The organism is Neorhizobium sp. NCHU2750 (assembly GCF_003597675.1).
Lineage (GTDB): Bacteria > Pseudomonadota > Alphaproteobacteria > Rhizobiales > Rhizobiaceae > Neorhizobium.
Window position 1 is genome coordinate 4085616 of the sequence record NZ_CP030827.1, and the last position, 54964, is coordinate 4140579.

The following is a 54964-nucleotide window of genomic DNA, read 5'->3' on the forward strand; positions in this document are numbered from 1 at the left end:
GCAAACACCATGGCGGTCCGGATCAGGCGATCCTGCTCGAAGGGTCTCTGACGCTGGACTGGTGGCGGTCCGAACTCGACCGGGAGGTGCCGTTCGGCACGTTCGGTGAGAATCTCGTGGTGCAAGGGCTCGATAACCGCGACGTGGCAGTCGGCGATCGTTTCCAAGTGGGCGCGGTGACACTTGAGGCGACCTGTCCCCGCTCGCCCTGCAATACGCTGGCAGCAAAGCTCGGCGACGCGAAACTTCTCAAGGCTTTCATCAGGGCCGGCCGCCCCGGCATCTATTGCAGGGTGCTGCAGCCGGGGTTGCTTTCGCCGGGCGCGCCGGTGGCCTGCCAAGCTTACGACGGCGAGCGTGTGAGCCTGCCGGAATTGTTGGCTTCACTCGGCGGTCGCCCATCCGATCGCGACAGGGCCCGTTTTCTCGCAAGTCCGATCGGCAGCCGCTGGCGGGAGAAACTTGCCGTGTGAAGTGGTCGGCATAAAGTCGAAGGCAGATCTTCCCGGTGTCAGCGCGTCGCGATCGCTGCGGCGGCACCGGCCATCGTGCCGGCGGAAATCCGGTTGACGATCCTCACCGCGCGCGGGCTTTTCAGAAACTGCCGGGCCTTGTTGGCAAGCATCGTCCAGACGATGTCGACCGTCGCCAAAACGGCCAGCATGGTTGCGACCAGTTCCAGCCAGCCGGCAAAGGTTATGCCGTTGAGATCGATGATCGACGGCAGAAGCGCCACGTAGAACATCATGATCTTCGGATTGCCGAGCGTCACGGTGAGGCCGGCAAGGAACATCTTCACGCTGGAGCGGTTTTCCGGCAGTTCGTCGGCCGCATCGCCCGGATCGGCGAGCCACATCCGGACGGCGAGATAGAGAAGATAGGCAACACCGGCCCATTTGATCGCCACGAAGACGAAATGGAAGCTTTCGGCAAGCGCCGAGAGGCCCGCCACGGCGAAGGATAGCCAGACGGCCTCGCCCACCCACATCGCCACCAGGAAAGGCAGCACGTCACGCCAGCCCTTGGCCAGCACACGTGAGACGAGCGCGGCAATGCTGGGGCCGGGAGACCCCGCCGCCACGAACAGCGCGGCGGCGAAAACAAATACGGAAGCCAGTGTCATCGGAACCTTCCTTCCGAAACCGGAAAATCAGAACGGCAGCTTCATGCCGGGCGGGATCGGCAGGCCGGCGGTCAGTTCCTTGGTCTTTTCGGCCGTGATCTGCTCGGCCCGGTCTTTTGCCGACTTGTGGGCGGCGACGATCAGGTCCTCGAGGATCTCGACATCGTCTTCCTTGAACAGCGACGGATCGAGCTTCAGGCCGAGCATCTCGCCCTTGCCGTTCATCTTGACGGTCACGAGACCGCCGCCGGCAGTGCCTTCGACTTCGAGAGCGGCGATATCCGCCTGCATCTTCTCCATCTTGGCCTGCATTTCCTTGACCTTGCCCATCATGCCCATGATGTCGCGCATCGGTAATTCCTCTTGAACGTTTTTTATAGATCTTCGATGTCGTCGCCGGGCAGGATATCGCCCTCGGCGGATTCTGCGGTCGCCGGCGGCGGTGCATCCTCGATGTCATTGTCCTCTTCCGAGGCGCGGATCCTGACGTCGGTGATCTTGGCGCCGGGAAACTGCGACAGGATCGCCATCACGTCCGGATCGGATTTGGCGTCTGTCAGCCGCGCCTCGCGGGCATTGGCATCGGCCTCAACCAGCGTCGGCTCGCCTTCTTCCTTGCTCAGCGAGACGATCCAGTGGATGCCGGTCCATTCCTTCAGCTTGACGCCGAGTTCGCCGGGCAGCGTGCCGGGGCCGCTATCCGTCATGCGGATATCGAGCCGGCCCGGCTCGATCTTCACCAGCCGGACGAAATTGCGCACCAGTGCCTTCAGCCGCGCATCCCGGTTCTGGGTGCAGAGATCGACCACATCATGCAGCGAACGGACGGGCACTTTAGGCTCCGGCTTTTCGCTCGGGCGCTCCTCGATGCGGCCCACAGGCATGGCTTGCAATCCGGTATTCGGCACGGCTTTCAGCATGGCCGTGGGTCCACCGGATGTCGGTCGCGATCCGCCCATGTCGATGCCACGAGCGTTGATCGAACCCTGCGGACCTTGCCCCATCGGCGCTCCACGCCCGTTGCCGCCACCATTCTGCACACCGTTGCCATCGCCATTGGCGAATTCCGCAAGCCGGCGTGCGGCATCCTCGGGCGAAGGAAGCGATGCGGCATGGGTGAGCCGGATCAGCACCATTTCGGCGGCCCCTGCCGGGCGCGACGAACCTTCGGCCTCAGGAATGCCCTTGAGAAGCATCTGCCAGATGCGCGACAGGGCGCTGACGGCGACGGTTTCCGAAAACTCCCGACCGCGCACGCGTTCGACTTCGCTCAGCGAAGGATCGTCGGCAGCCTCGGGAATATATTTGAACCGGGTGACGAGATGGGTGAAATCGGCAAGATCCGTCAGCACCACGACGGGGTTCGCACCCGCTTCGTATTGCGCGTTGAATTCCGAAAGTGCCGCCGTGATATCGCCCTTCACCACATGCTCGAACAGGTCGACGATCCGGGCGCGGTCGGCAAGGCCCAGCATGCTGCGAACGGTATCCGCATGCACGCTGCCGCCGCCATGGGCAATCGACTGGTCGAGCAGCGACAACCCGTCACGCGCGGATCCTTCGGCCGCGCGCGCGATCATCGCCAGCGCTTCCTGTTCGGCCGGAATGCCTTCCTTTTCGAGAATGGTGGAAAACAGCCCGACGAGATCGGCAGCACTGATGCGGCGCAGGTCGAAACGCTGGCAGCGCGACAGCACGGTGATCGGGACTTTTCTGATCTCGGTGGTCGCGAAGATGAATTTCACATGCTCCGGCGGCTCTTCAAGGGTTTTCAGCAACCCGTTGAAGGCCTGCGTCGACAGCATGTGCACTTCGTCGATGATATAGACCTTGTAGCGCGCCGAGACCGGACGGTAGCGCACCTGCTCGATGATCTCTCTTATGTCGTCGATACCGGTATGCGAGGCGGCGTCCATCTCGATCACGTCGACATGCCGGCCTTCCATGATCGCCTGGCAATGTTCACCGGGTTCGCGCAGATCGATCGTCGGGCGGTCGATGTCAGCGGTCTTGTAGTTCAATGCGCGGGCGAGAATGCGGGCGGTCGTCGTCTTGCCCACCCCGCGAACGCCCGTCAGCATGTATGCCTGTGCAATACGGCCGGTTTCGAACGCGTTGGTCAGCGTGCGAACCATCGGCTCCTGGCCGACCATCAGATCGGAGAAATCCTTCGGGCGATACTTGCGGGCAAGCACCCGATAGGCGCTGCCGGCCGTGGCCGTCGAAGAAGGGGTGGATGATGTCGGCCCGCTGTCGCTCATAAGGTCCTGACTATAGGCCGAAAAGGCCGCCTGTACGGGCCATTCCGGCTGTCAGGAGATCTTGACCGGGCCGGATGTTGACCAAGATGAGAAGGTGGGAGGCTGGCACGGCGACCCGTGCCGGGCTCGTTAGGGCTGCTTCCTTCCGGACCTGACCCGGTTGGCGAGTGGCTCGTCCACCACCAACCTCCCGCCGCACATATCGTCAATAACGCTTCCAAATGCAAGCCAACCCTGTAAAAAACTATCAGCGCTGAAAATCACAACAACGAAAAGACCGGGAGGGATGCGTGAGCGGGTTTCAACTGGATGCACGGCTGGCGAGGGATACCGAGCTCGTCACGAGCCTCGGCCTCTGTCAGCTCAGGATGATGAAGGACAGCCGCTGGCCCTGGTTCATGCTGGTGCCGCAGCGAAACGGCGTCAGCGAACTCTTCGATCTGACGCCGCTCGATCAGGCGCTTCTGACCTTCGAAACCAATATGGTGGCAGCCGCTCTGAAAAAGACGACATCCGCCGAAAAGATCAATGTCGCGGCGATCGGCAATATTGTCCGCCAGCTGCATGTGCATATCGTCGCACGGTTCGACGGGGATCCGAACTGGCCCGGCCCGATCTGGGGTTTCGGCCAGGCGGAAACCTATGATGAAGCCCGCAAGCAATCCCTGATCAAAAGCCTGATGGAAAATCTCGCATCATGACAAAAAACCTTTTCGAATCGGATGCTCCGCACCCCGAGCCAAGCAACCTGACCGCTTTCGCCGGTAACAGGCTCGACCGGCGGGCGGAATATCGTGGCGACGACTGTGTCGCCGAGGCGCTTGCCATCGAAGGTACCCATATTCTGGCCTTCACTGCCGGCAAGCTTATCCTCAAGCATGATGATCAGGTTCTCGATCCGCTGTTCGCGGCCTATGAGCTGGCAGAGCTCAAGCCGGACTTCGACAACGCCATCCTGCTCGGTTACCGCGAGAGCGGTGAGCCGCGCGTCGCCGTGCCGGTTCAGGTTGCTGCCGATGCGTTGGCAAGCCACTTCAAGCCGACGGAAGCCCGCGCCCTCTATCGTGAGGCGCTGCTCGATGAAGAGCTGCAGGGCGAAGTCGCCCAGGCTGTCTCGCTTCTCGCCTGGAATTCATCCAATCGCTTCTGCGGCAAATGCGGCTCGCCGACCGAAATGAAGATCGGCGGCTACAAGCGCATCTGCACCGCATGCCAGCACATGATCTTCCCGCGCACCGATCCTGTGGTGATCATGCTGACGGTTGATGCAGAAAACGACCGCTGCCTGCTGGGCCGCAGCCATCATTTCCAGGAGGGCATGTATTCCTGCCTTGCCGGCTTCGTCGAGCCGGGCGAAACGGTCGAGCATGCCGTGCGCCGAGAAACCTTCGAGGAATCCGGCGTCGAGGTCGGCCGCGTCCGCTACCACGCCTCCCAGCCATGGCCGATGCCGCATTCTCTGATGATCGGGTGCTATTCCGAGGCCGTCTCGACCGAGATCGTGATCGACACCCAGGAAATGTCGGATGTTCGCTGGTTCACCCGCGAAGAGGTGAAAGGCATGCTGGATGCCGGCCCGGACATCAAACCCTTCGGCCCGGCCAAGGGCGCCATCGCCTATCGGCTGATGAAGGACTGGATAGATTGGCCGGCTTAGGTCGGCCAGTCACCACGAGTGGCCTTAGCCCTTCTGCAGCGTTCCGCGCATCGGGTGGCCCTTGTAACTGCCGAGGATGCGGACCTTTTCGGAGAAGAAACGCAGTTCTTCCAGCGCGCGGCGCACCGGTGCGTCGTCCGGATGGCCCTCGATATCGGCATAGAACTGTGTCGCCACGAATTTGCCGCCGAGCTGATAGCTCTCAAGCTTCGTCATGTTGATGCCGTTCGTCGCAAAGCCGCCCATCGCCTTGTAGAGCGCGGCCGGGATGTTGCGGACATTGAAGACGAAGGTGGTGACGATCACGTCGTCCGGGCTGTTCCGCTGCACCCATTTCTCGTCACGCGACAGCACGACGAAGCGGGTCACGTTGTTTTCCGTATCCTCGACGTTTTCCTGAAGGATCTCCAGTTTGTAGAGATCGGCTGCCAGCCGCGGCGCAAGCGCTGCCATGGAGCGGTCGCCTTTCTCCGAAATCATCTTGGCGGCGCCTGCCGTATCGCCCGCGACAACGGCTTTCCAGCCGTTGGCACGAATGATCTTGCGGCACTGGCCGAGCGCATGGATATGGCTGTGCACGGTGCGAATCTCGTCATGGGTGACACCCGGCAGCACCATCAGCTGGAAGCGGATCGGCATGAAATATTCGCCGACGATATGCAGTCGCGATTCCGGCAGGAGCGTATGAATGTCGGCCACGCGACCGGCAATCGTGTTCTCGATCGGGATCATCGCCAGGTCCGACTCGCCGCTTTCGAGCGCCTGGAAAGCGTCCTCGAAGGTCGGACAGGGCAGCGGCTCCATGTCCGGAAACATGTCGCGGCAGGCCATGTCGGAATTTGCGCCATGGTCGCCCTGGAAGGCGATGCGGTTGGTGATCGTCGACATTGAAAGCCTCGTCAGGATTGGCGGGAGAGGAGGATGGCGCGGGCCTTTTCCAGATCGGCGGGCGTATCGACGCCGAGCGGGATCGAATGGACGATCTCGGCATCGATCCGCATCCCGGCCTCGAGCGCCCTCAACTGTTCCAGCTTTTCGCGCAGCTCGAGCGGCGACGGACCAAGCGAGACGAACTTTTCCAGTGCCGCGCGCCGGTAGGTATAGAGCCCGATATGGTGATAGAGCGGGCCGTTGCCATAGGGCGCGGTCGCGCGGGTGAAATAGAGCGTCTTCAGCCGCGTATCCGACAGCGGTGAGCCGACGATCTTGACCACGTTCGGATTGGTCTTTTCGTGTTCGTCGGTGATCTCGACGGTCAGCGTCGCGATGTCGGTGGACGGGTTGTCGAGCGGCCGCAGCGATGCGCGCACGACTTCCGCCTCGACCGTCGGCAGGTCGCCCTGCACGTTGATGATGACCTCCGCTTTTCCGTCCGGATCGGCTTTCTGCAGTGCCTCGAAAATCCGGTCGGAGCCCGACTGGTGGTGCTGGCTGGTCATGACGACATCGAAACCGGCGGCCTGGACCACATCGAAGACCACCTGCTCGTCCACCGCCACGACGACGCGGCCGACTTTTGCCTCCTGCGCTCGCTTGGCGACCTGGATGATCATCGGAAGACCGGCGATATCCGCCAGAGGCTTGTTCGGAAGGCGTGTCGAGGCCATCCGGGCCGGGATCATCACCAGGGTTTTTTCTTCTGCCGGTTGTGTCATCATGGCCTTCTATTTTGGCGTCAAGAGTGTCAAATAGTCTCGATCGCCAGACTTTGTTTCCATTTGCAACGATTTGGCAAAAGACATAGCTTCCGCGCGATTGCAAGATGGCCGTTTGTACCTGGGGTTGGGCCGGGGGAATTTGCCCAACGGGATCTAGCCAACGGGTTGGGAGAGGAGCTCTTGAATGAACCCCTACATCAATATGTCGGTGGGTGCTTTGCTTGCCACGATCTTCGTGATGATGACAGTCTCGATTGCGTCAGAAGGTATTTTTCATTCGTCGGCTCCGGTAACGCCCGGTTTTGCCATTGCTGCCGCTGAGGAGCCGGCAGCAGGCGCGGGCGGCGGCGAGGCGGCTCCGGCATCAGTCCCGGTCGGTCAGCTTCTGGCAAATGCCGATGCGGGCGCAGGGGCTACGATCTTCAAGAAGTGTCAAAGCTGTCATTCCGCAGAGAAGGGAGGCCCCAACAAGGTAGGGCCTGACCTCTGGGGCGTTGTCGGCCGGCCGGTGGCCACTCACGAAGGGTTCTCCTATTCGGCCGGGATGAAGGATTTCTCCAACGGTGGCCAGGAAACCTGGACTTTCGATCACCTGAACCATTTCCTGACGGCACCCAAGGCCTTCGTGAAGGGCACGGCCATGGGCTTTGCCGGGCTCAAGAACGACAAGGAACGGGCCAACCTGCTCGCCTATCTGCGCGAACAATCGGATAACCCGCTGCCTTTGCCGGATGCCAACGCACCGGCGCCGGCCACGAACTGATCCGGTTAGGGCGACAATCGCGAGCGCCCGGCATGGCTGGCGCTTTGCGTCCGGAGCTGCATTGAATCAAAGAGATAGAATAATTTCGCGACTCAAAGAAAAGCGAAATTGCTCTACGTGAGGAGCCATGCCCAGAAGCTGACGGAGGCCACGCCGAAGGCGGTGGTGATACTGATCACCGAGGCTGCGAGGCTCTGGCCGGAGCGGAACCTCTGGGCGATCAGCCAGGCGTTGATTCCGGTGGGGACCGAGGCGGTCAACACCAGTGCGGCGGTCCAGTCGGGCCTCAGGTCGAGCATCCGCCCCGAGAGGAAGACACAGGCGGGCAGCAGGAAAAGCTTGAGCACTGCTGCGCTGGCCGAGAGGTTCAGATCGCCCTTCACCGAATAACGCGTCAGTGCCATGCCGATCGAGATCAGCGCGGCCGGGCTGGCCGATGCCGCGATCTGGTCGATGACCATGCGCAGCGGTCCCGGCATCGAAAGTCCGGAAATATTGACGATCAAGCCGAGGACGAGTGCGATCACCAGCGGATTGCGGGCAAGATTGGACCCGACCTGCTTCAACACGGCGGCAACGCTGCGCGCTGCCGTCCCGTCAACCTTGGCGGCCGCCCCTTCCATCAGGATCGTGCCGACGATCATCATGATCGGCAGGTGGATGGCGAGCAGGATGGACAATGCCACCAGCCCGTCTTCGCCTACGATGTGGGACACCAGAGGCAGGCCTATGAAGACGTTATTGGCAAAACTGCCGGACATGCCGGCAATCACGGCGATCTTGGCGTCGCGTCGGAAAATCCGCTTTGCAATGAAATCCCCGATCGCCCAGGTGATGGCGACCCCGATGAAATACGCGGTCCACAGCCGAAAGGGCGAAACCCCCTGGAAATCCGCCGTTGCCAACGTGTCGAAGATCAGCATCGGAACAGCGATCTTGAACACGAATTCACCCAGCGCATCGCCGGTTTCGGCCTTCAGCACGCCGGATTTCGCGATTAGCCAGCCAAGAAAAATAAGAATGAAGACGGGGAGAACGTTTGCGAGAACTGCAGACACGAGCGGACCTTGGAAAGAATTGGTCCTATGCATCTATCGCATAAGTACACGTGCGACAAATGCGTGATTTGCAACCGTGACTTGATTTGGCGGCCCACACCATTGCTGACCAGGGTATCCGGTAGTCAGCCGCCAGTACATCCGTGACAGCCAACCAACCCGGACACCTGCACCATACGTTGCATTCATGACTGCTGCATGACGGACGGCAAATAAATGCCGTGGGGCTAGAACATGTTTTTCCTTCCCTTGGCTGGAAAAGGCCTCTACCCATGGCGCAGCTACAGACCAAAAGGATGACGAGTGAATGCCGAAGTTCGACGTGCTGGCCATTGGCAATGCCATTGTTGATATTCTTGCCCGCTGCGATGACAGTTTTCTCGAAGAGAATGCCATCATCAAGGGCGCGATGAACCTGATCGATGCGGACCGCGCCGAACTTCTCTATTCCAAGATGGGACCTGCCGTGGAAGCCTCGGGCGGTTCGGCCGGCAACACGGCTGCGGGTATCGCAGGCTTCGGCGGTAAGGCCGCTTATTTCGGCAAGGTTGCCGAAGACCAGCTGGGCGGCATCTTCCAGCACGATATTCGCGCCCAGGGCGTTCACTACCAGACAGAGCCGCAGGGCCTGAACCCGCCGACAGCCCGTTCCATGATCTTCGTCACGCCGGATGGCGAGCGTTCGATGAATACCTATCTCGGCGCCTGCGTCGAACTCGGTCCCGAACATGTCGAGGAAGATGTCGTTGCGGAATCGAAGGTGACCTATTTCGAAGGTTACCTGTGGGATCCGCCGCGCGCCAAGGAAGCGATCCGCGAGGCGGCCCGCATCGCCCATGACAATGGCCGCGAAGTCGCCATGACCTTGTCCGATCCCTTCTGCGTCGGTCGTTACCGCGCGGAATTTCTCGACCTGATGACATCCGGCACGGTCGACATCGTTTTCGCCAACAAGCACGAACTCCTCTCGCTCTATGAGACGGAAGATCTCGAACTGGCGCTCGAAAAGATTGCGGCAGATTGCAAGCTGGCGGCCGTGACCATGTCGGAGGACGGCGCAATCGTCGTTCGCGGCAAGGAGCTTGCGAAGATCGCAGCCTTCCCGATCGAGGAACTGGTCGATACGACCGGTGCCGGCGATCTGTTCGCCGCAGGCTTCCTCTATGGCTACACGCAGGACCGTTCGCTGGAAGATTGCGGCAAGCTCGGCTGCCTCGCCGCCGCCGTCGTCATCCAGCAGATCGGCCCGCGGCCGATGGGCTCGCTGAAGGAAACGGCATCGCAGGCAGGCCTTATTTAAAGGCCTCGCCCGGATAGACGCCCCAGACCTCGGCCTGGGCGACCCAGCCCTCAGTGCCACTTGCCTCCGCCTGGCACCAGTCGCCGTTGCATTCCTTGACGGTCAACTGGACGCCCGGCTGGAGCTTGGCGACGATGGCAGCAGAGCTCTGCGGGTCGCGGCGCATGTTGACATAGATATCCGGCCCCTTGCCGCGCATCCACGGCGCGGCGACGGCGGTGCGCTCGCCCGAAAGCAGCGCCTGATTGACCCAGCCCTCGGTACCGTCGGCATCGCGGACCCGGCGCCAGTTGTCGTATTCCTGGATGATTTCCATCGGTACGCCGGCCTTGGTATACATCCAGGAAACCGCGTAATCGGTGCTTGGCCCGATGCGGATATTGACCTTCCTGGATTTCAGGCTGGCAAAGCGCGGCAGCGGAAGCCCGCTCGCACCCTTGGCAGCCGTCTGCGCATAGACCGGCACGATGGCTGAAAGCGTCGCGATCAGGGGAAAGCAGATGGCGATGAAGACGATGAAGAGGCGGCGCATTTTCGGGGATCCTGGCTGGTGATCCTTGGATGTGCCGCAGGGCCCGTTGCGAGTTTTGTTTGTCTTCGCCGATGGGTCTGATAGAACGCCCGAGGATAGGATCGACTATCGCGCGACTTGGTTAATGACCTGCTAAAACTGCGGTGGCGGATTGATGACGGCGAAGAAAAGACCCAGGGTTTATATCACGCGCAAGCTGCCCGACGCGGTCGAGACCCGCATGCGCGAACTCTTCGATGCCGAATTGAACATCGACGATCGTCCCCGCTCGCGCGAGGAACTGGCCGCGGCGCTCGCGACGGCCGACGTTCTGGTTCCGACCATTGCCGACCGCATCGACGCCGAGTTGCTTGCCGCCGCCGGCCCGCAGATGAAGCTGATTGCGGGCTTTTCCAACGGCACCGATCACATTGATGTCGATGCCGCCGCCGAACGCGGCATCACCGTTACCAACACGCCGAACGTGCTGACCGAAGATACGGCCGACATGACCATGGCGCTCATTCTGGCCGTCAACCGTCGGCTGGCGGAAGGTGCCCGCATCCTGACCGATGCTCCCGGAGACTGGGCTGGCTGGAGCCCAACCTGGATGCTCGGCCGCCGTATCTGGGGCAAGCGAATCGGCATTATCGGCATGGGCCGCATCGGCACTGCCGTCGCCCGCCGCGCCAAGGCTTTCGGTCTTTCCATTCATTATCACAACCGCAAACCGGCCAGTCAGGCGATTGTCGACGAGCTGGAGGCAACCTATTGGGACAGCCTCGACCAGATGCTGGCCAGGGTCGATATCGTCTCCGTCAACTGCCCGTCGACGCCGGGCACTTTCCATCTTCTCTCCGCACGTCGGCTGGCGCTGATGCAGCCAACCGCGATCATCGTCAACACCGCCCGCGGCGACATCATCGACGAGGCTGCGATGATCAAGCTCCTGCGCGACGACAAGATGGCCGGCGCCGGCCTCGACGTTTACCAGAACGAGCCGTCGATCAATCCGAAGCTCGTCAAGCTCGCCAACCAGGGCAAGGTCGTGCTTCTTCCCCATATGGGCTCGGCCACGATCGAGGGCCGCATCGACATGGGCGACAAGGTCATCATCAATATCAGGGCGTTTTTCGACGGCCACCGTCCGCCGAATCGCGTTCTGCCGGGCCGCAACTGATCCGGCTCGAATTCAGTGTGTTGGATTCGGGGCCTAAACTCAGGTCCCAAATCCAGGTCATTGAGTCAGGCCAACGCCTTCTGCATCTCGATGAAAGTAATCCGGTCGAAGCCCGGATGAGATTTTTCGGCCGTCTTGCGGAAGCCCCAGCGGCCGAATGTGTCGTGATTGCCGGTGAGTTCTATACGCGTTTCCAGCCGCAATGCCGGCAAACGTCGCTCCTCCGCTACCCTTTCGGCGACCGTCAGCAATTGCCTGCCGATCCCCTTGCCCTGCTGGCCGGGCGCGACGGCGAGTTTGCCGACATAAAGGCAGCCGTTCTCGGGCTTGAGAAACACGCAGCCCACCAGCTTTTCGCCTTCAATGGCGGCAAAGGCGATTTCGTCGACAGCCTTCTGCGCCAGCGATGCGAGCGTCAGGCGATGCGCCGAGGATGGCGGGTCGATCACATCATCCATATAGGCGAAGGAGGATAGAATGAGCGCCATGAGCTCGTCCCATCGGCCGAAGCCCGTATCGATCCTGGTAATTTCGATCATTCAGCGGCTGCCTTTCCCTTACGCTTGTACTTGATGACGTCGAACCGCGCCGAAAGCGCATCATAGAGCATCAGCCGCCCGACAAGCGGATCACCGATGCCGGTGACGAGCTTGATCACTTCCATCGCCATCAATGTGCCGATCACGCCGGTCAGCGCGCCGATAACGCCTGTCTCCGCGCAGGCCGGGATTAACCCTTCCGGCGGCTTTTCGGGAAAGAGGTCGCGATAACCCGGATAGAACGCTCCATCCGCGCCCGTCTCATAGGGCTTCAGCACGGTGAGAGAGCCGTCGAACCGTCCTACCGCGCCGGTGACGAGCGGAATTTTCGCCGCTTCAGCCGCATCGGCGGCAGCGTAGCGCGTATCGAAATTGTCCGATCCGTCGACAAGCAGATTGAAGCGCGACAGGTGACACATGGCCCAGTCGGCCGAAAACCGCTCCTCGAAATCGATGACGCGCACATGCGGATTGAGCCGTGCAATCTTTTCCCGCGCGCTGCGGGTTTTCATCTCGCCGATCGTGCCTGAATCGTGGATCACCTGTCGTTGCAGGTTTGAAAGCGACACCCGGTCGTCGTCGACAATGCCGATCGTGCCGATGCCGGCAGCCGCCAGATATTCGAGCACCGGAGCGCCGAGCCCGCCAGCGCCGATGACGAGCACGCAGGCTCCCTTCATCTTCTGCTGCCCCGTGCCGCCGATCTCCGGCAACAGAATGTGGCGGCGATAGCGTTCGATCTCGTCCCGGCTGAGGACCGGGGCCGCGGCATCTTCTGGCATATTGTCCATGTCTATCACCATAGCATCGGCACTCGCATCCGGTAAGCGGAGTTTATTGCCCGTTGCTTTGTGTCACGTTGCCGCGGCTGACGGTGAAGAACTGTGCCCGTTCACCGAGCGCCGCAAACATCGAACGGTCCGTTCCGGTCATGAAGGATTGTCCGCCGAGCCCGTCGACGAGATTGAAGAGTGTCGCGCGCCGGCCCTCGTCGAGATGGGCGGCGATTTCGTCGAGAAGCAGGATCGGCGCATAGCCCGTCATGTCGGCCGTCAGTCGGGCATGGGCAAGGATCAATCCGATCAGTAGCGCCTTCTGCTCGCCGGTCGAACAGCGGGACGCCTCGATGTCCTTTTCCCGATGCCTGACGAGAAGATCGCTGCGATGCGGCCCCTCCAGGGTGCGGCCGGCTGCGGCATCTCGCCCGCGCCCGTTGCGAAGTGCGGCGACATAATCATCTTCGAGATCGGCCGCCGGGCGGTCCATGCGCCCGTCCATGAAGCCGTCGAGCGACAGGACCGGGGTTGGAAACGGCGTCTCGTCCGAACTTGCCGAAAGCGATTGAAGCAGGCCGAGCATCTCGTGGCGGGCGACGGCCATGGCGATGCCGAGTTCGGCCATCTGTGCCTCGATGGCCGAAAGCCATGTCTGGTCGAACCGGCCTTCCGACAAAAGCTTGTTGCGGCTGCGCATGGCGCGTTCGAAGTCGCTGGCCCTCCGGCCATGCGCCGGATCGAGCGACAGGACCAGCCTGTCGAGAAACCGCCGGCGGTCGGAGGAGGAGCCGGTAAACAGACCATCCATCGAGGGCGTCAGCCATAGCACGTTGAGGTGGTCGGAGAGTTCTTCGGTGGATTTTGCCGGCGTGCCGTTCATCCTCACCTTGCGGCTGACGCTTTCTCCCTCGCCAGGTTCGATGCCGGTGCCGATCGCCACTTCACCATCCATTCCCTCGACATCGGCAAAGATCGCAAAGCCGCCATCCGCGCCGACCCGCGTCACATCCGTCAGCACCGAGCGCCTGAGGCCGCGACCAGGGGAGAGGAAGGAAACGGCTTCGAGCAGGTTGGTTTTGCCAGCACCATTGTCACCCGTCAGCACCACATGCCGGCCGTCGAGCGTCAGCGAAACCGCCGCATAATTGCGGAAATCGGTAAGCTTGAGCCGGGAAAGAAATGTTTTCTGCGCCATTGGGAATCGCGGTTTGTCGTTGCAATGGAGCTAAGGATTCAGGCCGGATAAGGCAAGTTCGTTTCTTGCAGGGCCGATTTATCGAGCAACGACGAAGTGCGATCATTAGAATATCGACAACAAGTTATAATTAATGAAAACCTAGGGTGCTTGGCTAACAGCCCTTTAAAGGATGATCCCTAGAAGTTGTATTCTAGAAGGCTGCCCATGTTTCCTTGGTCGGTCAAAAATCCGATTGGGGGAAATATGACAAGCCAGGATCAGAAGGCTGCGCTCACGGAGCGGCTGGACTTCGTAGGGCTCGGAGAAGCTGAACGCCGCTACCTCGCCAAGGTGCAACCGCTGGTCCATGAGGCAATCGGCCCGTCGCTCGATGCCTTTTACAAGAAGGCGAAGGCTCATCCTCATACGGCGAAATTCTTCGCCAGTGATGCCCACATTGCCCATGCGAAGGGCCGGCAGGCCACCCATTGGGACGTCATCTCGTCTGGCCGTTACGACGGCGATTATGTCGATGCTGTCTCTGCCATCGGCAGGACGCACGCGCGTCTCGGGCTCGAGCCGCGTTGGTATATAGGTGGCTATGCTCTCATTCTTGACGGGATTATCCGGGCGGTCGTCAAGCAGGAATTGCAGGGCTTTCTGGTGCAGAAGAAGGGTGCAGTGGTGGCCGACCAGATTTCGGCCGTCGTCAAGGCGGCCATGGTCGACATGGATTACGCCATCTCCGTTTATCTCGAAGCGCTCGAAAGTGACCGCAAGAAGGTCGAAGCCGAGCGCGTTGTGGCAAGGCAGGAGCAGGACGGTGCTTTGGCGGCTCTGGGTGATGCACTGAAGGACCTTGCGGCCGGCGACCTGACCGCTGAACTTTCCCAGCAACTCGCGCCGCATTTCGCCGGCCTGAAACAGAACTACAATTCGTCGGTCGCAGCCCTCGACGCGGCCATGGGCGAGATCAACCAGTCTGTCGATCAGGTACAGGCAGAGGTTGTCGATATTTCTTCCGCCGCCGACAATATGGCCAAGCGGACGGAAAAGCAGGCGGCCTCCCTGGAAGAGACGGCTGCGGCGCTGGAGGAAATCACGGTCCTGTCGGGGCAGGCGGCTGAGCGTACTCGCGAAGTGCAGACCATCATCCGCGAATCGGCTGTCGAGACGCAGAAGAACGGTGAAGTCGTGCACCAGGCCATCGCCGCCATGGGCGATATCGCCGAATCGTCCCAGAAGATGACGCAGATCATCGGAGCGATCGACGAGATCGCTTTCCAGACCAATCTTCTGGCGCTGAATGCCGGCGTCGAGGCCGCACGCGCTGGCGAGCAGGGTAAGGGATTTGCAGTCGTTGCCCAGGAGGTTCGCGAACTGGCGCAGAGATCTGCGGCTGCGGCCAAGGAAATCAAGGAGCTGATCGACCGCTCCTCCGGAGATGTCCAGCGCGGCGTTGATCTCGTCAACCGGGCAGGCGAGGCCCTGACGGGCATAGGTTCGAGGGTGAAGTCGATCGACGAACATATCATGTCCATCGCCAAGTCGGCTGAGGAACAGGCCTCGGGGATCGACGAGATCAACGCCTCGATCCGCAGCATGGACCAGATCACCCAGCAGAATGCCGCGCTGATGGAAGAAGCAAATGCCTCGGCCCAGAGCCTGGTCGGCATCAGCCGCAGCCTCGCAGCGCTGGTTGCCCGTTTCCGTATCAGCTCAGTGCCCGGCATGCGGCAGCAGGAGCGGCCGCGACTTCGCGCCTGATCGAGGCGCGCTTCAAATCCTCAATTCGCAATCGCCCGGAAAGTCGTTTCGATTTTCCGGGCGATGCGTTACAGCATGTCTCCCGAAAGTGGTCACCGGTTTCGGGGTAAAGACATGCGCAAAAACAGACAGCTAAAGCGCGGTAAGCGGTCTCAAAGATCGCGGCCTGCTTTCGATGGCTGTTTGACGGAAACTTCCAACCCGGTGGCCAGAGGATTGTGACGTGAGCGACGAGACCAGATTGATGCAGCTTGAGGAATTGGCTGCCCATCAGGCGAGGGTGATTGACGAACTCTCCGACCAACTCGCAGAGCAGTGGAAGGTCGTGGAGCAGACCCGTGCGAAGCTCGATCGGCTGACGGAGCGCTTTCTTTCGCTCGAAGAAGCATCCCGCGAAGCCGCGCCGATTACCAAGCCGCCGCATTACTGACTTGGCGTTTCCCCGCAAGCTTTGCCGTTGCCGCGCGATTCGTAAGAGTGATGGATGCGGCTGTAGTTGCAGCAGCAGATAAGAGCGCTGCAGAAAAACAAAAAGGCCGGGGCAAGCCCGACCTTTCCACTCCCGTTACCCGTGCCAGTACATCCGTGGTCACATCAAACGGGTCAGGCATTCCAGCGCGGCTGCGTTCAGGATCGTGTCGATCCGCGCAACTCTCTGGCTGTCATAGTCTCCCGGAGAGATTAACATATCGTTAAACGGACACGTTTCTGTCCCGGGACGGTACGGTTGCCCATATTCGCCATGTGCAGGCCATCCATGTGGGGCCTTGCATGCGCTGTATGCCGCTGTGGTGAAAATGGGGAGGCGCCTCGGTCCATTCAAGACCCGTCGCCAAAGGCCCTGGAGGAGGGCGCAGCAGAAAGGTTCGCGGCCGCATGGCAGCCGCGAACCGGGATATATTAGGCAGCCTGCAGCTGGTCGGCGGCAACCTTGCCCGAACGGCGGTCCGTAACCAGTTCGAAGGAAAGCTTCTGGCCGTCCTTGAGCTGGCCGAGGCCTGCGCGCTCTACTGCGGAGATGTGAACGAAAACGTCAGCGCCGCCATCATCCGGAGAAATGAAGCCGTAACCCTTGGTGGCGTTGAACCACTTGACAGTACCAGTAGCCATATCGATGCCTTTCCTTGCAATGACCGACAGTTCCTCCCGGCGGTCCGGAGGGAACAGATTGAACTTCGAACTTTGCAGAGTAGAACGTCGCAGGCGAGGCAATAGCCCAGTGCTGGCCATCAAACAAATTTCGATGCTACGCACTTAGGGCTTGCCCGGATTTCCGTCAAGATTTTTGCTGTCTCCAACCGCGAAGCCCGATCGAGCTATGCAATTATAGAGCGCGTCGACAAAAGCCTTTAAATATCAAATCTATACGCCTCTGTCGAAGGCACGGGCATTTGAGGCAGTCAGCAAGTTTGACGATAGCTAAGCCCGAATGCAGAAAGCCCGGCGCGGGAGGAGAGGCGCCGGGCTTCTGAAACTGACCAACAACCGGGAGGAGGAGGTGTTGTCGGTCCAATCGAGGACGCTGGGAGGAGGAGTGCGTCGCTCGATGATTTGACTATACAAGTTGGGAGCTTAAAAAACAGCCATGATTTCGCACCTCAGTTATGCGATCGATGCATGGCTCTCGCTGCCCTTGCATAAAAACAATCCATGCCCGATTGTCCCCGCCATGACCCTATCTTCCGTTAAAGCCTTCTTCGCCGCCAAAGCTCCCGATATCGACGTCATCGTCACGCAGGAAAGCTCCGCCACCGTAGCGCTTGCTGCGCAAGCCCATGGTGTCGATCCAGACCAGATCGCCAAGAGCATCTGCCTGCGAGCGGGAGACGAGATCATGGTCGTCGTGATGGCCGGTACGGCGCGGCTGGACAATAAGAAATTCCGCGCCCGGTTCGGCGCCAAACCGAGAATGCTCGGTGGAGACGAAGTCGTCGAGGTGACCAGCCATCCGGTCGGCGGCGTTTGCCCCTTCGGTCTGCCTACTCCGCTGCCGGTCTATTGCGACATCACGCTTCAGCGGTTTGCCGAGGTCGTTCCGGCCGCCGGGGCAATAAACGCAGCGGTCAGGATTGATCCGCTGCGCATGGTCGATCTGACCGGCGGGATCTGGATCGATGTGGCCCAGGATCCGACCGGGCCTGCCGCCGACTAGAAGCGGTCGCCGAGATAACGCTGATACCAGGCCTGCTTGGTTTCGACATTGGCAGAGGCCACCGCATAGCCGATGGCAAAGCCGACTGCGCCGATCAGCGTGAAAAGTGTCGTCGTCGCTGCTGGATGTTCCTTGATCGTGCCGGCCACCGAGCTTGCCTCGGACGACACGTAGCTTGCTGCACTGGTGGCGCGATCGCTCACGCGCTCATAGACGGCGCCGGTCTTTTCGGAAAGCAGTGAGCTTAGGCGGGCAATTTCGGAACGAAGCCCCTGGATCTCGTTTGCGATCTCCTGGCTCTCGCTCGGCTCATGGTCGAAAGAAGGGACTTTGCTTGGGGTGAAGCTTTTGACTGTGTCTGCCATGCCGGCCTCCTTGGTCGTGGATTGGGAGACCGTTCAACTTCCAGCCCGCCATTCGGTTCCCCGATGCAGCAAAAGATATGACGCAGATATTCTCAGCGGTCGTGAATGAGGGCTTGAATGAGCGCCGCCAGCTGTTCCTTGTCGGGTGATCCCTTCTGCATGGAATTGACAAGGATGAGAGCCAGCGCTTCGGCATCCGGGCTCGTTTTGTCGATGCCGTGTTCCCGGCAGGCTTCGTCGAATACATCCTGCAGCAGGGTGAGCTGTTCAGGACTGACTGGATTTCGGATCTGTTGCGCCGGCATCGAACCCTCCCGGTCGTTCGCCCACGGTCGGCAGCAATGTCCGACGTCTTGAGGGCAGGTCAAAAAAACAGCAGGCCAGCGTGCAATTCCGCCAAGCCTGCATGTGATGGAAAGATCCTTACCCGGGGCGCAATCTGTAATCCGCTTCGTGAATTGGCAACGACAAGTTAGAGCGGGTATAATTTTAGGGTTATCATCATTGCCCGCCTTCCTATTGCGCGCACGAAAAAGAAGGGCAGGCGAAAAATCTCGTCTGCCCTTCTTCCGGTCTCGTCTGCCTGCGATCAGGCCATTCCGGCCGGATCGCCCACCGGCAGAAGTGCCGGCTCAAGCGTCGGATCCTGTGGGTTCTTGCTGTCGCCCTTGTCCTGCGCCGGCGTCAACGGGGGCTTTTCCTGAACACGGTCAGGGATCCCGCCGGTTTCCACCGGGCCGCGTGGCGTGTCGGATGTCGGAACTGGTAGTGGATTTCGGTTCGGCATGTCCTGCCTCCTTTCGACTGTCTGAAAGTCCAACGGAGACGGGCTTGCTTGGTTCCAATCCTGGCTTATCACGCGTTTTGTTCCCGGCCATATGCATTTCCTGCACTGAGGACCGGACGCGTGGGTGGTGTGAGGAATTAAATTACTTGTGCATCCGCGCCGGAGAGTCTGGCCCGGCGCGGAGCGCAGGCTACTGGGTGATTTTCCGGCTTTCGGTGGCAGGTTTTGCGCTATCTGCCGGTTGATCCGCCTGCTTCATGTCTGTTTGTGCGGGCGGTGATGCGATGCTCGCAGTGGTGAACGTCCTGTCCACCTCGCTTGAGGCCGTGACCTTGTGGCCGGCGCAATCCGCAAATGCTGCGGATGACGTAAGGCCGAAGGCGGCAGCGGCGATGAGAAATGTTTTCATGCCATTCTCCTTTCGCTTGTTGCGCTGGACAGGATAGCAAGGTTGGGGCTGCAACCCAAATCACGAATGACCGTCAGGGTTGCGCCGTCTCCGCTGGTGTGTTTCGCGAGCAAAGCCCGATGTTCCGAAATCACATCAGCTTTTGCAGTATTTCCCGGCTGACGAAAATATCGGTCTTGCCCGCTTCATGGGCTGGATGGCTGAACTCGAATGAGGTTCGTTCCGACATCTCGAGCGCCTGCTTGAGATTGACGAGGCCAACGGGGATGCACCGGTCACCGCTTCTGATGACCGCTTCGACGATCTTGTTCATGTCTCTCTCCCTGAGCGCATGAGACCTTCAGCCGATCTCTATACTTTAGTATTTTTTGATATTACCAAATTCCCCATTGCCTGAAAAGCCTTGGTTTTCAGGCCAAAGCGGCCCGAACCGACACATAACGGAAAAGGTGAGGCCATTGTGTTTACTCTCTATTCGCCTTTTACCCCTCCTTAAATCGCCGCATTTAAAGTTCAGCGGAGATGAGACGGATTTGAAGGCCCGCTGAAACGGGCAGACACACGGGGGACCGCCTGCCCATATGGCAGAAAGAGGCCGATCAGACAGACGCGTAGAACCTTCCTTCGAAAGCTCGCAGGATGACGAGGACGAATTCCGCATTGAGGCGGATGACCGTATCGTCGGCCAGCGCAAATCGGTGAAGAGGGCGAAAACGCGCGTCGAGCCGGATCTTTCCGATGGCAGGCGCGAACGCAAGCGATCGCCGAAATCCGCGCCCCGCAAGGGACGCAGTGCTTCCGGCGGCGGCTTTCTCGCGTCCATTCGCAGATTGTTCTACTGGTGCATCGTGCTCGGCATCTGGGGCGTGATCGGCATTGGTGGCCTCGTCCTTTATTACGGCGCGCAAATGCCCGCCGCCAGCACCTGGGCCATCCCCGAACGTCCGCCGAACATGAAGATCACCGCCATCGATGGTTCGGTCATCGCCAATCGCGGCGCGACGGGCGGTGAGGCGCTGGCGCTTGAGGAAATGTCGCCCTATCTGCCGCAGGCGGTAATTTCGATCGAGGATCGGCGGTTCTATTCGCATTTCGGCGTCGATCCGGCCGGTCTCGCCCGTGCCTTCATCAACAATCTGACCGGCAGGCCGATCCAGGGCGGTTCGACCATCACCCAGCAGCTGGCGAAAAACCTCTTCCTGTCGCCGGACCGGACCTTCGAGCGCAAGATCCAGGAAGTGCTTCTGTCCTTCTGGTTGGAACACAAGTTCACCAAGGACCAGATTCTTGCCATGTATCTGAACCGCGTCTTTTTCGGCTCGGGTACGTACGGTGTGGAGGCCGCCTCCCGTCGCTATTTCAATAAATCCGCCCGTGATGTGAACCTCGGCGAGGCGGCGATGCTCGCAGGCATGTTGAAGGCGCCCTCGCGGCTGTCTCCTGCCCGCGATCCCAAGGCGTCGGAAGCGCGCGCCCAGGTCGTGCTCGGCACGATGCGGGAGGAAGGCTATATCACCGACAGCGACCTTAAGACCGCGATGGCCCAGCCGCCTGCAAAGGCCAGGAGCTATTGGTCCGGTCCCCAGCAATATGCGGCCGACATGGTGGTCGATGAGGTGAAGAGCCTGATCGGCGAACCCAAGGTCGACGTGACGGTCGAAACGACGATCGATTCCAAGCTGGAAGATGCTGCGAACAAGTCGCTCAACGATATCCTGAAAAAGGACGGCACCAAGGTCGATGCCTCGCAGGCGGCACTCGTCTCTGTCGACGCGACGGGCGCTATCCGCGCCGTCGTTGGCGGCCGCGATTACGCCCAGAGCCAGTTCAACCGGGCGTTCACCGCCAAGCGGCAGCCGGGTTCCGCCTTCAAGCCCTTCGTCTATGCCTCGGCACTCGAAGCCGGTTATGGTCCCGATACGATCATCAACGACGAGCCGGTCAAGATCGGCAACTGGACGCCTGAAAACTACGAGAAGGAATACAAGGGGCCGGTACCGCTCTCCTATGCGCTGGCGCATTCCTTGAACACGGTTGCAGCCCAGCTCGCAGTGGCAGTTGGCCCCGACAAGGTGGTGGCGATGGCGCATCGGCTCGGCGTCGAATCCGATATCCAGCCGAATGCGTCGATCGCGCTCGGCACGTCGGAAGTCTCGCTGGTCGAGCTGACATCGTCCTACGCCGCCTTCATGAACGGCGGCTACAAGGCCACCCCGCATATCGTCAAGAGAATCACCGATCCTGACGGCAAGGTCCTCTACGAGGCCGATTACAGCAATCCGCCGCGCGTTTTGAGCGAGCCGGTCGCCGCGACGATGAACAGCATGATGGCCGGCGTCATCCGCGAAGGCACGGGCCGGGCCGCCCGTCTCGATGGCTGGCAGGCCGCCGGCAAGTCCGGCACTACTCAGAATTCCCGCGACGCCCTTTTTGTCGGCTTCACCAGCATCCTGACCACCGGCGTGTGGTTCGGCAATGACGACGGCAGCTACATGAAGAAGGTGACCGGCGGCACGCTACCGGCCCGCGCCTGGAAGGAATACATGACCGTGGCGATGAAGGGCTATACGCCGACGCCGCTCTTCGGCTTCAACAATGGCCTGGCCCAGCCGTCCCAGCAGCAGCAACAGTCGCCGTCGACCAGCATCGGTGACATTATTTCCGGCATCATACCGGGCTCGGGACAGTCGCAGCCGAATTCGGTAGACAGTTTCCCGCCGGCGCCTCAGGCGCCCGGACAGGAGGCAATCTTGTCCCCGAGTCAGCCGCAGATTCGTTCGACCAACCCTCAACCGGTTCAGCAAAACGGGCAGGCTTCCACCTATCCGGCTCCTTCACAGGCAGCGGTCGAGCCGGCGCAGAGACGTTATCAGCAGCCGACACAGCAACAGCAACCATATCCGCAGGCTGCGAATCAGCCTCCGGCCGCAGTACCTTGCCCCTATGGCGACAATGCCGTCTGCAATACCGGCAATGGCAACACGGTCTATAGCAACAGGCCCACTCGCCAATACCGTAACGGCGGCACTGGCGATGCCCAGCAGGCAGGTGGATATCGCGACTATCGCCAGTATCGGGGGCCTTACGATGCCGAAGCTCCGGTACCCTCGGGCAATGTCGGCGGCGGTCCCGTTCCGCCCGGCGATGTGGGCGGTTATCAAGGGGCGGACGGTGGCCAGGTCTATCAACCGCAGCAGGCTCGGCGCACCACACTCCTCGATGTGATCATGGGGCAGTAGGGTTCCCGAAACAGCCAAGGGGCAAAACGCATTTTTTTGCCGGAAGGCTGGCGATTTCCTGCCTTGCAGTCGGAAAAACCCGTCCTTATATACGCCGCAGGATAGCAGCGATTGCTGCGAAGAATTAAGACCATCCCAGTCAAGGAACTGTCAGCGGAATGCCTCGCGGGGTCCAGACGGTTCGCTTAAAGGAGAGAGAAGATATGGCTAAAGTAATTGGCATCGACCTCGGAACCACCAATTCCTGCGTCGCCATCATGGACGGCAAGGACGCCAAGGTAATCGAGAACGCCGAAGGCGCGCGCACCACGCCCTCCATGGTCGCATTCACCGAAGATGGCGAGCGTCTCGTCGGTCAGCCGGCCAAGCGCCAGGCAGTGACCAACCCGACCAACACCCTGTTTGCCGTCAAGCGCCTGATCGGCCGCCGCTTTGATGATCCGACCGTTGAAAAGGACAAGGGCCTCGTTCCCTTCGACATCGTCAAGGGCGATAATGGCGACGCCTGGGTCAAGGCTCACGACAAGAATTACTCCCCGGCCCAGGTTTCCGCGATGATCCTTCAGAAGATGAAGGAAACCGCTGAATCCTACCTCGGCGAGAAGGTCGAGAAGGCCGTCATCACCGTTCCGGCCTACTTCAACGACGCGCAGCGCCAGGCAACCAAGGATGCCGGCCGCATTGCAGGTCTTGAAGTTCTGCGCATCATCAACGAGCCGACCGCTGCAGCCCTTGCCTACGGCATGGACAAGAAGGACGGCAAGACGATCGCCGTCTACGACTTGGGTGGTGGTACCTTCGATATCTCGGTTCTGGAAATCGGCGACGGCGTCTTCGAAGTGAAGTCGACCAACGGCGACACCTTCCTCGGTGGTGAAGACTTCGACATGCGTCTCGTCGAATATCTCGCTGCCGAGTTCAAGAAGGACAACGGCATCGACCTGAAGAACGACAAGCTTGCCCTGCAGCGCCTCAAGGAAGCTGCCGAAAAGGCCAAGATCGAACTGTCGTCCTCGCAGCAGACCGAAATCAACCTGCCCTTCATCACCGCTGATGCTTCCGGTCCGAAGCACCTGACGCTGAAGCTGACCCGTTCGAAGTTCGAAAGCCTGGTCGATGACCTGATCCAGCGCACCGTTGCCCCGTGCAAGGCAGCCCTCAAGGATGCCGGCGTCACCGCTGCCGAAATCGACGAAGTCGTTCTCGTCGGCGGCATGAGCCGCATGCCGAAGGTACAGGAAATCGTCAAGCAGCTGTTCGGCAAGGAACCGCACAAGGGCGTTAACCCGGATGAAGTCGTCGCACTCGGCGCGGCAATCCAGGGCGGTGTTCTGCAGGGCGACGTCAAGGACGTTCTGCTTCTCGACGTGACCCCGCTGTCGCTCGGCATCGAAACGCTTGGTGGCGTCTTCACTCGCCTGATCGACCGCAACACGACGATCCCGACCAAGAAGTCGCAGACCTTCTCGACCGCTGACGACAACCAGCAGGCCGTGACGATCCGCGTTTCCCAGGGCGAGCGCGAAATGGCAGCCGACAACAAGCTGCTCGGCCAGTTCGACCTCGTCGGCCTGCCGCCGGCACCGCGTGGCATGCCGCAGATCGAAGTCACCTTCGACATCGACGCCAACGGCATCGTCCAGGTTTCGGCCAAGGACAAGGGCACCGGCAAGGAACAGCAGATCCGTATCCAGGCATCTGGTGGTCTCTCCGACGCCGACATCGAAAAGATGGTCAAGGACGCCGAGGCCAATGCCGAAGCCGACAAGAAGCGCCGCGCCGGTGTGGAAGCCAAGAACCAGGCCGAGAGCCTGATTCATTCCAGCGAAAAGTCGCTGTCTGAATATGGCGACAAGGTAACCGAGACCGACCGCAAGGCGATCGAGGATGCCATCGCTGCCCTGAAGACCTCGGTTGAAGCCTCCGAGCCGGATGCCGATGACATCCAGGCGAAGACGCAGACCCTCATGGAAGTGTCCATGAAGCTCGGCCAGGCCATCTACGAGGCCCAGCAGGCTGAAGGTGGTGCTTCCGAAGGCGGCAAGGACGACGGTGTCGTCGATGCCGACTATGAGGAAATCAAGGACGACAAGAAGTCGGCCTAATTGGCTCCGTTGACGGAAGCCTCAAGATAGTCGACTAAGAAATCCGGCTGCCCTGTGCAGCCGGAATACGTTTCCGGAGCCGGATACCTGAATGGCCAAAGCAGATTATTACGAAACCCTTGGTGTCGCCAAATCGGCTGACGAGAAGGAGCTGAAGAGCGCCTTCCGCAAGATGGCCATGAAGTACCATCCGGACAAGAATCCCGGTGATGCGGAAGCCGAGAAGAAGTTCAAGGAATTGAACGAGGCCTACGAAACGCTGAAGGACCCGCAGAAGCGTGCGGCCTATGATCGCTATGGCCATGCAGCCTTTGAACAGGGCGGCATGGGCGGCGGCGGTTTTGGCGGCGGCGGCATGGGTGGTGCGGGCGGCTTCTCCGATATCTTCGAAGACATATTTGGCGAGATGATGGGCGGCGGTCGCGCACGCCGGTCCGCCGGCGGCCGCGAACGCGGTGCCGATCTTCGCTACAACATGGAAATTTCGCTGGAGGAAGCTTTTGCCGGCAAGACGGCGCAGATCAGGGTTCCGACCTCGATCACCTGCGACGTCTGTTCCGGCTCGGGCGCCAAGCCCGGCACCCAGCCCAAGACCTGCGGTACCTGCCAGGGCTCCGGTCGTGTGCGTGCATCCCAGGGCTTCTTCTCCGTCGAACGCACCTGCCCGACCTGCCATGGCCGCGGCCAGACGATCACCGACCCTTGCACCAAGTGCCACGGCCAGGGCCGCGTCACCGAAGAGCGTTCGCTCTCGGTCAACATCCCGGCCGGCATCGAGGACGGCACCCGCATCCGCCTACAGGGCGAGGGCGAGGCCGGCACCCGCGGCGGCCCGGCGGGCGATCTCTATATTTTCCTGTCGGTCACGCCGCATGAATTCTTCCAGCGTGACGGCGCCGATCTCTATTGTGCCGTGCCGATCTCGATGACGACGGCCGCCCTCGGCGGCACGTTTGATGTCGGCACGCTTGACGGTTCCAAGTCTCGCGTATCGGTGCCGGAAGGCACCCAGGCCGGCAAGCAGTTCCGTCTCAAGGGCAAGGGCATGCCGGTCCTGCGTTCGTCTCAGACGGGCGACCTCTATATCCAGATCGGCATCGAAACGCCGCAGAAGCTGACCAAGCGCCAGCGCGAACTGCTGCAGGAATTCGAGGAAATCTCGTCCAAGGAGAACAACCCGGAATCGACCGGCTTCTTCGCCCGGATGAAGGAATTCTTCGACAACTGATCGAAGACGATCATGGAATTGAAAACGCCGGCTGCGAGGCCGGCGTTTTGCGTTTGTGCTGATGTCGCGGCTTATTTCTGAGCCAGCGCCGTCATGATCCGGGCCCAGGAGCGGATACCCTTGTGATAGGACTTCAGGTCGTATTTCTCGTTCGGCGAGTGAATGCGGTCGTCAACGAGGCCGAAGCCGATCAGCAGCGAATCCATGCCGAGCTGCTTCTGGAAATCGCCGACGATCGGGATCGAGCCACCCATACCGATAACCACGGCCGGGTTCTTCCATTCTTCCGACAGCGCACCCTTGGCCTTTGTCAGAGCGGGCGAATCGTAGGAAAGCTGGATCGCCGGCGAGCCGCCATGTTCGTGGAATTCCACCGAGCAATCGCTGGGGATCTTGGAGCGCACATAGGCGCGGAAAGCTTCCCGGATCTTCTTCGGGTCCTGATGCCCGACAAGGCGGAAGGATACCTTGGCCGAGGCCTGTGCGGCAATCACCGTCTTGAACCCTTCGCCGGTATAACCGCCGGTAATGCCGTTGACTTCCGCAGTCGGACGCGCCCAGGTCAACTCCAGAACCGAACGGCCCTTCTCGCCGGACGGGATAGAAAGACCGACGCCGCCGAGGAAGCTCTCGGAGCTACGGCCGAGCGTCTCCCAACCTTCCTTGATATTGGTCGGGGTCTCCTCGACGCCCTCGTAGAAGCCCTCCAGCGTCACCCGGCCCGTCTCGTCGTGCAGGCCGGCAAGGATGTCGGTGAGGATGTGGATCGGGTTTGCCGCAGCGCCGCCGAAGAGGCCCGAATGCAGGTCGCGATCGGCCGCCTTGATGACGATCTCCTCGCCGACAAGACCCCTGAGCGCCGCCGCGATTGCCGGCGTGTCGCCATCCCACATGCCGGTATCGCAGACCAGCGCGAACTCGGCCTTGAGTTCTGCGGCATTGGCATCGAGGAAGGGCTTCAGCGACGGCGAGCCGGATTCTTCCTCGCCCTCGAACAGGATGGTGACGCGGATCGGCAGCGAGCCGTTGACTTCCTTGTAAGCGCGGCAGGCTTCGACGAAGGTCATCAGCTGGCCCTTGTCGTCGGCGGTGCCGCGGCCGGTCAGAACCTTGCGGCCGGGTGCGATCTCCTTGATCTTCGGTTCGAAGGGAGAATCCTCCCAAAGCTCGATCGGATCGACCGGCTGTACGTCGTAATGGCCGTAGAACAGCACATGCGGCGCATCGGCGGTCGCTGCGGCATGATGGGCAACGACCATCGGATGGCCGGCCGTATCACGCACGGAAGCATCGAAGCCGATGCCCTTGAGTTCGGTCACCAGCCACTCGGCCGCCTTGCGGCACTCCGCCTTGTAGGCCGGATCGGTCGAGATCGAGTGGATGCGGACGAGCGAGAAAAGACGCTCGATACTGTCGGAAAGGTTCTGGTCGGCGCGATCGAGAACGGCAGAAATATCGGTCATGGAAATCACCTTGTCTGTGGGCGGTCGCACACGCGGGCGGCCAGCTTGCTTCAAACTGTTAGCAAGCTAGGGGAGGGCGGCACAATGGCAAATGCCGTTGGCTTGGCCGAGAAGACAAAAGGCGTGCAACTTTCGTCGAATAACTACAACTCTAGACTGTCCGCAAACTGGAGCTATATGCTCCAAATTCGGACATGTCCTTGTCCGGCCTTGGGAGGGGCTTCAATGTGGAATCAAGTCTATGACCCTATGGGCAGTGCTGTCCTGTCCACCATTCTTGCTGCAATTCCTGTTCTCATCCTGCTCGGCCTGATTGCCACCAATGTGGTCAAGGCTCATGTCGCGGCCATCATCGCGCTGGTGGTTGCCAACCTGATCGCGATCTTCGTCTTCACCATGCCGGCGGCCATGTCGATCCGCGCCACCATTCTTGGTGCCATCACAGGCTTCTTTCCGATCGGCTGGATCGTTCTCAACGTTATCTTCCTCTATCGGCTGACGGTCGAGAAAGGCCAGTTCGAAAAACTGCAGCAGACGATCGGCAGCGTCACGGATGACCGGCGCATCCAGCTTCTCTTGATCGCCTTTGCCTTCGGTGCCTTTTTCGAGGGCGCCTCCGGCTTCGGCACGCCGGTCGCCGTCACCGGCGCGATCCTCATCGGGCTGGGCTTCTCGCCGCTCGCGGCCTCCGGCCTGTCGCTGATCGCCAATACGGCGCCGGTCGCCTATGGCGCGCTCGGAACGCCGATCCAGGGCCTGTCGCAGGTCACCGGTATCGATCCCTACCTGCTCGGCGCGATGGTCGGCCGACAGCTGCCCTTCTTCTCGGTGATCGTGCCCTTCTGGCTGATCTGGGTGTTTGCCGGTCGCAGGGGCATGATGCAGATCTGGCCGGCGATCCTCGTCACCGGCGCGTCCTTTGCCATCTCGCAGTTCTTCATCTCCAATTTCATCAACCCCTGGATCGTCGATATCGGCGCGTCTTTGATCTCCATGGCTTGCCTCATCGGTTTCCTGCAGGTCTGGCAGCCGAAGGAAGTCTGGACTTCGCCGAAGCTGCGCGGCCATGACATTTCCGATGATGGCACGCTGAAGCCGGCGAAACCGGTGGTGCGCCCGTCGCCGCAGGAAGTTCGGGCGGCGGTCACGCCATGGGTGATCGTCTGCATCGTACTCCTTATCTGGGGCACGGGCTGGTTCAAGTCCGCAGTCAATTCCTGGGCGATCTGGAACTATCCGGTTCCAGGCCTCGACAAGATGATCGCCAAGATGCCGCCGGTCGCACCCGGACCAACGCCGGAGGCGGCAGCCTTTTCCTTCACCTGGCTCTCCTATACGGGAACCGGTATGCTGATCGCGGCAATCCTCTCCGGTTTCGCCATGGGCTTCACGCCGGGGCAGATGCTGAAGACCTACGCGAAAACGATCAGGCTCTGCGCCTATTCGCTGATCACCATCTCTGCCATGCTGGCGCTCGGCACGCTGACGAGACTGTCCGGCATCGATTCGACCCTCGGCCTTGCCTTTGCGGCGACCGGCGTTCTCTACCCCTTCTTCGGCACGCTGCTCGGCTGGCTCGGCGTGGCGCTGACGGGATCCGACACGTCATCGAACATCCTGTTCGGCAATCTGCAGAAGGTGACTTCCGAACAGCTCGGTCTCTCGCCCATCCTGATGGGCGCGGCCAATTCCTCGGGCGGCGTTATGGGCAAGATGATCGACGCGCAATCGATCGTCGTCGCCTCCACCGCCACCGGCTGGTTCGGGCACGAGGGCAGTATCCTGCGCTTTGTCTTCTGGCATTCGATCGTGCTGGCCTGCCTTGTCGGCGTGCTGGTGACGTTGCAGGCCTATGTCTGGCCCTTCTCGGCCATGGTCGTGCAGCCCTGACGTTTAGAGGGGAGATGCTGTTCGGGCTCCGGTCCGGGCAGCGTTTTCAGCCCCCGGCTTTCCTGCTATTGCCGATGATGAGCCGCATATATTCCATCATCAGTTCCCGCTCGAATTCGCGGAACCCCGAAAACAGCACGCTGTCTGCCTCTGCTGCAGCCTCCACCGCCTTCAGTTCCAGGGCGCGGCCAAGCTCCGTCAGGCTGATGATCTGCGCCCGCCGGTCGCTCGGATGCGGCGTGCGGGCGATAAGTCCATCCCGCTCCATGCGTGCCAGCGTATTGGCAAGGGTAGCCTGCTCCACTTCCAGCTTGTCGAGCAATTGCTTCTGGGTCAGCCCGTCTTCCTGCCACAGTTCCAGCAGCACCGGAAACTGGCCGGGAGAAAAGCCGAGCGCCGCCGCCCGCTTCTGCAGCGATCGTGAAAAGACCCGCGCCAGCTGGCCCGCCAGATAGGTCGCAGACTGCGAGCGATCGAATCCCATGGCCTCCGCCCAATTTTTCCAGGGAAACCAGCCATGCTGGTAAACGATGATCGATACTACGCGATGGAAATGGGAGATTGAGGCAGCCGCCGTCGATTGGCAAGATCGCCGGGTGTCCGATCATGGACAAAATGCAAATAAAAACGCCACGGCCGGGAGGGGGCGGCCGTGGCGTTTCCTATGGGAGACAAAGACCCGGAGAGGGGGATAGGCCTTTGTCCGGTCTGGCGAGGCGGGGGACGAGCCATCTACCAGACTGCGGCGTTATCAGTCGCCGGTGAGCTTGAAATGTGAGGCGGATTGCGGCTTTTCAAGGGAAAGCGCCATTACAAATCGGTAAGGTTTCTGCGGCCAGGGGCTGTATGGGGGCCATAAGTTTTCATGGACGCCGATCCTGCGCCACGCTATTCCATGCCCATGAAAAAAGGCGATCACCTCTTCCTAGTCGACGGTTCCGGTTTCATCTTTCGCGCGTTTCACGCGCTGCCGCCGCTGACCCGAAAATCCGATGGCCTGCCGGTCGGCGCGGTCTCCGGCTTCTGCAACATGTTGTGGAAGCTCCTGACCGACGCCAGAGACACCTCCGTCGGCGTCACGCCCACCCATCTGGCCGTGATTTTCGACTACTCGTCTAAGACCTTCCGCAAGGATCTCTATGACGCCTACAAGGCGAACCGCTCCGCGCCGCCGGAAGAACTCGTCCCGCAATTCGGCCTCATCCGCCAGGCGACCCGCGCCTTCAACCTGCCCTGCATCGAGACCGAGGGTTTCGAGGCCGATGACATCATCGCCACCTACGCCCGCCAGGCGGAAGCTGCCGGCGCCGATGTCACGATCGTGTCATCCGACAAGGACCTGATGCAGCTCGTGACGCCGACGGTCCACATGTATGACAGCATGAAGGACAAGCAGATCGGCATTCCCGATGTCATCGAGAAATGGGGCGTGCCGCCGGAAAAGATGATCGACCTGCAGGCCATGGTCGGCGATTCGGTCGATAACGTGCCGGGCATCCCTGGCATCGGTCCGAAGACCGCCGGCCAGCTGCTGGAGGAATTCGGCGATCTGGACACGCTGCTCGCCCGCGCCGGCGAGATCAAGCAGGTCAAGCGCCGCGAAAACATCATCGCCAATGCCGATCTCGCCCGCCTGTCCCGCCAGCTGGTGGAATTGAGGACCGACGTGCCGTTGGAACTCGATCTTGACGCCTTGTTCCTAGAGCCGCAGGACGGCCCGAAACTCGTCGCCTTCCTGAAGGCTATGGAATTCGGCACCCTGACACGCCGCGTCGCCTCTGCCTGCGATTGCGATGCCAATGCCATCGAGCCCGCCGTCATCGAGACCGAATGGGGTGCGGACGCACATGGCCCCGATCTCGACGTGGCCGCTCCGGCCAAAGCCGATGAGGCTGCGGCTGACAAGGCGCCTGCGATGGCCAAGCCTGTTGCAGCGTCTGGCGCCGACGGTGCCACACCGCAGTCGCTGGCCGCAGGCCGTGCGGAAGCCTTCGCCGCTGCCACGATCGACACCACGAAATACGTCGCGATCCGCGATCTCGCCACGCTTGAAGAGTGGATTGCCGCCGCCCGCGAAACCGGCCTCGTCGCCTTCGACACCGAAACCACCTCGCTTGATCCGATGCAGGCGGAACTCGTTGGCTTCTCGCTCGCGATAGCCGATAACAGCAGGAACCCGTCCGGCCTCGATATCCGTGCCGCCTATGTGCCGCTCACCCACAAGACCGGCGTCGGCGATCTCTTGGGCGGCGGAATGGCGGAAAACCAGATCCCGGTCCGCGACGCGCTGGACCGCTTGAAGCCGCTGCTCGAAGATCCTTCGGTGTTGAAGGTCGCGCAGAACCTCAAATACGACTATCTCGTCATGAAGCGCCACGGCATTACCGTGAAGGGCTATGACGACACGATGCTGATGTCCTATGTGCTGGAAGCCGGCAAGTCAGGTGGTCACGGCATGGACGCGCTGTCGGAACGCTGGCTGAACCACAAGCCGATCGCCTTCAAGGATGTCGCCGGTTCCGGCAAGAGCGGCGTGACTTTCGATTTCGTCGATATCGACCGCGCCACCGCCTATGCGGCCGAGGATGCCGATGTGACGCTGCGCCTGTGGATGGTGCTCAAGCCTCAACTGGCAGCCATCGGCCTGACCCGCATCTACGAGCGGCTGGAACGCCCGATGGTCGACGTTCTGGCCCGCATGGAAGAGCGCGGCATCTCGATCGATCGCCAGATCCTGTCGCGCCTTTCCGGCGAACTGGCGCAGAAAGCGGCTGCCTTCGAAGACGAGATCTATGAACTGGCCGGCGAGAAATTCACCATCGGCTCGCCGAAGCAGCTCGGCGATATCCTGTTCGGCAAGATGGGCCTTCCCGGCGGTTCCAAGACCAAGACCGGCCAATGGTCCACTTCGGCGCAAGTGCTTGAAGACCTCGCGGCCGAAGGTGCCGAACTGCCGCGCAAGATCGTCGACTGGCGCCAGCTGACCAAGCTCAAATCCACCTATACCGACGCACTGCCGGGCTATGTTCACCCCGAAACGAAGCGGGTTCACACATCCTATTCGCTGGCCTCGACGACGACCGGCCGCCTGTCCTCGTCCGAACCCAACCTGCAGAACATTCCGGTCCGCAACGCCGAGGGCCGTAAGATCCGCACGGCCTTCATTGCCACGCCGGGCAACAAGCTTCTGTCGGCGGATTACAGCCAGATCGAACTGCGCGTGCTCGCCCATGTGGCAGACATCCCGCAACTTCGCCAGGCCTTCGAGGACGGCATCGACATTCATGCGATGACCGCGTCGGAAATGTTCGGCGTGCCGGTCGAAGGCATGCCGGGCGAGATCCGCCGCCGCGCCAAGGCGATCAACTTCGGCATCATCTATGGCATTTCGGCCTTCGGCCTTGCCAACCAGCTGTCGATCGAGCGATCCGAGGCAAGCGACTACATCAAGAAGTATTTCGAGCGCTTTCCGGGCATCCGCGATTACATGGAGACGACCAAGGCGTTCGCCCGCGAACACGGTTATGTCGAGACGATCTTCGGCCGCCGCGCGCATTATCCGGAAATCAAGTCCTCCAACCCATCGATGCGCGCCTTCAACGAACGTGCCGCGATAAACGCACCGATCCAGGGCTCGGCAGCCGATATCATCCGCCGCGCCATGGTGAAGATGGAGCCCGCACTGGCAGAGGCGGGCCTGTCTGCCCGCATGCTTTTGCAGGTCCATGACGAACTGATCTTCGAAGTCGAGGATGCCGAGGTCGAACGCGCCATGCCCGTCATCGTCTCGACCATGGAGCAGGCGGCCATGCCGGCCATATCGATGAAGGTGCCGCTCAAGGTGGATGCGCGTGCTGCATCCAACTGGGATGAAGCACACTGAACTTTCAGCTCTGGTTTATCCCGAATAGGGATTTATTCGGGATAGAGCGAATGCAGCGCGGTCGAAAGTAGCTCGTCGGCATAAGCATTGGCCGATCGTTGCGCCGCATCGTTCAGGCCGAATTCCAGACACCGTTGTCGAACCGTGTCCTGGATAAGCGCAGCAATCCCGCGAGCTTGGTCGCCATTGCCGCCTTCGGTCGTATCGAGCGCCAGGGCCAGGGAGGTCATGGCAACGATTTCCAATACGACCATGCGCCCTTCGAGCGCCGATAAAAAGGGTGACTCGGGATCTGTGGAGACCCCGTCATGTTTCCGCGTCTCGATCACCGCCCAGCTCCATTAGATAATCGAAATACTCAAGGTAGAGGAGCTGGAACAACTGTAAAGCGTGCTGCAGTTATTTTTCTTGCGAGCCTAAATCTTGTGCAAGCAAAGAAGAAAGAGCCTCGACAAGAGCCTTGCCGGCAGTCTCCAGATCGTCGCTATTGTCGATCGTGACGACGTGATAGTCACCGATGACGCCGAGCGAACTGCGCGCCAGCCGCCGCAGGATGTCGTCCCGGCTTTCGCGCCCTCGGGCCTCCAGCCGCGCGGCCAGTACCTCCGGCCTTGCCGTCACGTTGACGACGACGAGCCGGGGATAGGCTTTGGCGAAGAACTGCAATGCCGAACGTGAACCGTTGGCGATGACCAAGGTGCCGGCCGCCACAGCCTCGGCCGTCTCGAAGGGAATGCCGTAGCGCAATCCGTGTGCCCGCCAGGAGACGGAAAACCGGCCGGCCGTTTCCATGCTCTCGAAGTCCGCCTCGCAAACGCCGTCATGATCCTCGCCGCCGGCGCTGGCATCGCGGGTGATCACCCGCCGCGCAAAAACCACATCGGCACGGTCGCGGAAGAACCGTGCGGCATGGGCCATCAGCGTGTCCTTGCCGGCCCCGCTTGGGCCGACGACCACCACCATGCAGCCCGGATGCGTGCTGGCGCGGATCTCCAGGGAGCCGTCCATTACGCCACCCGTCGCCCCTGCCGCCAGACCGCGCGTGATACCGGCACGCCCGCTTCCCGGTGGACCCTCACGAGATCGGCGCGCAACCCGGTGGCGATCCGGCCGCGATCGGCAAGCCCTGCCGCACGGGCCGGGGTCGAGGTCACCATGGCGATCGCCTTGGGCAATGAAATACCGTCGATCTCGTCGGCCAGGATGAAGGGAGCATAGAGCAGGCTGAGCGGAACATAGTCGGACGAGAGAACGTCGAGCACGTCCTTCTCTGCCAGGTCGCGGGCGGCGATATTGCCGGAATGCGACTTGCCGCGCACCACGTTCGGCGCCCCCATCAACACGCTCATGCCGGCCTTGTGGGATGCAGCGGCAGCCTCGAAACTGGTCGGGAACTCGGCAAGCTTGACGCCGTTCTCGATCGCCTCGTCCACATGGTCGAGCGTTGCATCGTCATGGCTTGCGACCGTGATGCCGCGCTCGGCGCAATGCCTGGCGATGGCAATCCGGTGCGGCGTCGAGTTGCGCTGTGATTCCGCCACTCGCTTGTCGATGAACAGCTTGAAGGCCTCGTCGGAAAGCCCACGCTTCTTCTGGTAGTAGAAGATGTATTGTTCCATCGTCTGGAACTGGCGCTGGCCGGGCGCATGGTCCATCAGCGAGACGAGACGGACATGGCTGTCGTTCTCGAAATCGCCGAAATGCTCCAGCACATTGTCGGCAGAGACCTCGCAGCGCAGGTGGATCAGATGTTCCGAGCGCAGCCGTCCCTCGCGTTCGGCCGACTGGATCGCATCCGCCATCGTCCGCATCTCGCCATGCTCGAAGCCGCCATCCTCGTCCGATCCCATGCGCAGGCAATCGAACACGGTGGTGATGCCGGAAGAGGCGATCTGCGCATCATGCGCCTGGATCGCGGCAGTGGCATCCCAGCGTACGCCGGGGCGGGGCGAATAGTGCTGCTCCAGATGGTCGGTATGAAGTTCGACCAGACCCGGTATGAGATAATCCCCCTCGAAATCCTCGCCGGTCTGTGCCGTACCCTCGGATATGTCGGCGATCTGGCCATCACGGATCTGCACGGAACCGGAGAGGATACTGTCCTCCAGCACGATGCGGGCATTCTTGAATACGGTTTCGGTCATGGGGCGGTCTTTCTGAGCTCGGAAGCCGGCTTCAGGGGCAGCCAGCGATGGGCGATGAAATCTGCGCCGCGGGCCGGCTCGACGAAGAGCGCGACGCCGTCGATCGACAGCGGCTTGTTGGTAAAGGCGGCAAAACGGGGTTCCAGCGCTGCACGCATGGCAGGTGCCTGCTCCGGCGGAACCTGGCCGGAAAGCGTCATGTGAAAGCGGAACGCGTCCATCACATGCGGATAGCCCCAGCGCATCAGGTTGGCGCGATGCTCCGGCGACAGCGTGTCCGGCTTGCGGCGGGCAATATCGGCATCGGAAAGCGGAGCGCGGAACGCCTCGAAATCCTCGACGATCCGGGCGGCAAAGTCCTGCAGCTCGGAATAGATCTGATCCGGCACCAGCGCGAAGAATCGGCCCAGCTGGCCGATCACCAGGTTCGGGATATCGAATGCCTTCCTTGTCGCGGCAAATTCTTCCAAGGCTTCGATCAGTTCCGCCTCCGTCTTCCCCTCTGCCAGCTCGAACGGAGCCTTGAGCGTCGCATGGAAGGCATAGCGGCGCGGATCGGCAGTCAGCGCATGAACGTCCTCTTTCGAAAGGCCGGAGACTTCCGGCGTCGGAAAGGTTCCGGCCGTAAACGCGTCGCGCCCAAGCCAACGGGATGCAGTTTGCGTCAGCGGATGATCCGCGGCGGGGGAGAAGTATATGGCGTAGCGCAAGGCATCGTTCCGGAATCAGAAAAGTCGAAGACGGAGGTCTAGAAGTCTAGACATCCGTCGTGCCCGAAGACAGCCCTGCGCCTAAAAGATTTCCATGACAGAATGATGATGCCGATGCAGTTTTGGCGTGTACTTAGTGGGTCGGGCCGCCGATCAGCCGCGAGCGGATCGCATTCGAGACATTGTCGAACAGGAAGACGACGAAAAGGATGAGCAGCACCATATAGGCGACCTTGTCCCAGTCGGCATTGGTGCCCATCGCTTCGAGCAGCTTGAGGCCGATGCCGCCGGCGCCGACGGCGCCGATCACAGTTGCCGAACGCGTATTGGATTCCCAGAAATACAGCGACTGCGAGATGAACACCGGCAGGACCTGTGGGACCACGCCGAACCGGTTGACGATCACCGGCGAGGCTCCGACCGATTTCACGCCCTCACGCTGCTTGTCGTCGACATTTTCCACCGCTTCCGCATAGACTTTTCCAAGCGCGCCGGAATCGGTGAAAAAGATCGCGGCAATGCCGGGTATCGGTCCGGGACCGAAGGAGCGGGTGAAGAACAGCGCCCAGATCAACATGTCGACCGAGCGCAGGAAGTCGAACAACCGTTTCATGCCCCAGTTTGCGGCACGGTTATGGGTAATGTTGCGGGCGGCGATGAAGGCAAGCGGGAAGGCGAACACCGTCCCGAGCAGCGTGCCGACAAAGGCCATGACCAGCGTCTGTAAAAGCTTCGACAGAATATCGGCATGCTGCCAGACATTGTTGCCGAGGAAATCGTCGACCATGTGGCTGATATTGGACCGGGCCGGATCGAGACGGTCGCCGACAGTGGCAAGGGTTGCGAGTTCACCCCAGCTCTTGCCCCAGAAATCTGACTTCGTATCGAACAGGAAATTCGCCCAGCCGAGGAAACGGCGCTGCACATAGACCTGGCTCGAGCGGATTTCGGCCTGGCCTTCGAACCCGTAATAGACAATGACCTTCGACCCGTCCTGGCGGATCGCAGCCGGCGCGCCAAGAGGCGCGGTGGCGGCATCGTCGCTGATCGTCACCGGATAGGATTTGCCGTTGAGGTAGACGTCGACCTGCTTGGTCGTCACGTCTAGACGGTCCTTGTCGCTGCCGAAGGTCACCGTGTAGCCGCCTGCCTGGGTCGGCTGCAGCCAGAAGATGTCGGCACCCTGCCGATATTGGCCGCGGCTCGACCATTGCGCCTTGACCGTGCCGTTGTCTTCGAAGCGAAGGCGCGGCTGGGCCCGCCACGAATACCAGTCCTGCACATAGAGCGAGGCGCGCTCCCACTGGCCGTTCATGAAGGCAGGGCCGACATTGAAGGCGAAGAAGCAGATCACAAGATAGACGATGACCGCCGCAATGCCGGCCACGAACCCGTAACGCTGCATCAACGAGCGATGGAAGACTTGCGGATAGGCAGTACGCAGGCGCTCCCGGTCGGAAGCATTGATGGTCGGAACCGAAGACGTCATCAGGCTGCTCCCCTTCCGAATTCGAAGGACTGGTGGCCGATCAGCCGGCGGCGAAGCCAGGCGGAAAACTGGTCGATGATGATGATGCTGACGAGCAGCAGGATGATGATCGCATAGGTCTTGGCAGCGTGATCGCGGCCGATCGCCAGACGGAAGACTTCACCGATGCCGCCGCCGCCGACCGCACCGATAATGGTCGAGGCGCGCACGTTGATCTCGGCGCGCAGCAGCGTGTAGGAGACGAAGTTCGGCAGCACCTGGGGAACGATGGCGAAACGCACCCGCTCGACCCAGCTTGCACCGGCAGCACGCAAGCCCTCGTCCGGCTTCATGTCGGAATTCTCGACCACCTCGAAGAACAGTTTTCCAAGCGCACCGATCGTATGCACCGTGATCGCGATGATCGCCGCGATCGGGCCGATCGACAGGATCGCCGTCAGCAGGCCGGCAATCACGATCTCCGGGAAGGCGCGCAGGATTTCCATGATGCGGCGCACGACGAAACGCGTCACCCCGGCGCCGACCAGATTGGTCGAGGCAAAGAAGCAGAGCAGGAAGGCAAGGGCTGAACCGATGATCGTCGATACCAGCGCGATGTTGATGGTGATCATCAGCTGGTAGAAGAAATTCGGGATGTAGAGCGAGGCCGTGATGTAGTGGCGATCAGCAGTATAATTGTACTTGAGAGACCCGTCGGCATAGGGCGAGGGCAGGTCGAACATGGCCCGGACGATTTCCATCGGGCTGTCCGGCACGAAACTGCGGATGAAATCGAAGAAGAAGGGCAGCCGCTCGAAGAACTTTCCGGCATTCGCCTCATTGGCAAAGCGCAGCGAGGCAAACAGCACGGCGAGAAAGATAACGATCGAGATCGCCGTGTAGACGCGCCGCGTGCGCAGCTGCTGCCGGTAATGCTGCATCATCATCGATGCCGCGGATCCGAGCGCGCCCTCCCGGGTGCTGATCGGGCCACCATTGTTCCGTTCGCCGACTATTGCCATGATCTGCGCTCTCTCTTGAAAAACGGCGGCGCTGACAAGAGCGCCGCCGCCAGAGGATGGGGATGAAAATCAGCCGCCGATAACCGACTTACGGGCGTCGATGATCGTCTGGTAGAAGGACGCATCGACCTTGATGTAGTCCTTGTTGTCGCCCTGGGTGTAGAACTTGAAGCAATCGTGGTCCTTCTTCGGCAGGTCGAGGAAGAAGGCTTCGATCTTGTCGCGCATGGCTTGCGGCAGCTTGTTGGAGACCATCAGCGGGCCGTTCGGGATCAGCGGCGACTTCCAGATCTGGACAATGTCGTCCATGTCGAGAATGCCCTTGCCGACCATCTGGTGCAGGTTGCCGCCGGTATAGCCTTCTTCCCACTTGCCAACGCCCGAACCGAAGGTCGTGCCGGCATCGAACTTCTTGTCGAGAACGGCGAGGACGAGGTTCTCATGGCCGCCGCCGAAACCGGTTTCGGAGAAATAGTCCTTGACCGGCATGCCGATTTCCTTCGGCAGCGCGACGTTCGGGACGAGATAGCCCGAGGTCGAGTCCGGATCGGCGAAGCCGAGCTTCTTGCCCTTCAGATCTGCGAGCGTCTTGATGCCCGAATCCTTGCGGGCAACCATGATCGAGTAGTAACCGCTCGAACCGTCCGACTGGGTGTAGGTCAGGATCGGGGAGACGGCGTTCGGGTCCTTGATGGCGATTGCGGCATAGGAGGAAGCGCCCATCGAAGCGATGTCGATCGTGCCGCCGAGCAGACCCTGGATGACGCCGTTATAGTCCGGCGACGGGAAGATCTGTACTTCCGGAACGCCGGTCGCAGCCTTCAGGCCATCGGCGACGCACTGGGTGCTGCGGATCTGGTCGGCTTCGTTTTCCGAGCCGTCGAGGCCGATGCGCAGAACCTTGACGTCCTGAGCCATGGCGGAACCGGCGAGCACGGTCAGCGCGACGGCAGAGAGAAGAGCTTTTTTCAGCATGGTGATCTCCTGTTTCCGGTTCGTCCGGAGTTGGGTCATGAAAAGAGTGCCCTTGACGCGGGCTTTACGATCGGCGGTGCGGCTCTCAGGCTCTGGCGCTTGCCAGTGTGCCTTGTCCGGCCAATTCCTGGCCCGCGGCGACCTGCGCGGCGGGAATGTTGATGCTGGTCGAGGTCATCGTCTCGTCGATGCCGGCGCCATCCTTGTCGGAGCCGTAGATCTGCTGGATGGCTTCCGCGTTGAGCGCCGATGGCGGACCGTCGAACACGACGCTGCCCTGGGCCATGCCGATGATCCGCTCGCAATAGCTGCGGGCGGTATCGAGCGTGTGCAGGTTGGTGATGACGGTAATGCCTTCGCGTTCGTTGATGTCGCGCAGCGCATCCATGACGATCTTGGCGTTGAGCGGATCGAGCGAGGCGATCGGCTCGTCGGCCAGAAGCATCTTCGGCGACTGCATCAGCGCGCGGGCGATCGCCACGCGCTGCTGCTGCCCGCCGGACAGCGTGCCGGCACGCTGCATCGCGGTCTGTTCGATACCGAGGCGCTCGAGCGCTGCGATCGCCGCCAGTCGCTCATCGTCGGAAAAAATGTTGAACAGGCTCATCAGCGTCGAGCGGTGGTTCAGCCGGCCGAGCATCACATTGGTCAGCACGTCGAGGCGCGGCACGAGATTGAACTGCTGGAAGATCATCGCGCAGTCACGCTGCCAGTTGCGCAGCCTGGCGCCGCGCAGCGACGATACTTCGGTGCCGCCAAATTGGATCGAGCCGGAACTCGGCTCCTGAAGGCGGTTGATCATCCGCAGAAGGGTGGACTTTCCGGCGCCGGAACGACCGATAATGCCGACCATCTGGCCCTGGGGAATTTCCACGTTGACGGCATTGACCGCAATGCGATCGCCGAAGCGCCGGGTAACATTCCTCAGTTCAAATTTCATTCTTTCACGCCTGTCCAATCCCCTGATGAGAATCGGATTAGACTTGGTTGATGAAGCCTGAATGTCGGATTTATGTCCGTTTTGTTAAAAGCAATCTGGCCCTAAGACCTGTCCGTCAGGTGGAATATCGGGCGATGAAATCCTCCGCCGACAGCATCCGGAAGTCGTCGAGAGCGGTTCTAAGCTTCGAGTGATCCCAGTCCCACCATGCCAACTGGTCCATTTTGCTGCCGATCTCGCTGCTGAAACGTTCGCGGATCAGCCTGGCCGGCACGCCGCCAACGATCGTGTAAGGGGCGACATCCTTCGACACGACGGCACCGGCACCGATCACCGCACCGTTGCCGATAGTGACGCCGGTCAGGATCGTCGCTCCATGCCCGATCCAGGTGTCATGGCCGATGACGACCGGCTTTGATCGTCTGGCGGCAAAATAGTCCGCTTCTTCCGGCTCCAGATCGCCCCAATAGTCTCCGGGCCGGTAGGTGAAGTGATGCAGCGTGGCGCGCTCTACCGGATGGTTTGTCGCGTTGATGCGCACGAAGGCGGCGATATTGGAGAACTTGCCGATCTTCGCGTTCCACAAATGCCCGTGCTCCATGACATAGGAATAGTCGCCGATCTCGCATTCGCGAACCCGGCAATATTCCGTCACCTTCGTATATCTGCCGAGCGTTGTGGCTTCTACCCGTGCGGTCTCATGGATGCTCGGTGTTTCGGATAACAGCCGGCTCATGCTGCAATGGCCTTTCGCGGAGAGAATGCACTGACATCGAGAATGCGGTCGGCTACGGCCTCGCGCACCTCCTCGTCATGGAAGATGCCGAGCATCGCAACGCCCTCTTCCTTCTTGGCGGCGATCATCTCGACCACCACGCGGCGGTTGGTCGCGTCGAGCGAGGCGGTTGGCTCATCGAGAAGCAGGATGCGGTGGCTGGTAATGAAGCCGCGGGCGATGTTGACCCGCTGCTGCTCGCCACCGGAGAATGTGGATGGCGGCAGCGACCAGAGTTCGCGCGGCAGGTTGAGTCGCGAAAGCAGCTGGGCTGCATTTTCCCTGGCAACGGCAGCCTCGATACCGCGCGCGACGAGCGGTTCGGCAACCACGTCGATCGCAGCCACACGTGGCACGGTACGCAGGAACTGGCTGACATAACCCATGGTGTGGCGGCGCACGTCGATGATCGTGCGCGGGTCGGCGCTGGCGATATCGATGATCCGGTCCCCCTGAACACCTTTGTGGTCCACCAGGATCTGCCCCGCATCGACGGCATAATTGCCGTAGAGCATCTTCAGGATCGAGCTCTTGCCGATACCAGATGGGCCTCCGAGCACGACGCATTCGCCGGCGGCGACCGAAAAATTCACATCGTTGACGACCGGCAGCTTGATGCCGTCGCGCAGATGCATGGTGAAGCTCTTGAAGACTTCCGAGACGACGAGGGGTGTAGTCATCAGGCCCTCCTTACACTTGCAGGATCGAGGAAACGAGAAGCTGGGTATAGGGCTCGCGCGGATCGTCGAGCACCCGGTCTGTCAGGCCGTGTTCGATCACGTGACCGTCCTTCATCACCATCATCCGGTGCGACAGCAGGCGGGCAACCGCCAGATCATGGGTGACGACGATCGCCGCCAGCCCGAGATCGTTGACGAGGCCGCGCACCAGGTCGAGCAGCCGCGCCTGCACCGAGACGTCGAGACCGCCGGTCGGCTCGTCCATGAAGACAAGGCGCGGGCCGGTCACGAGGTTGCGGGCGATCTGCAGCCTCTGGCGCATGCCGCCGGAGAATGCGCGCGGCTGATCGTCGATACGGTCGGCGGAAATCTCCACCCGGCCAAGCCAGTCCGTCGCCGTCTCGCGGATCTTGCCGTAATGCCGGTCACCGACCGCCATCAGCCGCTCGCCGACATTGGCGCCGGCAGAAACGGTCATCCGCAGCCCGTCGGCCGGATTCTGGTGGACGAAACCCCAGTCGGTGCGCATCAGGAAGCGCCGTTCCGCCTCGCTCATCCGGTAGAGATCGCGGAAATTGCCGTCGCGCATCCGGTATTCGACGCTGCCGGCGGTCGGCAGGAGGCGGGTGGATATGCAGTTGAGCAGCGTCGTCTTGCCGGAACCGGATTCGCCGACGATGGCCAGAACCTCGCCCGGCCAGAGCTCGAAATTGACATCCTTGCAACCGATCCGGCTGCCATAGAACTTCGATACGCCGCTGACCTTGAGAAGGGGAAGGTCACTCATTCTGCTGCCTCCTGGCCCTTGGCTTGTTGCTGCGCCGGCATCGCACCGACATGTCCGTGATTGCGGCGATCCTCGCAATGGTCGGTGTCGGAGCAGACGAACATCCGTCCGCCGCGGTCGTCGAGGATGACCTCGTCGAGATAGACGCCATGCGCTCCGCAGAGCGCGCAGTCCTGCTCGAAGGCTTGAATTTCGAACGGGTAGTCCTCGAAGTCGAGGCTGACGACCTCCGTATGCGGCGGCACCGCATAGATGCGTTTTTCGCGCCCGGCGCCGAAAAGCTGCAGCGCATCCGACATGTGCATTTTCGGATTGTCGAATTTCGGCGTCGGCGACGGATCCATGACGTAGCGCCCATCGACCTTCACCGGATAGGCATAGGTCTTGGAAATGCGGCCATTGATGGCAATGTCCTCGTAGAGCTTCACATGCATCAGGCCGTATTCTTCCAGCGCATGCATCTTCCGCGTCTCGGTCTCGCGCGGCTCAAGGAAGCGCAACGGTTCCGGGATCGGCACCTGGTAGACGAGGACCTGATCCTCGCTAAGCTTCTGCTCGGGGATACGATGGCGTGTCTGGATGATCGTCGCATCCTTGGTATGTGTCGTCACCGCAACCTCGGCGACCTTCTGGAAGAAGGCGCGGATCGAGACGGCATTCGTCGTGTCGTCGGCGCCCTGATCGATGACTTTCAGCACATCCTCCGGGCCGATGATCGAGGCGGTCACCTGTACGCCGCCGGTGCCCCAGCCATAGGGCATCGGCATTTCTCTGGAGGCGAATGGCACCTGATAGCCGGGTATCGCAATCGCTTTCAGGATCGCCCGACGGATCATCCGTTTCGTCTGTTCGTCGAGATAGGCGAAATTGTAGGTGGCGAGATCGGCAGTCATTCTGCAGCATCCTTCATCTCGGTTTCGCCCTCGCCGCCCTTGCGGGCGGCCGCGATATCGGCCCGCATCTTGCGCACCATCGCCAGTTCCGCCTGGAAGTCGACGTAATGCGGCAGTTTCAGATGCTCGACGAAGCCGGTCGCCTGCACGTTGTCGGAATGGGAGATGACGAATTCCTCGTCCTGCGCCGGCGCGGTGATGTCTTCGCCGAGTTCCTCCGCACGAAGGGCGCGATCCACCAGTGACATCGACATTGCTTTCCGCTCGCTCTGCCCGAACACCAGCCCATAACCGCGGGTAAATTGCGGTGGCGCTTTCGAAGACCCTTTGAACTGGTTGACCATCTGGCATTCCGTCACCCTTATGCTGCCGAGCGAGACGGCAAAGCCGAGTTCCGGCACCTCCATCTCCACCTCGACTTCGCCGATGCGGATCTCGCCGACGAACGGGTGGTTGCGGCCATAGCCGCGCTGGGTCGAATAGCCGAGCGCCAAAAGAAAGCCTTCATCACCGCGGGCGAGCGCCTGCAGGCGCAGGTCCCGGCTCATCGGAAATTCCATCGGTTCGCGCGTCAGGTCGCCGGCGGCATGATCCTGTGGCAACTCGCCATCCGCCTCGATCAGCCCCTCATGCGCCAGAATGTCGGAAACCCGCATGATCTCTTCGTCGCCTGCTTCTCGTCGAGCGGGTTCCTCGACCGCTTCGTCGGACAGAAGCGATGGGTCGAGCAGCCGATGGGTATAATCGAAGGTCGGACCGAGCAACTGTCCGCCGGGCAGGTCCTTGTAGGTGGCCGAGACGCGCCGCTCCACCTGCATCCTTGCCGTATCGAGTGGCACCGAATTGCCGAAACGCGGCAGCGTGGTGCGGTAGGCGCGCAAGAGGAAGATCGCCTCGATCAGGTCGCCACGCGACTGGCGCACGGCAAGGGCGGCAAGCTGGCGATCGTAGAGCGAGGCTTCGGCCATCACCCGATCGACGGCAAGCCCCAGCTGCTCGGCAATCTGGTCGATGGTGAGGGAAGGAAGCGAGCGGTCGCCCCGGCGCCGGTCGGCGAGAAGCCGGTGAGCGTTGCTGATGGCGGCCTCGCCACCCTTGACGGCAACATACATGGTCTACTCTCCTTGTGGATTAAGCCACGATCTTCGTCGTGCGCGGCAGGCAGAGGAAGCTCTTGCCCGCCGCCAGGATCACGTCGATCCCGCGCGGGAAAAGCGGCCGGTTATCCGCCCACAGCCGCAGGAACGCGTCCGGCAGGCCGGCGATTTCGATCGCCTTCGACTGCAGGATGCCCGGTCCCGACAGAGTGAAGGAGTGGCCTTCACCAAGCCCTGCAACCTCGATGACCAGAGTGGTCGAGCGGTCGGGATATTCCTGCGTTCCGAGCGAGAACAGACCGAAGGATGAAAGTGCGGCACCCGGCTCCACGAAGGCGAAGCGTGCTTCCGCCTTTTCGCGCGTTATCGGCGCGCCCGAATGGAAGCCGATCCACTCGGCGACGGCTGACTTGGATAAGCCTGCGGAAAGCCATACCGGCGTATCGTGATCACAGAGCGTCAGTGCGATTGCCCCGGCCGCCGCGCCGAGCGGCTCGGGCTGGCCGGCATCATATTCGACGGTGCGGATCGATCCGGGCCGCGCCATGCCGTCCATCAGCATGCGGAATATGCTCTGGGACTGGAAAACCGGATCGGAGAACCCGCCGGAAAAGGCCTCTGTATTGGTTGCCATCAATCGTCTCCCCGAACCATGGTGAAGAAGTCCACACGGGTGGCGGCGGTCTCTTCGGCCTTTGCTTTTTCCTCTGCGGCTATCCTGTCTTCGACGGGGGAGAGCACGACGCTTTCGACGTAATCGCGCGTCATCTCCTCCTGCCAGAGCGCGTCGAAAATTGCCGCAAGCCTGACCTTGCGCTTGTCGGTGCCGAGTGCCTGCGCGTGTCCGATCGTGCCGGATTGAAGCGAAAGCGTTGCGCGTGTGACGGTCGCCTCGCCGAGGTTGAACGGGCTGCCCCCGCCGCCGATGCGCCCTCGCACCATGACAAGCCCGGTTTCCGGGCCGCGTACCGCTCTGGTGTCAGGCTTGTCGGCCAAACCCTCCCAGGCGGTGCCAAGCTCATCCGACGTGGCGCGGGCGAGAAGGGAAATGCACCGCCTGCGGCCGGCTTGTTCGGGCGCTGGGGTCTGCTCTGCAACGTCCATCGCTAATCTCCAAAATGTCTATTGATATAGACAACTATACAATATAACTTAGCTGTAACTTTTGGATATAACAAGCGTGTGACATGGATATGCAGGAAGCGGCGGTTCGCCGGCAGAACGGGGTAGCGCTCTGGCGCCAGATCGCCGATCGGATACGGTCGGCCATATCCGGGGGCGACTATGACGAGACCGGCCGGGTGCCGCCGGAAATGGTGCTGGCCGCACAGTTCGGCGTCAACCGCCATACGGTTCGCAGTGCTCTGGCGGCACTTGCGCAGGAAGGCATCGTCCAGGCCGTGCAGGGAAGGGGCACACTGATCCTGCGTAAGGATCGGCTGAACTTCCCCATTTCGCGCCGCACGCGCTTCAGCCAGGGCATCGGAGATCAGGCACGGGAGAAGGAGGGCATATTGCTCGCGTCCTGCGAAGAAGCCGCCACGGCAGATCTCGCTGCGCGGCTGAAACTGTCCGTCGGCGCACCGCTGATCCGGCTGGAAACGCTGCGAAAGGCCGACCGTCGCCCTGTCTCGCGCGCAACCGCATGGTTTCCGGCAGATCGTTTCAAGGGAATTGTCGATGCCTACAGAAGCAGCGGATCGATCACCGCCGCCTTTGCCGCAACCGGCCTGCCGGATTATGTCCGCGCGTCGACGGAAATAACCGCCGTCCATGCCGACAATGACGATCTCGCATCGCTGGAACTGTCACCCGGCGCCATCGTGCTTGTCACCCGGGCCCTGAATGCCGATCCGGATGGCGTACCGGTTCAATATGCCGTCAGCCGTTTCCCCGCGGATGCGGTTCAGTTCACCATCGAGAATTGAAATACGGATGCTTGAGTAATGACAAAATCATAATTACATTTTGGTGGAGATAAATGCGCTTCGAATGGGATCGAGCCAAGGCGGAAACGAATCTGCGCAAGCATCGGGTGAGCTTCGAAACGGCGCTTCGGGTATTTTTCGATCCGTTTGTGCTTATCGAGCAGGATCGTGTCGAGGATGGTGAATACCGATGGCAGGCGATCGGCGCGGTTGACGGTCATACGGTTCTGATTGTCGCGCATGTGAATCGTGAGGATGATGAGGCAGAGGAACCGGTTGAGGTAATCCGCATCATTTCTGCACGAAAGGCCGATTTGAAGGAAAGGCGACGCTATGAAGAAGACAAACGCTGAAATGGTTCGATACAGGATCGATCCGAGTAACGTGCCGCCACTCACCGAAAAGCAGAAGGCTGAATTGAACGCGCTTTCCCAAATGCGCGACGACCAGATCGACTATAGCGACATTGCGCCTTCGACCGACCAGCAACTCGCGAGTGCGCAGCGAGGTCAGCTTTATCGGCCCGTGAAGCAGCAAATAACCGCACGCGTCGATGCAGATGTCCTCGAATGGTTGAAGTCCCAGGGAAAAGGATATCAGGCGCGCATCAATGCAATTTTGCGTCGGGAGATGCTGGCGTCGCTGAAACCTCACAAAAAAGCCTAGGAACGGCGGTCACCGTCCCTAGGCTGATACGTTCTTATTTTGGGTCTTCAATGCGCCCCGGACATGTCGCCGAGGACGGCCTTGGTGGCGACGGTCGAGTCTGCCTTCAGGGTGTAGACCATCGGCACGCCGGTGGCGAGATTGAGTTCCAGGATCTCCGCCTTGCTCAGCTTGTCGAGCACCATGACGAGAGAGCGCAGGGAATTGCCGTGGGCGGCAACCAGCACCTTCTCGCCACGCAGCACGCGGGGCAGGATTTCCGTCAGGTAATAGGGCCAGACGCGGGCACCGGTGTCGCGCAGGCTTTCGCCGCCCGGAGGCGGAACGTCGTAGGAACGGCGCCAGATATGCACCTGCTCCTCGCCCCACTTGGCGCGCGCATCGTCCTTGTTGAGACCGGAAAGATCACCGTAGTCGCGCTCGTTGAGCGCCTGATCCTTGATCGTCTCAAGATCCGGCTGGCCGACCTTGCCGAGCACGATCTTCAGCGTCTTCTGGGCGCGCTGCAGATCCGAGGTAAAGGCGATATCGAACTTGATGCCGGTATCGGCGAGCGCCTGACCGCCGGCTTCGGCTTCCTGGATGCCGAGCGGCGTAAGGTCAGGATCCTTCCAGCCGGTGAAAAGGTTTTTGAGATTCCAGTCGCTCTGGCCGTGACGAACGAGGACGAGGGTACCGCTCATGATAAAGACCTCCGCATAATATTAATTTGAGAGCCCGAGCACGTCGAGCATCGAGTATTGACCGGGCTTCTTATCGCGCGCCCAGAGTGCGGCTGCAACCGCCCCTCGCGCGAAAATCGAGCGATCACGGGCACTGTGCGACAATGTTACCAGCTCGCCTTCGCCGGCGAGAATGACTGAATGATCGCCGACGACCGAACCCCCGCGCAGCGTCGCAAAACCGATCGTGCCGGCTGGCCGCGGTCCGGTATGGCCATCGCGAACCCGGACGGATTGGCTGGCAAGGTCGATGCCGCGCCCATCGGCGGCAGCCTCGCCGAGCAGCAACGCCGTGCCGGACGGCGCATCGACCTTGTGTTTGTGGTGCATCTCTACGATCTCGATATCCCATCCGTCCGCCGGCAGCGCACGCGCGGCCTGCTTGGCCAGCACGCCGAGCAGATTGACGCCGAGGCTCATATTGCCGGACTTCACGACACGCGCATGACGGCTGGCTGCGGCAAATTTTTCCTCGTCCGAAGCCGAGCATCCCGTCGTGCCGATCACATGCACGATGCGCGCCTGGGCTGCGAGGCCGGAAAACGCGACGCTGGTGGCTGGCGTGGTGAAATCGATAACACCTTCCGCATCGAGGAAAGCTTGCAACGGGTCGCTGGTTACCGGAACGCCGATAACGCCGGTGCCGGCGAGTTCGCCGGCATCCTTGCCGATAAAAGGCGAGCCCTCGCGTGCGACCGCCGCATGGAGAGTGACGCCGGGCGTTTCGTGGATGATGCGAATCAGCGCCTGGCCCATTCGTCCGCCTGCACCCACTACGACCAGCTTCATCTCACCGTTGCTCATGTCTATGCGTATTCCTGCTTGTCAGTTGTGTTCGGGCGCCTGCAGATTGTTGAGGCGAGCGTAAAGACCCTGCTTGCGCCGTGCAAGTTCCTCATGCGTGCCTTCCTCGACGACGCGTCCATCCTGCATCACCACGATCTTGTCGGCATTGACGACGGTCGACAGGCGGTGGGCGATGACGATCACCGTGCGGCCGCGCATCGCCGTGTCGAGCGCCTTCTGCACGGCGGCTTCCGACTCGTTGTCGAGCGCCGAGGTCGCCTCGTCGAGCAGCAGGATCGGCGCATTGCGTACCAGCGCGCGGGCAATCGACAGCCTCTGCCTCTGGCCACCGGACAATGTCACGCCGTTTTCACCGACCGGCGTATCGTAGCCCTCCGGCTGCGCGGTGATGAAGTCATGCGCATAGGCAAGCCTTGCCGCCTCTTCCACCTCGGCATCCGTGGCATCCGGACGGCCATAGCGGATATTGTCGCGGATCGAGCCCTCGAACAGATAGGGTTGTTGCGACACGTAGGCGAGCTGCTGGCGCAGGGAGGCCTTGGTTACGTCCGCGATATTCTGGCCGTCGACCAGGATCTGGCCTTCCGCCGGGTCGTAGAAGCGCGGAATGAGGTTGATGATCGTCGACTTGCCGGCACCGGAAGGCCCGACCAGAGCCGTCGTCTTGCCGCCCTCGGCAACAAGGTTCACGCCGCGCAGAATGGGGGAGCCGGCGGCGTAGGAAAACACCACATCCTTGAGCTCGACCTTCGCCTCGCTGATGGAGAGAGCCGGCGCGCCGGGTTTTTCGCGCTGGGCCGGCTGCAGGTCGAGAAGCGCATAGATCATCTGCGCATTGACGACGGCACGGTCCATCTGCACCTGAAGCTTGGCGAGCCGGCGAGCCGGATCATAGGCCATCAGCAGCGCCGTCACGAAGGAGAAGAAGGCGCCCGGCGGCACGTTGTTATAGATCGAACGGAATGCCGCGTAAGCCAGCACGCTCGATATCGCAAAACCCGCAAAGGTCTCCGTCAGCGGCGAGGTCCGTTCGGAAAGGCGCGCGATACGGTTCGACCGGTGTTCGGCGGTGTCGATGATCTTGTTGACCTTGCGCTCGAGTTCCTGCTCCATGGTGAAGGCCTTCACCACGGCAATGCCCTGGGCGGTTTCCTGCATGGCGCCGAGAACGCGGCTATTGACCTCGACCGAATCCCGCGTCGCGAGCCTGAGACGGCGCGACACGTAGCGCAGGGCGTAGAGAAGCGGCGGTGCCACGGCAAAGACGATCAGCGACAGCACCCAGTCCTTGCCGATCATCACCGCAATCAGCGAGACGAGCGTCAGAAGATCTCTTGCAGTGGAGGTGACGGTCAGGTTCATCACGTCCCGAATGCCGGCAATATTCTGGCTGATCTGCGCGGCCAGATGCGCCGAGCGGGCTTCGGAGAAAAATCCGACCGAAAGCGTCATCAGGTGGCTATAGAGCCGACGCTGGTAACGGGCCACGATATTGTTGCTGATCTTGGAAAGAGCCACCGCCTGGCCATAGGTGGCGAAGCCGCGCAGAACGAAGGCGGCGAGGATCGAGCCGCAGATCAGCCACACGATGTCCGCCCGCTTGTTGGCGAAGGCCTCGTTGACCACCGATTCCATGATCCAAGCGGTAAACGCGGTCGACAGCGCCACCATGATCAGACAGGAGACGGCAAACACATATCCGCGGATATGGTCCCGGCCGTTCTCCGAAATGATGCGCTTCAGGACGCTGACAACGGTAGTGGAATCAACGTGGCGCTTTTTGTCTTTTTCAGCCTTCAATGGAAAGTCCCAATTCGGCAGGATTACTGCATTATCACAAGAAAGGGCTTGTTAACCCCTTGCTTGCGGTTTTGCCAGTCGCGCCTGCCGGATTCGTTAACGGTGTGACTTTCCGGCATTCACCGGCGCCAGCACCGACCCTCCGTCGCAATCCCGTAGGCCTCTGGCGTGCGGGCATAGCTGGCAAGCCCGGCCAGTGCCGCCTGCGGATGGGTGACGACGAAGGTCGGGATCGTCTTCATCAATTCCTTGTGCGGCGCCTTGTCCTCGAAAGCCTTGCGGAAGAAGGGCTTTTTCAGTTCCGGCAGGATTTTCGGCGAAATGCCGCCGCCGAGGAACACGCCGCCGCGCGCCATGAAGGTGAGTGCCAGGTCGCCGGCAAGGCGGCCGAGATAGGTGACGAAAAGCTCCAGCGCTTCCGCAGCCTGGGCGTTCTTGCCGCCAAGGCCTTCCTCGGTCACGTTGGCCGGGTCCTTGATGCTGGGTGTAACACCATCAGCGGCGCAAACGGCATTGTAGATATGCAGAAGGCCGCGGCCGGAAATGATTTCCTCGGCCGAAACGCGCCCCTCGATGGTGACGAGATGCGGGAAAATCTCAAGGTCGCGCGGCGTGCGCGGGCCCATGTCCACATGGCCGCCCTCGCCGGGTACCGGAAACCACGTATCCTTGGCATGAAGAAGGCCTGCGACGCCTAGACCGGTTCCGGGGCCGAGAACGACACGTGTGGCATCGACGGCCGGCAGCGTGGCACCGATCGGCTCGCGGTCGCCTTCCGTCAAGGTCGCGACGGCAAGTGCCTGGGCTTCGAAATCGTTGAGCACGAGCACGGCGTCGAAGCCGAGTTCGCCGATCATCTTCTTCGGACGGACGATCCAGTCACAATTGGTGAGGTCGATCTCGTCGCCGTCGATCGGGCCGGCGACAGCCAGGATTGCCGAACGCGGCTTGGGCAGATCGGGATTGTTAAACACCTTGTCGACGATCGCATCATCGATCGTCGGGTAACCCGCCGTCGGCACATGGACGAAATCGGTTGCCTTGGTCTCGGCATCGGCAAGGATGGAGAAACGGGCATTGGTGCCGCCGATATCCCCGATCAGGATAGGAAAGGGCAATGTGTCAGATTGAGCTTTGGCCATGGGGAACGGATCTCGCGGATTTATCGAAAGTCGATGAGATGTTCTGCGGTGGCGCGGTTAAGCGCCATCGGAATGTCGTAGACGGTAGCAAGCCGGGTCAGGGCCTTGACGTCGACGTCATGGGGCAGGGCGGAGAGCGGATCGATGAAGAAGATCAGCATGCCGACATCGCCGGTCGCGATCATCGCGCCGATCTGCTGGTCGCCGCCCAGGGGGCCGCTTTTCAGCGGCGTCACGTCGAGGTCAGGACAGGCATCCAGCACACGGCCGCCGGTCGTGCCCGTTGCGACGATGCGGAATTTCGACAGCGCGGATTGATGCTGACGGGCAAATTCCGTCATCTCGTCCTTTTTCTGATCGTGAGCGATCAGCGCAATGCAAGGCTTGGACGTTTCCAAGTGCCTTCCTCCCTCCGGCCCTTGCGGGCAAATCGATCCGGCCGGCACGCCATCGGTCCGTCAGGATCTCGATTGGCACGCTAACCCTTTGATTCTAAGTATCGCCCTGGCAAATATCAATTTCGGTTACAGTTCGATGTCAGGGTTCTAGCGCGCCCTGAAGGATATGGGAAGGCTTCCAGGCGCATTGGTTCCCAGGGGCTTGGGCGGGCCAGGTTGGCGCGCTCAGCGCAACGGCCGTGCACGCGGTAGTGGCACGTTCTCCGGCACTTGTGCGGCATCGGAGGTGAGGGCGGTCGGAGTTTCCTCCATGGGCTCGGACGGCAGGGCTTTGGCGGCCATCGGTTGATCGCCGAACGTGGCATCCTGTTCGGAGCGAGCCGGCGCCGCAAGCACCGCCGCACAGGCTTTCGGCAGGTCCGAAAGCATGACCTGCCGTGGCTTGACGGGCTTCCTGTTCGGTTCGGCCGGTTTCGGCGGCGCCCAGGGCTCCTTGGTGAACCACCAGGAAAGCGACTTGCTGTTGCAATCGTCGCCGGCAGGAACCGGTGCCTGTTTCTCGCATGATGCAGCACCCGCGGGGCAATTGATGCGGATATGGAAATGTTCGTCATGTCCATAGAAGGGACGCACCTTGCCGAGCAGGCTCCGGTCGCCGGTCCATGTCTCGCAAAGCCTCTTCTTGATGGCGGGATTGACGAAGATGCGCTGCACCTGCGGATAGCTCGCCGCCTGCATGATGAGCCGCGCATGCGTGTCGGTCCACTTGCGCGGATCGACCGTCAGGAATTTGCTCTTGTCCAGCATCGAGGTGAAGGGAAGATCCTCGCGTTCTTCCACCGTCAGCGGCTGGGCGGGTTTCGGCGTGAACCAGATATCCGCATCGAGACCGACCTGATGCGAGGCATGCCCATTGATCATCGGCCCGCCGCGCGGCTGGGAAATGTCTCCGACCAGGATACCGGTTCCCCAGCCAAGCCTCTCCGCATCGGACGAAAAGCGTTCGAGCAGCGATATCATCGCCGGATTGCCCCAGCGTCGGTTGCGGGAAAGCCGCATCGCCTGCCATGTCGGCCCGTCCGTCGGCAGCGCCACCGCACCCGCCATGCATCCCTTGGCATAAAAGCCGAACGGCATCGGCTGCGACGCACTGGGCAGCTTCGCGGCGCTGAACAATTGCTTGGCGGTCTTCTGCTCCTCGGCCTGCGCCATTTCGGCCAGCACACCGAAAAGCGTTGCAGCTGCCGCCAGACTCAGTGCCAGTTTCAAGATCGGTTTCATCAGCATCCGTCGCAAATCATGTCGACCGCGATCTTAGTCCGAAATGCAACCCTGGGGAAACCACGCATGCGCCATCCGCATGCTTTCCCATGTCCATGGGCAATAAATCGGTTGTGAGCGGATGCTCCTGTTTTTTGCCCTCTTTTGCCCTATGCTTCGCGAAGCAGTGAGAACAGGAAGGAATATTGCATGGATTTGACGCGTCTGCAGAAGGGTCTCGCAATCGTCCTCGCCGTGTCCACCCTCGCCACCTGGGCCGCCGCACAGGAGCCTGCCAAAGCGCCGGAAGGCGGGCAGAACTGGCGATATGGCATGGCCGTCGTCGGTGATCTCCAGCTGCCTCCCGATTTCAAACAACTCCCCTATGTCGACGTGAACGCGCCCAAATCGGGAGAACTTCGGCTTTCGGATGAAGGCACGTTCGACAATCTGAACCTGGTGGTGGACAGGGGCGCTGCCGCTTCCGGCCTCGGGATGATCTACGATACGCTGATGAAGCGCTCGGAAAACGAGGTGTTCGGCACCTACGGGCTGCTGGCCGAGGCCGTCTCCTATCCGGACGACATGTCTTCCGTCACCTTTCGCCTGCGACCCGAGGCAAAATGGGCTGACGGTGAGCCCGTCACGCCGGAAGATGTGATCTTCAGCTTGAACGTGCTCAAAGAAAACAGCGCGATGTATTCCGGCTATTATCGCCACGTCACCGGCGCGGAGAAAACCGGCGATCGCGACGTTACCTTTCACTTCGACGAAAAGAACAACAAGGAACTTCCATCGATCGTCGGCGATTTTCCGATTCTGCCCAAACATTGGTGGGAGGGCAAGGACGCTCAGGGCAATCAGCGCGATATTACCCGCACGACACTCGATGCGCCGATGGGGTCCGGCCCCTACAAGATTGCCTCCGTCCAGCCCGGCTCCGCCATACGTTACGAATTGCGTGACGATTACTGGGGCAAGGACCTTCCGATCAATCGCGGCCAGTATAATTTCCGTGCCATCAGCTACACCTACTTCTCCGACAACGACGTGGAATTCGAGGCGTTTCGCGCCGGCAATATCGACTATCGACGCGAGAACAGCTCCAGCCGCTGGGCAACCCGATATGATTTCGATGCGGTGAAGGACAAGCGTGTGACACGCGAGGCTCTCACCAATCCTTTCAAGGCCACTGGTATCATGCAGGCGCTCGTGCCGAACATGCGCCGCGACATCTTCAAGGATGCACGGGTGCGCGAGGCCCTGAATTATGCCTTCGATTTTGAGGATCTGAACAAGAATCTCGCTTTTGGCGGGCTGAAACGTGTCGATAGTTTCTTCTGGGGAACGGATCTCGCATCGTCCGGCCTGCCGCAAGGCAAGGAACTGGAAATCCTTAACGAGATCAAGGACAAGGTTCCGCCGGAAGTCTTCACGACGCCCTACGCCAATCCTGTCG

General features: G+C 61.0%; 57 protein-coding genes and 1 other RNA gene (2 of these 58 only partly in view). 18 read left to right on the plus strand and 40 right to left on the minus strand.

Annotated elements, in window-relative coordinates; all coding sequences use genetic code 11:
• Window positions 1-473, plus strand: partial view of an MOSC domain-containing protein gene (locus NCHU2750_RS19620; RefSeq protein WP_119942348.1) — the 3' portion only. Its footprint begins 139 nt before the window's first position; only the last 473 of its 612 coding nucleotides appear in the window; its start codon lies beyond the left edge, outside the window; it ends in the stop codon at window positions 471-473.
• A 38-nt stretch (window positions 474-511) separates the two neighbouring features.
• Here NCHU2750_RS19620 and NCHU2750_RS19625 read toward each other — a convergent pair whose 3' ends face one another.
• The 4 genes from NCHU2750_RS19625 to ffs all read right to left on the minus strand — a co-directional run bounded on the left by NCHU2750_RS19625 (window position 512) and on the right by ffs (window position 3575).
• Window positions 512-1123 (minus strand): LysE family translocator, encoded by a 612-nt coding sequence (locus NCHU2750_RS19625; protein WP_119942350.1) that lies wholly within the window; start codon window positions 1121-1123, stop codon window positions 512-514.
• 27 nt (window positions 1124-1150) lie between these two features.
• On the minus strand, window positions 1151-1474 hold the full coding sequence (locus tag NCHU2750_RS19630; protein ID WP_119942352.1) for a YbaB/EbfC family nucleoid-associated protein: 324 nt from the start codon (window positions 1472-1474) through the stop codon (window positions 1151-1153).
• A gap of 23 nt (window positions 1475-1497) precedes the next feature.
• A complete protein-coding gene (locus NCHU2750_RS19635; RefSeq protein WP_119942354.1) occupies window positions 1498-3384 on the minus strand; it encodes a DNA polymerase III subunit gamma/tau in 1887 nt (628 codons plus the stop codon).
• 94 nt (window positions 3385-3478) lie between these two features.
• An RNA gene (gene ffs, locus NCHU2750_RS19640) (signal recognition particle sRNA small type) lies at window positions 3479-3575 on the minus strand.
• Between the two features lie 99 nt (window positions 3576-3674).
• Between ffs and NCHU2750_RS19645 the strand changes: the two genes are divergently transcribed.
• Window positions 3675-4085 carry an HIT family protein gene (locus NCHU2750_RS19645; protein WP_119942356.1) on the plus strand — a complete coding sequence of 137 codons (411 nt, stop codon included), beginning with the start codon at window positions 3675-3677 and terminating at the stop codon, window positions 4083-4085.
• Complete coding sequence (nudC, locus tag NCHU2750_RS19650; protein ID WP_119942358.1) at window positions 4082-5041, plus strand: NAD(+) diphosphatase; 960 nt, start codon at window positions 4082-4084, stop codon at window positions 5039-5041. The genes NCHU2750_RS19645 and nudC overlap by 4 nt, the downstream gene beginning before the upstream one ends.
• A 24-nt stretch (window positions 5042-5065) precedes the next feature.
• Here nudC and NCHU2750_RS19655 read toward each other — a convergent pair whose 3' ends face one another.
• Both NCHU2750_RS19655 and NCHU2750_RS19660 read right to left on the minus strand, forming a co-directional pair.
• On the minus strand, window positions 5066-5929 hold the full coding sequence (locus NCHU2750_RS19655) for a prephenate dehydratase (protein ID WP_119942360.1): 864 nt from the start codon (window positions 5927-5929) through the stop codon (window positions 5066-5068).
• Window positions 5930-5940: 11 nt separating this feature from the next.
• Window positions 5941-6696, minus strand: coding sequence for a 3-deoxy-manno-octulosonate cytidylyltransferase (locus NCHU2750_RS19660; RefSeq protein ID WP_119943572.1), 756 nt, complete (start codon window positions 6694-6696; stop codon window positions 5941-5943).
• A gap of 187 nt (window positions 6697-6883) precedes the next feature.
• On the opposite strand from NCHU2750_RS19660, the gene NCHU2750_RS19665 reads away from it, so the two are divergent.
• The gene (locus NCHU2750_RS19665; protein ID WP_119942362.1) at window positions 6884-7462 is read left to right on the plus strand and encodes a c-type cytochrome; all 579 of its coding nucleotides are present in this window, start codon (window positions 6884-6886) and stop codon (window positions 7460-7462) included.
• Between the two features lie 113 nt (window positions 7463-7575).
• Here the strand turns inward: NCHU2750_RS19665 and NCHU2750_RS19670 are convergent, their stop codons facing one another.
• A complete protein-coding gene (locus NCHU2750_RS19670; protein WP_119943574.1) occupies window positions 7576-8520 on the minus strand; it encodes an AEC family transporter in 945 nt (314 codons plus the stop codon).
• Between the two features lie 307 nt (window positions 8521-8827).
• Here NCHU2750_RS19670 and NCHU2750_RS19675 point away from each other — a divergent pair, with 307 nt between their 5' ends.
• Window positions 8828-9820, plus strand: coding sequence for an adenosine kinase (locus NCHU2750_RS19675; protein ID WP_119942364.1), 993 nt, complete (start codon window positions 8828-8830; stop codon window positions 9818-9820).
• On the opposite strand, the gene NCHU2750_RS19680 is transcribed toward NCHU2750_RS19675, so the two are convergent.
• Entirely contained in the window at window positions 9813-10352 is a 540-nt protein-coding gene (locus NCHU2750_RS19680) for an SH3 domain-containing protein (protein WP_119942366.1), read from the minus strand. The two genes, NCHU2750_RS19675 and NCHU2750_RS19680, sit on opposite strands and share 8 nt — an antisense overlap.
• 154 nt (window positions 10353-10506) lie before the next feature.
• Here NCHU2750_RS19680 and NCHU2750_RS19685 point away from each other — a divergent pair, with 154 nt between their 5' ends.
• A complete protein-coding gene (locus tag NCHU2750_RS19685; protein WP_119942368.1) occupies window positions 10507-11511 on the plus strand; it encodes a 2-hydroxyacid dehydrogenase in 1005 nt (334 codons plus the stop codon).
• A gap of 65 nt (window positions 11512-11576) precedes the next feature.
• On the opposite strand, the gene NCHU2750_RS19690 is transcribed toward NCHU2750_RS19685, so the two are convergent.
• Genes NCHU2750_RS19690 through recF form a run of 3 tightly spaced genes read right to left on the minus strand, consistent with a single transcriptional unit; the run spans window position 11577 to window position 14021 of the window.
• Window positions 11577-12047, minus strand: coding sequence for a GNAT family N-acetyltransferase (locus NCHU2750_RS19690; protein WP_119943576.1), 471 nt, complete (start codon window positions 12045-12047; stop codon window positions 11577-11579).
• The gene (gene moeB / locus NCHU2750_RS19695) at window positions 12047-12841 is read right to left on the minus strand and encodes a molybdopterin-synthase adenylyltransferase MoeB (RefSeq protein ID WP_245480290.1); all 795 of its coding nucleotides are present in this window, start codon (window positions 12839-12841) and stop codon (window positions 12047-12049) included. Before moeB ends, NCHU2750_RS19690 begins: the two co-directional genes overlap by 1 nt.
• Before the next feature lie 43 nt (window positions 12842-12884).
• Entirely contained in the window at window positions 12885-14021 is a 1137-nt protein-coding gene (recF, locus tag NCHU2750_RS19700) for a DNA replication/repair protein RecF (protein WP_119942370.1), read from the minus strand.
• 246 nt (window positions 14022-14267) lie between these two features.
• Here recF and NCHU2750_RS19705 point away from each other — a divergent pair, with 246 nt between their 5' ends.
• Together NCHU2750_RS19705 and NCHU2750_RS19710 are read left to right on the plus strand one after the other, a co-directional pair.
• Window positions 14268-15770 (plus strand): methyl-accepting chemotaxis protein, encoded by a 1503-nt coding sequence (locus NCHU2750_RS19705; protein ID WP_119942372.1) that lies wholly within the window; start codon window positions 14268-14270, stop codon window positions 15768-15770.
• Between the two features lie 244 nt (window positions 15771-16014).
• The gene (locus NCHU2750_RS19710; protein ID WP_502703860.1) at window positions 16015-16200 is read left to right on the plus strand and encodes a SlyX family protein; all 186 of its coding nucleotides are present in this window, start codon (window positions 16015-16017) and stop codon (window positions 16198-16200) included.
• Window positions 16201-16670: 470 nt separating this feature from the next.
• Here NCHU2750_RS19710 and NCHU2750_RS19715 read toward each other — a convergent pair whose 3' ends face one another.
• Complete coding sequence (locus NCHU2750_RS19715; RefSeq protein ID WP_119942376.1) at window positions 16671-16880, minus strand: cold-shock protein; 210 nt, start codon at window positions 16878-16880, stop codon at window positions 16671-16673.
• Window positions 16881-17439: 559 nt separating this feature from the next.
• Here NCHU2750_RS19715 and NCHU2750_RS19720 point away from each other — a divergent pair.
• Window positions 17440-17922 carry a YbaK/EbsC family protein gene (locus NCHU2750_RS19720; RefSeq protein WP_119943580.1) on the plus strand — a complete coding sequence of 161 codons (483 nt, stop codon included), beginning with the start codon at window positions 17440-17442 and terminating at the stop codon, window positions 17920-17922.
• On the opposite strand, the gene NCHU2750_RS19725 is transcribed toward NCHU2750_RS19720, so the two are convergent.
• The 5 genes from NCHU2750_RS19725 to NCHU2750_RS19745 form a co-directional block, all read right to left on the minus strand.
• A complete protein-coding gene (locus NCHU2750_RS19725; RefSeq protein ID WP_119942378.1) occupies window positions 17919-18287 on the minus strand; it encodes a hypothetical protein in 369 nt (122 codons plus the stop codon). The genes NCHU2750_RS19720 and NCHU2750_RS19725 overlap by 4 nt on opposite strands.
• A 92-nt stretch (window positions 18288-18379) precedes the next feature.
• Entirely contained in the window at window positions 18380-18592 is a 213-nt protein-coding gene (locus NCHU2750_RS19730; protein ID WP_119942380.1) for a hypothetical protein, read from the minus strand.
• 284 nt (window positions 18593-18876) lie between these two features.
• Window positions 18877-19074, minus strand: a complete 198-nt coding sequence (locus tag NCHU2750_RS19735) for a hypothetical protein (RefSeq protein WP_119942382.1) — start codon at window positions 19072-19074, stop codon at window positions 18877-18879.
• 190 nt (window positions 19075-19264) lie between these two features.
• Window positions 19265-19483, minus strand: a complete 219-nt coding sequence (locus NCHU2750_RS19740; protein WP_119942383.1) for a hypothetical protein — start codon at window positions 19481-19483, stop codon at window positions 19265-19267.
• A 130-nt stretch (window positions 19484-19613) separates the two neighbouring features.
• A complete protein-coding gene (locus NCHU2750_RS19745) occupies window positions 19614-19796 on the minus strand; it encodes a hypothetical protein (protein ID WP_119942385.1) in 183 nt (60 codons plus the stop codon).
• 268 nt (window positions 19797-20064) lie between these two features.
• On the opposite strand from NCHU2750_RS19745, the gene NCHU2750_RS19750 reads away from it, so the two are divergent.
• The 3 genes from NCHU2750_RS19750 (at window position 20065) to dnaJ (ending at window position 26055) form a co-directional block, all read left to right on the plus strand.
• The gene (locus tag NCHU2750_RS19750; protein ID WP_119942387.1) at window positions 20065-22722 is read left to right on the plus strand and encodes a transglycosylase domain-containing protein; all 2658 of its coding nucleotides are present in this window, start codon (window positions 20065-20067) and stop codon (window positions 22720-22722) included.
• A gap of 203 nt (window positions 22723-22925) precedes the next feature.
• A complete protein-coding gene (dnaK, locus tag NCHU2750_RS19755) occupies window positions 22926-24827 on the plus strand; it encodes a molecular chaperone DnaK (RefSeq protein WP_119942389.1) in 1902 nt (633 codons plus the stop codon).
• 91 nt (window positions 24828-24918) lie between these two features.
• Window positions 24919-26055, plus strand: a complete 1137-nt coding sequence (dnaJ, locus tag NCHU2750_RS19760; RefSeq protein ID WP_119942391.1) for a molecular chaperone DnaJ — start codon at window positions 24919-24921, stop codon at window positions 26053-26055.
• Window positions 26056-26126: 71 nt separating this feature from the next.
• Here the strand turns inward: dnaJ and NCHU2750_RS19765 are convergent, their stop codons facing one another.
• Window positions 26127-27518, minus strand: coding sequence for a M20/M25/M40 family metallo-hydrolase (locus NCHU2750_RS19765; RefSeq protein ID WP_119942393.1), 1392 nt, complete (start codon window positions 27516-27518; stop codon window positions 26127-26129).
• Window positions 27519-27743: 225 nt separating this feature from the next.
• Here NCHU2750_RS19765 and NCHU2750_RS19770 point away from each other — a divergent pair, with 225 nt between their 5' ends.
• Window positions 27744-29408, plus strand: coding sequence for an L-lactate permease (locus NCHU2750_RS19770; RefSeq protein WP_119942395.1), 1665 nt, complete (start codon window positions 27744-27746; stop codon window positions 29406-29408).
• A 46-nt stretch (window positions 29409-29454) separates the two neighbouring features.
• Here NCHU2750_RS19770 and NCHU2750_RS19775 read toward each other — a convergent pair whose 3' ends face one another.
• Window positions 29455-29892 (minus strand): MarR family winged helix-turn-helix transcriptional regulator, encoded by a 438-nt coding sequence (locus NCHU2750_RS19775; protein ID WP_119942397.1) that lies wholly within the window; start codon window positions 29890-29892, stop codon window positions 29455-29457.
• A gap of 417 nt (window positions 29893-30309) precedes the next feature.
• Here NCHU2750_RS19775 and polA point away from each other — a divergent pair, with 417 nt between their 5' ends.
• The gene (gene polA, locus NCHU2750_RS19780) at window positions 30310-33291 is read left to right on the plus strand and encodes a DNA polymerase I (RefSeq protein ID WP_119943582.1); all 2982 of its coding nucleotides are present in this window, start codon (window positions 30310-30312) and stop codon (window positions 33289-33291) included.
• Between the two features lie 32 nt (window positions 33292-33323).
• On the opposite strand, the gene NCHU2750_RS19785 is transcribed toward polA, so the two are convergent.
• The 15 genes from NCHU2750_RS19785 to phnG all read right to left on the minus strand — a co-directional run bounded on the left by NCHU2750_RS19785 (window position 33324) and on the right by phnG (window position 45886).
• The gene (locus NCHU2750_RS19785) at window positions 33324-33620 is read right to left on the minus strand and encodes a hypothetical protein (protein ID WP_162939686.1); all 297 of its coding nucleotides are present in this window, start codon (window positions 33618-33620) and stop codon (window positions 33324-33326) included.
• A gap of 70 nt (window positions 33621-33690) precedes the next feature.
• Window positions 33691-34299, minus strand: coding sequence for a phosphonate metabolism protein/1,5-bisphosphokinase (PRPP-forming) PhnN (gene phnN, locus NCHU2750_RS19790; RefSeq protein WP_119942401.1), 609 nt, complete (start codon window positions 34297-34299; stop codon window positions 33691-33693).
• On the minus strand, window positions 34299-35435 hold the full coding sequence (locus NCHU2750_RS19795; RefSeq protein ID WP_119942403.1) for an alpha-D-ribose 1-methylphosphonate 5-triphosphate diphosphatase: 1137 nt from the start codon (window positions 35433-35435) through the stop codon (window positions 34299-34301). The genes phnN and NCHU2750_RS19795 overlap by 1 nt, the downstream gene beginning before the upstream one ends.
• Window positions 35432-36145 carry a DUF1045 domain-containing protein gene (locus tag NCHU2750_RS19800; protein ID WP_119942405.1) on the minus strand — a complete coding sequence of 238 codons (714 nt, stop codon included), beginning with the start codon at window positions 36143-36145 and terminating at the stop codon, window positions 35432-35434. Before NCHU2750_RS19800 ends, NCHU2750_RS19795 begins: the two co-directional genes overlap by 4 nt.
• A gap of 133 nt (window positions 36146-36278) precedes the next feature.
• Window positions 36279-37634 (minus strand): phosphonate ABC transporter, permease protein PhnE, encoded by a 1356-nt coding sequence (gene phnE, locus NCHU2750_RS19805; protein WP_119942407.1) that lies wholly within the window; start codon window positions 37632-37634, stop codon window positions 36279-36281.
• Entirely contained in the window at window positions 37634-38554 is a 921-nt protein-coding gene (gene phnE / locus NCHU2750_RS19810; protein ID WP_119943584.1) for a phosphonate ABC transporter, permease protein PhnE, read from the minus strand. Before phnE (NCHU2750_RS19810) ends, phnE (NCHU2750_RS19805) begins: the two co-directional genes overlap by 1 nt.
• Before the next feature lie 150 nt (window positions 38555-38704).
• A complete protein-coding gene (gene phnD / locus NCHU2750_RS19815; protein ID WP_119942409.1) occupies window positions 38705-39610 on the minus strand; it encodes a phosphonate ABC transporter substrate-binding protein in 906 nt (301 codons plus the stop codon).
• Between the two features lie 85 nt (window positions 39611-39695).
• The gene (gene phnC, locus NCHU2750_RS19820; protein ID WP_119942411.1) at window positions 39696-40550 is read right to left on the minus strand and encodes a phosphonate ABC transporter ATP-binding protein; all 855 of its coding nucleotides are present in this window, start codon (window positions 40548-40550) and stop codon (window positions 39696-39698) included.
• Between the two features lie 115 nt (window positions 40551-40665).
• Window positions 40666-41286, minus strand: a complete 621-nt coding sequence (locus NCHU2750_RS19825) for a DapH/DapD/GlmU-related protein (protein WP_119942413.1) — start codon at window positions 41284-41286, stop codon at window positions 40666-40668.
• The gene (gene phnL / locus NCHU2750_RS19830; RefSeq protein WP_119942415.1) at window positions 41283-42005 is read right to left on the minus strand and encodes a phosphonate C-P lyase system protein PhnL; all 723 of its coding nucleotides are present in this window, start codon (window positions 42003-42005) and stop codon (window positions 41283-41285) included. Before phnL ends, NCHU2750_RS19825 begins: the two co-directional genes overlap by 4 nt.
• Before the next feature lie 10 nt (window positions 42006-42015).
• Window positions 42016-42792, minus strand: coding sequence for a phosphonate C-P lyase system protein PhnK (phnK, locus tag NCHU2750_RS19835; RefSeq protein WP_119942417.1), 777 nt, complete (start codon window positions 42790-42792; stop codon window positions 42016-42018).
• Window positions 42789-43685 (minus strand): alpha-D-ribose 1-methylphosphonate 5-phosphate C-P-lyase PhnJ, encoded by an 897-nt coding sequence (locus NCHU2750_RS19840; protein WP_119942419.1) that lies wholly within the window; start codon window positions 43683-43685, stop codon window positions 42789-42791. Before NCHU2750_RS19840 ends, phnK begins: the two co-directional genes overlap by 4 nt.
• On the minus strand, window positions 43682-44797 hold the full coding sequence (locus NCHU2750_RS19845; RefSeq protein WP_119942421.1) for a carbon-phosphorus lyase complex subunit: 1116 nt from the start codon (window positions 44795-44797) through the stop codon (window positions 43682-43684). The genes NCHU2750_RS19840 and NCHU2750_RS19845 overlap by 4 nt, the downstream gene beginning before the upstream one ends.
• Window positions 44798-44816: 19 nt before the next feature.
• Entirely contained in the window at window positions 44817-45416 is a 600-nt protein-coding gene (gene phnH / locus NCHU2750_RS19850; protein WP_119942423.1) for a phosphonate C-P lyase system protein PhnH, read from the minus strand.
• Window positions 45416-45886: a phosphonate C-P lyase system protein PhnG gene (gene phnG / locus NCHU2750_RS19855; RefSeq protein ID WP_119942425.1), complete on the minus strand. Its 471-nt coding sequence runs from the start codon at window positions 45884-45886 to the stop codon at window positions 45416-45418. The genes phnH and phnG overlap by 1 nt, the downstream gene beginning before the upstream one ends.
• A gap of 89 nt (window positions 45887-45975) precedes the next feature.
• Between phnG and phnF the strand changes: the two genes are divergently transcribed.
• Genes phnF through NCHU2750_RS19870 form a run of 3 tightly spaced genes read left to right on the plus strand, consistent with a single transcriptional unit; the run spans window position 45976 to window position 47376 of the window.
• On the plus strand, window positions 45976-46710 hold the full coding sequence (gene phnF, locus NCHU2750_RS19860) for a phosphonate metabolism transcriptional regulator PhnF (RefSeq protein WP_119943586.1): 735 nt from the start codon (window positions 45976-45978) through the stop codon (window positions 46708-46710).
• A gap of 53 nt (window positions 46711-46763) precedes the next feature.
• Window positions 46764-47063 (plus strand): BrnT family toxin, encoded by a 300-nt coding sequence (locus NCHU2750_RS19865; protein WP_119942427.1) that lies wholly within the window; start codon window positions 46764-46766, stop codon window positions 47061-47063.
• Window positions 47044-47376, plus strand: a complete 333-nt coding sequence (locus tag NCHU2750_RS19870) for a BrnA antitoxin family protein (protein ID WP_119942429.1) — start codon at window positions 47044-47046, stop codon at window positions 47374-47376. The genes NCHU2750_RS19865 and NCHU2750_RS19870 overlap by 20 nt, the downstream gene beginning before the upstream one ends.
• 47 nt (window positions 47377-47423) lie before the next feature.
• Here NCHU2750_RS19870 and NCHU2750_RS19875 read toward each other — a convergent pair whose 3' ends face one another.
• From NCHU2750_RS19875 to mepA, 6 genes are all read right to left on the minus strand, one after another.
• Complete coding sequence (locus NCHU2750_RS19875) at window positions 47424-48059, minus strand: 2,3-bisphosphoglycerate-dependent phosphoglycerate mutase (RefSeq protein ID WP_119942431.1); 636 nt, start codon at window positions 48057-48059, stop codon at window positions 47424-47426.
• Between the two features lie 21 nt (window positions 48060-48080).
• Window positions 48081-48902, minus strand: a complete 822-nt coding sequence (dapB, locus tag NCHU2750_RS19880; protein WP_119942433.1) for a 4-hydroxy-tetrahydrodipicolinate reductase — start codon at window positions 48900-48902, stop codon at window positions 48081-48083.
• A gap of 21 nt (window positions 48903-48923) precedes the next feature.
• Window positions 48924-50705: an ABC transporter ATP-binding protein gene (locus NCHU2750_RS19885; protein ID WP_119942436.1), complete on the minus strand. Its 1782-nt coding sequence runs from the start codon at window positions 50703-50705 to the stop codon at window positions 48924-48926.
• A 119-nt stretch (window positions 50706-50824) separates the two neighbouring features.
• Window positions 50825-51847 carry a glucokinase gene (locus NCHU2750_RS19890; protein ID WP_119942438.1) on the minus strand — a complete coding sequence of 341 codons (1023 nt, stop codon included), beginning with the start codon at window positions 51845-51847 and terminating at the stop codon, window positions 50825-50827.
• Window positions 51848-51867: 20 nt separating this feature from the next.
• Entirely contained in the window at window positions 51868-52188 is a 321-nt protein-coding gene (locus tag NCHU2750_RS19895) for a methylglyoxal synthase (protein WP_245480427.1), read from the minus strand.
• 282 nt (window positions 52189-52470) lie between these two features.
• Entirely contained in the window at window positions 52471-53526 is a 1056-nt protein-coding gene (gene mepA / locus NCHU2750_RS19900; RefSeq protein ID WP_119943588.1) for a penicillin-insensitive murein endopeptidase, read from the minus strand.
• Between the two features lie 189 nt (window positions 53527-53715).
• On the opposite strand from mepA, the gene NCHU2750_RS19905 reads away from it, so the two are divergent.
• Window positions 53716-54964, plus strand: partial view of an extracellular solute-binding protein gene (locus NCHU2750_RS19905; protein ID WP_119942443.1) — the 5' portion only. The gene runs 611 nt beyond the window's last position; only the first 1249 of its 1860 coding nucleotides appear in the window; the start codon lies at window positions 53716-53718; its stop codon lies off the right edge, out of view.

What these genes read in the sequence shown, in the direction of transcription:
- NCHU2750_RS19625 (WP_119942350.1), bottom strand. Translation starts at nt 1,123, where the DNA reads ATGACACTGGCTTCCGTATTTGTTTTCGCCGCCGCGCTGTTCGTGGCG.
- NCHU2750_RS19630 (WP_119942352.1), bottom strand. Translation starts at nt 1,474, where the DNA reads ATGCGCGACATCATGGGCATGATGGGCAAGGTCAAGGAAATGCAGGCC.
- NCHU2750_RS19635 (WP_119942354.1), bottom strand. Translation starts at nt 3,384, where the DNA reads ATGAGCGACAGCGGGCCGACATCATCCACCCCTTCTTCGACGGCCACG.
- nudC (WP_119942358.1), top strand. Translation starts at nt 4,082, where the DNA reads ATGACAAAAAACCTTTTCGAATCGGATGCTCCGCACCCCGAGCCAAGC.
- NCHU2750_RS19655 (WP_119942360.1), bottom strand. Translation starts at nt 5,929, where the DNA reads ATGTCGACGATCACCAACCGCATCGCCTTCCAGGGCGACCATGGCGCA.
- NCHU2750_RS19660 (WP_119943572.1), bottom strand. Translation starts at nt 6,696, where the DNA reads ATGACACAACCGGCAGAAGAAAAAACCCTGGTGATGATCCCGGCCCGG.
- NCHU2750_RS19665 (WP_119942362.1), top strand. Translation starts at nt 6,884, where the DNA reads ATGAACCCCTACATCAATATGTCGGTGGGTGCTTTGCTTGCCACGATC.
- NCHU2750_RS19675 (WP_119942364.1), top strand. Translation starts at nt 8,828, where the DNA reads ATGCCGAAGTTCGACGTGCTGGCCATTGGCAATGCCATTGTTGATATT.
- NCHU2750_RS19680 (WP_119942366.1), bottom strand. Translation starts at nt 10,352, where the DNA reads ATGCGCCGCCTCTTCATCGTCTTCATCGCCATCTGCTTTCCCCTGATC.
- NCHU2750_RS19685 (WP_119942368.1), top strand. Translation starts at nt 10,507, where the DNA reads ATGACGGCGAAGAAAAGACCCAGGGTTTATATCACGCGCAAGCTGCCC.
- moeB (WP_245480290.1), bottom strand. Translation starts at nt 12,841, where the DNA reads ATGGACAATATGCCAGAAGATGCCGCGGCCCCGGTCCTCAGCCGGGAC.
- recF (WP_119942370.1), bottom strand. Translation starts at nt 14,021, where the DNA reads ATGGCGCAGAAAACATTTCTTTCCCGGCTCAAGCTTACCGATTTCCGC.
- NCHU2750_RS19705 (WP_119942372.1), top strand. Translation starts at nt 14,268, where the DNA reads ATGACAAGCCAGGATCAGAAGGCTGCGCTCACGGAGCGGCTGGACTTC.
- NCHU2750_RS19710 (WP_502703860.1), top strand. Translation starts at nt 16,015, where the DNA reads ATGCAGCTTGAGGAATTGGCTGCCCATCAGGCGAGGGTGATTGACGAA.
- NCHU2750_RS19715 (WP_119942376.1), bottom strand. Translation starts at nt 16,880, where the DNA reads ATGGCTACTGGTACTGTCAAGTGGTTCAACGCCACCAAGGGTTACGGC.
- NCHU2750_RS19720 (WP_119943580.1), top strand. Translation starts at nt 17,440, where the DNA reads ATGACCCTATCTTCCGTTAAAGCCTTCTTCGCCGCCAAAGCTCCCGAT.
- NCHU2750_RS19725 (WP_119942378.1), bottom strand. Translation starts at nt 18,287, where the DNA reads ATGGCAGACACAGTCAAAAGCTTCACCCCAAGCAAAGTCCCTTCTTTC.
- NCHU2750_RS19730 (WP_119942380.1), bottom strand. Translation starts at nt 18,592, where the DNA reads ATGCCGGCGCAACAGATCCGAAATCCAGTCAGTCCTGAACAGCTCACC.
- NCHU2750_RS19735 (WP_119942382.1), bottom strand. Translation starts at nt 19,074, where the DNA reads ATGCCGAACCGAAATCCACTACCAGTTCCGACATCCGACACGCCACGC.
- NCHU2750_RS19740 (WP_119942383.1), bottom strand. Translation starts at nt 19,483, where the DNA reads ATGAAAACATTTCTCATCGCCGCTGCCGCCTTCGGCCTTACGTCATCC.
- NCHU2750_RS19745 (WP_119942385.1), bottom strand. Translation starts at nt 19,796, where the DNA reads ATGAACAAGATCGTCGAAGCGGTCATCAGAAGCGGTGACCGGTGCATC.
- NCHU2750_RS19750 (WP_119942387.1), top strand. Translation starts at nt 20,065, where the DNA reads ATGGCAGAAAGAGGCCGATCAGACAGACGCGTAGAACCTTCCTTCGAA.
- dnaK (WP_119942389.1), top strand. Translation starts at nt 22,926, where the DNA reads ATGGCTAAAGTAATTGGCATCGACCTCGGAACCACCAATTCCTGCGTC.
- dnaJ (WP_119942391.1), top strand. Translation starts at nt 24,919, where the DNA reads ATGGCCAAAGCAGATTATTACGAAACCCTTGGTGTCGCCAAATCGGCT.
- NCHU2750_RS19765 (WP_119942393.1), bottom strand. Translation starts at nt 27,518, where the DNA reads ATGACCGATATTTCTGCCGTTCTCGATCGCGCCGACCAGAACCTTTCC.
- NCHU2750_RS19770 (WP_119942395.1), top strand. Translation starts at nt 27,744, where the DNA reads ATGTGGAATCAAGTCTATGACCCTATGGGCAGTGCTGTCCTGTCCACC.
- NCHU2750_RS19775 (WP_119942397.1), bottom strand. Translation starts at nt 29,892, where the DNA reads ATGGGATTCGATCGCTCGCAGTCTGCGACCTATCTGGCGGGCCAGCTG.
- polA (WP_119943582.1), top strand. Translation starts at nt 30,310, where the DNA reads ATGAAAAAAGGCGATCACCTCTTCCTAGTCGACGGTTCCGGTTTCATC.
- phnN (WP_119942401.1), bottom strand. Translation starts at nt 34,299, where the DNA reads ATGGACGGCTCCCTGGAGATCCGCGCCAGCACGCATCCGGGCTGCATG.
- NCHU2750_RS19795 (WP_119942403.1), bottom strand. Translation starts at nt 35,435, where the DNA reads ATGACCGAAACCGTATTCAAGAATGCCCGCATCGTGCTGGAGGACAGT.
- phnE (WP_119942407.1), bottom strand. Translation starts at nt 37,634, where the DNA reads ATGACGTCTTCGGTTCCGACCATCAATGCTTCCGACCGGGAGCGCCTG.
- phnE (WP_119943584.1), bottom strand. Translation starts at nt 38,554, where the DNA reads ATGCAGCATTACCGGCAGCAGCTGCGCACGCGGCGCGTCTACACGGCG.
- phnD (WP_119942409.1), bottom strand. Translation starts at nt 39,610, where the DNA reads ATGCTGAAAAAAGCTCTTCTCTCTGCCGTCGCGCTGACCGTGCTCGCC.
- phnC (WP_119942411.1), bottom strand. Translation starts at nt 40,550, where the DNA reads ATGAAATTTGAACTGAGGAATGTTACCCGGCGCTTCGGCGATCGCATT.
- NCHU2750_RS19825 (WP_119942413.1), bottom strand. Translation starts at nt 41,286, where the DNA reads ATGAGCCGGCTGTTATCCGAAACACCGAGCATCCATGAGACCGCACGG.
- phnL (WP_119942415.1), bottom strand. Translation starts at nt 42,005, where the DNA reads ATGACTACACCCCTCGTCGTCTCGGAAGTCTTCAAGAGCTTCACCATG.
- phnK (WP_119942417.1), bottom strand. Translation starts at nt 42,792, where the DNA reads ATGAGTGACCTTCCCCTTCTCAAGGTCAGCGGCGTATCGAAGTTCTAT.
- NCHU2750_RS19840 (WP_119942419.1), bottom strand. Translation starts at nt 43,685, where the DNA reads ATGACTGCCGATCTCGCCACCTACAATTTCGCCTATCTCGACGAACAG.
- NCHU2750_RS19845 (WP_119942421.1), bottom strand. Translation starts at nt 44,797, where the DNA reads ATGTATGTTGCCGTCAAGGGTGGCGAGGCCGCCATCAGCAACGCTCAC.
- phnH (WP_119942423.1), bottom strand. Translation starts at nt 45,416, where the DNA reads ATGGCAACCAATACAGAGGCCTTTTCCGGCGGGTTCTCCGATCCGGTT.
- phnG (WP_119942425.1), bottom strand. Translation starts at nt 45,886, where the DNA reads ATGGACGTTGCAGAGCAGACCCCAGCGCCCGAACAAGCCGGCCGCAGG.
- phnF (WP_119943586.1), top strand. Translation starts at nt 45,976, where the DNA reads ATGCAGGAAGCGGCGGTTCGCCGGCAGAACGGGGTAGCGCTCTGGCGC.
- NCHU2750_RS19865 (WP_119942427.1), top strand. Translation starts at nt 46,764, where the DNA reads ATGCGCTTCGAATGGGATCGAGCCAAGGCGGAAACGAATCTGCGCAAG.
- NCHU2750_RS19870 (WP_119942429.1), top strand. Translation starts at nt 47,044, where the DNA reads ATGAAGAAGACAAACGCTGAAATGGTTCGATACAGGATCGATCCGAGT.
- NCHU2750_RS19875 (WP_119942431.1), bottom strand. Translation starts at nt 48,059, where the DNA reads ATGAGCGGTACCCTCGTCCTCGTTCGTCACGGCCAGAGCGACTGGAAT.
- dapB (WP_119942433.1), bottom strand. Translation starts at nt 48,902, where the DNA reads ATGAGCAACGGTGAGATGAAGCTGGTCGTAGTGGGTGCAGGCGGACGA.
- NCHU2750_RS19890 (WP_119942438.1), bottom strand. Translation starts at nt 51,847, where the DNA reads ATGGCCAAAGCTCAATCTGACACATTGCCCTTTCCTATCCTGATCGGG.
- NCHU2750_RS19895 (WP_245480427.1), bottom strand. Translation starts at nt 52,188, where the DNA reads ATGACGGAATTTGCCCGTCAGCATCAATCCGCGCTGTCGAAATTCCGC.
- mepA (WP_119943588.1), bottom strand. Translation starts at nt 53,526, where the DNA reads ATGAAACCGATCTTGAAACTGGCACTGAGTCTGGCGGCAGCTGCAACG.